This is a genomic window from Streptomyces sp. NPDC012637 (genome assembly GCF_042954805.1).
GTDB lineage: Bacteria > Actinomycetota > Actinomycetes > Streptomycetales > Streptomycetaceae > Streptomyces.
Map to the genome: position 1 here is coordinate 334,749 of NZ_JBIBDS010000002.1, position 56,428 is coordinate 391,176.

The window sequence follows — 56,428 nt, forward strand, 5'->3', positions numbered from 1 at the left end:
GCCGCCGGAGACCAGGTCGAAGCCGCGGGCGAGCAGGGCCTCGGCGAGGGCCTTGGCGTTGGCGACGACGGCGTGGGCGTAGTCGCGGAAGGAGGGCTGGGCCGCCTCGCGCAGGGCGACGGCGATGGCGGCGGTGGTCTGGTTGTGCGGGCCGCCCTGGAGACCGGGGAAGACGGCCTTGTCGAGGGCCTTGGCGTGCTGTTCGCGGGACATCAGCATGGCGCCGCGCGGGCCGCGGAGGGTCTTGTGGGTGGTCGTGGAGATCACGTCCACGTGCGGGACGGGCGACGGGTGGGCGCCGCCGGCGATCAGGCCGGCGATGTGGGCGACATCGGCGACGAGCACGGCGCCGGCCTCGCGGGCGATCTCGCCGAAGGCGGCGAAGTCGATGGTGCGGGGCAGCGCGGTGCCGCCGCAGAAGATGACCTTCGGGCGTTCGGCGAGGGCGAGTTCGCGGACCTGGTCGAAGTCGATGAGCCCGGTGTCCTGGCGTACGCCGTACTGGACGCCGCGGAACCAGGTGCCGGTGGCGGAGACGCCCCAGCCGTGGGTGAGGTGGCCGCCCATGGGCAGGGCCATGCCCATCACGGTGTCGCCGGGCTCGGCGAAGGCGAGGTAGACGGCGAGGTTGGCCGGGGAGCCGGAGTAGGGCTGGACGTTGGCGTGGTCGACGCCGAAGAGGGCCTTGGCGCGCTCGATGGCCAGGCTCTCGACCTGGTCGATGTTCTGCTGGCCCTCGTAGTAGCGACGGCCCGGGTAGCCCTCGCTGTACTTGTTCTGCAGGACGGTGCCGGAGGCCTCGAGGACGGCGGCGGAGACGTAGTTCTCGCTCGGGATGAGCCGCAGCGTCTCGGCCTGGAGCCGCTCCTCGGCGCCGACGAGGGCGGCGAGCTCGGGGTCGGCGGCGGAGAGGGCCGGGTGGTGGCCGGGGAGTTCGGCGTGCTGGGCGGGAAGGTTCATGGCGTTCGTTCCTCCGGGCAGGAGGTCCCGGTGCGGGTGCCGCACGGCGCCACACGGGACCTGACGGTTCCGTGATGCCCAGGCGAGCGGCACCTCGTGTGGTCTGCCGCGCACGGCTCCCCCGGGGTCGTTTCCCCGTACGCCAGTCGCCGTGCGTGTTTCCAGACTAGCGGGCGCGCCGTCACGGCAGGTTTCCCGGTCCGGCATGTGAGCGACGATAAGAAAAGGGAGCCACACCCGCCCCAGCCGCAGGACGAACGGAGATCCCGTGTCGAAGACGCAAGACGAGATCGCTGCCGCGGACGCGCACAGCGCCCACAACTACCACCCGCTGCCCCTGGTCGTCGCCTCCGCCGAGGGGGCGTGGATGACCGATGTCGAGGGGCGCCGCTTCCTCGACATGCTCGCCGGCTACTCGGCTCTCAACTTCGGTCATGGCAACCGGCGTCTGCTCGACGCCGCGCGGGCGCAGCTGGAGCGGGTGACGCTCACCTCGCGGGCCTTCCACCACGACCGGTTCGGGGAGTTCTGCACGCGCCTCGCCGAGCTGTGCGGCAAGGAGATGGTGCTGCCGATGAACACGGGCGCGGAGGCCGTGGAGACGGCGGTGAAGACCGCGCGGAAGTGGGGCTACGAGGTGAAGGGCGTGCCGGACGGGCACGCGAAGATCGTGGTCGCGGCGAACAACTTCCACGGCCGGACGACGACGATCGTCAGCTTCTCCACGGACCACGAGGCGCGCGACCACTACGGCCCGTACACGCCGGGCTTCGAGATCGTGCCGTACGGCGACCTGACGGCACTGGAGACGGCGGTCACGGAGAACACGGTGGCCGTGCTCCTGGAGCCGATCCAGGGCGAGGCGGGTGTCCTCGTCCCGCCGCCCGGCTATCTGCGCGGGGTGCGGGAGCTGACGGCACGGCGGAACGTGCTGTTCATGGCGGACGAGATCCAGTCGGGCCTCGGCCGAACGGGCAGGACCTTCGCGTGCGAGCACGAGGACGTGGTGCCCGACGTCTACATCCTCGGCAAGGCGCTGGGCGGCGGCGTGGTGCCGGTGTCGGCGGTGGTCGCCGACCGGGACGTCCTCGGGGTGTTCCGGCCGGGCGAGCACGGCTCGACGTTCGGCGGCAATCCGCTGGCCTGTGCGGTGGCCCTGGAGGTGATCGCGATGCTGCGGACGGGCGAGTACCAGCAGCGGGCGGCGGAGCTGGGCGAGCACCTGCACGCGGAACTGAAGCTGCTGGTGGGCGGCGGCGCGGTGGAGGAGGTGCGCGGGCGGGGCCTGTGGGCGGGCGTCGACATCGCGCCCTCGAAGGGCACGGGCCGGCAGATCTCGGAGCGGCTGATGGAGCGGGGCGTGCTGGTGAAGGACACCCACGGGTCCACGATCCGGATCGCTCCGCCGCTGGTGATCTCCAAGGAGGATCTGGACTGGGGACTCGAGCAGTTGCGGGCGGTGCTGACGGAGGAGTGATCCCGTAGGGGCCAGGAGCTAGGGGCTAGGAGCTCCGACGGGGAGGACGCGGCCTCCGGAGGGGGAGCGCCCGGGCCGCGTCCTCCGCGGTGCCTCGCTCATGGAGGACGCCGCCACGCCCGGACGCCACCACGTCCACCACGCCCGGGCGTCGTCACGTCCACCACGCCCGGGCGCCGCCACGCCCAAACACCGTCACGTCCGGACACCGTCACGTCCGGACGCCGCCACGCCCCGACGCCGTCACGTCCCGACGCCACCACAGCCGGACGCCGCCCCCACTTCCGGACGCCTCCGCCCTCCGGCCCCGGCCCCTCCCCCGTCGGTCGTCGGTCGTCGGTCGGCGGTCGACGGTCGACGGCCGACGGGGCCGGCGCTGGATCCCCGGGGTCCGGTTCGTGGTCAACTCCACCCGTTGACACGGCAGTTGGTCTAGGCCAATGTTGCGGCCATGTCGAGACCCCGTCTGCGCCGTGCCCTGCGCGGTGCGCTCGCCGCACTCGTCCCCTTCGCCCTGCTCGGCGCGTTCTCCGGCTCCGCGCATGCCGCCCCGCGGGCCGCGTGGCCCGAGCCCGTGCCGGTCGTCTCCCGTGTCGAGACTGCCGACCCGGTCGTCTTCATCACCCTTGACGACGGCTGGAACCACGACCCGGGCGCCGCGAAGCTGCTGCTCGACCGCAGGGTGCCCGCCTCGCTGTTCCTGCTGCCGGGCGCGTACTCGTACGACTCCGGCTACTTCCACGGCCTGCTCGACCAGGGCCGCTCCCGGGTCGAGAACCACACCGTCGGCCACCCGGACCTCACCGCGCTCGACGCCGCCGGGCAGAAGGCCGAGGTCTGCGGGGCGCGCGAGGCGCACCTCGCCGAGTTCGGGGACGGGCCGCGGCTGCTGCGCCCGCCGTACGGCGCGTACGACGCGACGACCCGGACGACCGCGCGCGCCTGCGGGGCGAAGGCCCTGGTGACGTGGACGTACGACCTGACCACCTGGGGTGCCGATCCCGTCCCGATGCCCCGGCTGAAGGCGGGCGACATCGTGCTCCTGCACTTCAACGGGACCGTCGAGCAGGACCTCCGCCGCGTCCTGGACGCGGCCGAGGCGGCCGGTCTGGAGCCCGCGCCCTTGAGGGACTACGTCACAGAATGACGTGCGGGACGAAGCGGGCGTACTCGTCCGTGACCGGTCCCGCCGACTCCCGGATCCCGAGCCCCGCCGACTCGTCGCCGACGGTCCACGCGCCGAGCACCACGCGGTTGCCGTCGAAGTCGGGCAGCGGGGCCAGTTCCTGGTAGACGCAGGGCTCGTCGCGCAGCACCGGCTCCGCGCCAGGCTCGTGCAGGGTCACTCCCGCGCCCTCGCGGCCGAGCAGCGGCTTGGAGACGTAGCCGGGTCCGCCGGCGGCGGCGAGTTCCCGCGGGCCGTCGAGGTAGGCGGGCAGCAGGTTCGGGTGGCCCGGGTGGAGCTCCCAGAGGATCGCGAGGAGGGCCTTGTTGGAGAGCAGCATCTTCCACGCCGGCTCGATCCAGCAGGTGGTGCCGGTGCCGCCGCCGTTGTCGAGGGTGTCGAGGACGTACGGGCCGAAGCGGTCCGTGGTGAGCCACTCCCACGGGTAGAGCTTGAAGCAGGCGCGGATGAAGCGGAGCCGGTCGTCGACGAAGCGTCCGGAGATCCGGTCCCAGCCGATCCGCTCGACCGAGAGCGCCTCCGTGGCGAGCCCGGCCTGCTGGGCCGTCTCGCGCAGGTACGCGACCGTCATCAGGTCCTCGCCGAGCTCGTCGCCGTCGGAGTGGACGAAGTGGACCGGGCTGCCGGGCGGCAGCAGGTGGGCCTGCCGCTTCCAGGCGTCGACGAGCCGCTCGTGGAGCGAGTTCCACTGGTCGGCGCCCGGGAAGCGCTCCTCCATCCAGAACCACTGCGGGCTCGCGGCCTCCACCAGGGAGGTGGGGGTGTCGGCGTTGTACTCCAGCATCTTGGCCGGGCCCGTACCGTCGTAGCGCAGGTCGAAGCGGGCGTAGACGGTGGGGAGTTCGGCCCGGCGGCGCCAGGACTCGGCGACCCGGGCGACGAGGCGGGGATCGGTGATGCCGAGCTCAGCGAAACGGTCCTTCTCGACGATGTGCGCCGCCGCCTCCAGGCACATGGCGTGCAGCTCCTCGACGACCTCCTCCAGCGCCTCGACCTCGGGCAGGTTGAAGGAGTAGTAGGCGCTCTCGTCCCAGTAGGGGCGAAGCGAGCCGTCGGGGTAGCGGGTCAGGGGGTAGATCAGGCCCTGCTCCTCGACGGTCTGCTGCCAGCCGGGGCGGGGCTCGATGGTGTGGCGCTCCACGGCCGGATCAGCCGCCGGAGGAGGAGTGGTGGCCGCCGAAGCCGCCGCTGTCGACCGCGGACTTGTCGAAGCTGCCGCCGCTGACCGTGCCGTTGCTGGACGAGCCGCCGTAGTAGTAGCGGCCGTTCGAGCTGCTGCTGCTCCCGCTGCTGCCGTCGCCGTCACACTTGTAGTCCGGCAGCTCCTTGTACGTCACCGGGTCGACGCAGCGCCGGTCGGGCTCCGAGGAGCAGGCGGTGAGTGTCACGGCGAGCATGCCCACCCCACCGAGTACCACCGTGGTCGACCTCAGTCTGCGCATGACCCTGTCCTCCCCTGTCTCCCCTGTTGTCCGGGCGGTGCGGACGCCGCGCCCGGTTGCGATCGCACAGTGTAGGCCCGGCGTGAACAGCCGACCGATCCCCGTCGCACTAGAGTCCCTTTCGTGCTCCTTGGGATGATGTGCGCACTCGGATCGGCCGTCTGCTTCGGGGCCGCCTCGGTCTTCCAGGCGCTCGGCGCCAGGGCCGCCGAGCCCGGCACGGGCAGCGGGGTCGACGTGGCGCTGCTGTGGCGTGCGCTGCGGCAGTGGCGGTACGTGGCCGGGCTCGGCTTGGACGGACTCGGTTTCGTGCTCCAGATCGTCGCGCTGCGGACCCTGCCGATCTACGCGGTCGGGGCCTCCCTCGCGGCCAGCCTCGCCGTCACGGCGGTGATCGCCTCCCACATGCTGAAGGTGCGGCTCAGCCGCATCGAGTGGACGGCGGTCGCGGTGGTGTGCCTCGGACTCGCGATGCTGGCGCTCGCCGCCGGCCGGGAGGGCCACGAGAGCCCCGGCGCCGTGCTGGAGTGGGGGCTGCTCGCCGCGGCCTTCGGGGTACTGCTCGTCGGGGCGGCGGCCGGCCGGCTCCCGGAACGGCCGCGGGCCCTGACCCTCGGCCTCGCGGGCGGTGTCGGCTTCGGCGTGGTCGAGGTCGCCGTCCGGCTGATCGACTCGGTCGACCTGGCCGACCCCGCCTTCTACGCCCTCCTCGTCGGCGGCGGCAGCGCCTTCCTGCTCTACACCTCCGCCCTCCAGCGCGGCTCGGTCACCACCGCGACCGCCGGCCTGGTCCTCGGCGAGACCATCGGCCCCGCGGTGGTGGGCGTCGTCTGGCTCGGCGACCGCACCCGCGAGGGCCTCGGCTGGCTCGCCCTGCTCGGCTTCGCCGTCGCGGTCGCGGGCTCGCTGACCCTGGCCCGTTTCGGCGAGGCCCCGGCACGGGAGGAGGCGGACGCGGCGCTCAAGGCCTGAGGGTCCGCGGCCGGTTCGCCTACGGGCCGCCGCGCGGCGCGGCGGCCCCGGTCGGCAAACGGCCCGCGCGGGCCACGGGCCGGCCCCTGCGGCGGCACCGGAGCACGTTGTGGTCCCCGTCGGCGCCGGTCGGCCCGGGCTGCGAGGCCGGGCCCCACGGCAGCACCCGGCACGCCGGGCTCCCCGTCGGCCGCCGGCCCACGCGCACGGCCCCACGACAGCACCCGGCACGTGGCTGCCCCCGTCGACCGACCACCGGCTCGCGCGGCCCCGCGACCCGGGCCCCACGGCAGCACCCGGCACGCCGGGCTCCCCGTCGGCCGCCGGCCCACGCGCACGGCCCCACGACAGCACCCGGCACGTGGCTGCCCCCGTCGACCGACCACCGGCTCGCGCGGCCCCGCGACCCGGGCCCTACGGCAGCACCCGGCACAACGCGGCCAGTGCGCCCGACCACGCGCTGTCCGTGGGCGTGCCGTAGCCGACGACGAGGGCGTCGCGGGTGCGGGGGACGGCGGAGTGCCGGAAGCGGTTGACGCCCATCAGGGCGAGTCCCTGGAAGGCCGCGGCGCGGACCACCGACTCCTCGGTTCCCTCCGGGAGTTCGAGGACTGCGTGGAGCCCGGCCGCGATGCCGCTCACCCGGGTCTCGGGCGAGGATGCGGCCACCGCCGCCACCAACTGGTCGCGCCGCCGCCGGTAGCGCAGCCGCATCGCCCGGACGTGCCGGTCGTACGCGCCGGAGGCGAGGAACTCGGCGAAGGTCAGCTGGTCCGTGACGCCCGACATCCAGTCGACCCCGCCCTTCGCCGCCGCCACCTCGTCGACCAGGTGTTCCGGCAGCACCATCCACGCGAGCCGCAGGCCCGGGGCGAGGGACTTGCTCGCGGTGCCGAGGTAGACGACCCGCTCCGGGTCGAGTCCCTGGAGGGCTCCGACGGGCTGGCGGTCGTAGCGGAACTCCCCGTCGTAGTCGTCCTCCAGGATCAGCCCGCCGGAGGCCCGCGCCCAGTCGACGGCCGCCGCCCGCCGGTCCGGCCGGAGTGCACCGCCCGTCGGGAACTGGTGGGCGGGCGTCATCAGGACCCCGCCCACCTCGCCCAGTTCGCCCGCCCCCAACTCCTCGGTCCGGGTGCCCCGTTCGTCGAAGGGCAGGGCCGGCATCCGGATGCCCTCGCGGCCGAGCATGTCCCAGTGGACGTCGAGGCCGTACGACTCCACGGCCACCGCGCTCACCCCGCGGCCCCGCATCACCTGGCCCATCAGCATCAGGCCGTGCACGAACCCCGAGCAGACCACGATCCGTTCGGGCCGTGCGTGGACGCCACGCGCCCGCGCCAGGTACTCGGCGAGCACCGTGCGCAGTTCGGTCCGGCCGCGCGGATCGCCGTAGCCGAAGGCCTCGTGCGGCGCGGCCGTGAGCGCCTTGCGGGCCGCCCTGAGCCACTCGGCGCACGGGAAGGAGCCGAGGTCGGGAGTGCCGGGCCGCAGGCTGTACGCGGGCTTCCCGGCCGCGGGCGTGACGGCGGCGGCACCGCCCGACGGGGCCGCACGGCGCGCCGCGGGCCGGGGCGTCGAGCGCGGGGCCACCCGGGTCCCGGAGCCCTGACGTGCGGTCAGCCAGCCCTCGGCGACCAGCTCCGCGTACGCGTCGGCGACGGTGTTGCGGGCCACGCCCAGGTCGACGGCGAGCGACCGCGAGGACGGCAGCCGGGTCCCGGCCGCCAGCCGCCCGCTGCGCACGGCCTCCCGCAGCGCGTCCATCAGTCCGTCGCGCAGGCCCTGCCCGCGCAGCTCCAGGTGTAGGTCGGCGCCGAAAGTGGCCCAGTCATCCGCCATGGGAATGGACCATACCCGGGCGCCATCCCGACCGTACGGTCGTCGACATGACCACCACCACGACCAGTACGGCCGGGACGACCCAGGCCCCGGCGCAGGCCGCCCTCGCCTCCGAGCACCCGCCCCGGCTCCCCTTCGCCGAGCGGCACCCCGCGTTCTACAAGGCCATGATCGGCCTGGAGATCGCGGCGTCGAAGCACGTGGACCCGACGCTGTACGAGCTGGTCAAGATCCGCGCCTCGCAGATCAACAACTGCGCCTTCTGCCTGGACATGCACACCAAGGACGCGCTCGCGGCCGGGGAGAGCGTCCAGCGGATCGTGCAGCTGTCCGCCTGGCGGGAGTCGCGGCACTTCTACACCGAGCGCGAGCTGGCCGCCCTCGCCCTGACGGAGGCGGTCACCGTGCTCACCGACGGCTTCGTGCCCGACGAGGTGTACGCGGAGGCCGCCCGCCACTTCGACGAGACCGAGCTGTCGCACGTCATCGGGGCGATCGTGACGATCAACGCGTGGAACCGGATCGCCGTGACCTGCCGCTTCACGCCGGGCCACTACACGCCGGGCGCGTACAAGCGATGAGCGCGGACCTCGCCGCGTCCGCCGGCGCCCCCTCGCGGGTCGGCGTCCTGCGCGCCCTGCACCTCGACCGGCCCGCCGGGCGACCGCTGGTCCTGCCGGGGCCCTGGGACGCGGCCTCCGCACGGGTCTTCGAGGAGGCCGGGTTCCCGGCCCTGGCCACGCCCAGCGCGGGGATCGACGCGGCGCTCGGGAACGCGGACGGCACCACTGCGCCGGAGGAGATGCTGGCGGCCGTGGCGCGGATCGCCCGGGCCGTGTCCGTGCCGGTCAGCGCCGACCTGGAGGACGGCTACGGGCTGCCGGCCGACGAACTCGTGGCGCGGGTCCTGGAGACCGGCGCGGTCGGGCTGAACCTGGAGGACTCCGACCGCGCCGGCCACCGGCTGCGCGACCCGCACGAGCACGCCGAACGGCTCGCGGCGGTACGGGCGGCCGCCGGGCCCGCCCTCTTCGTGAACGCCCGCGTGGACACGTACCTCCACGGCGGGACGGCCGAGGAGGCCGCCGAGCGCGCCCTGCTCTACCGCGCGGCCGGCGCGGACTGCGTCTTCCCGGTCCTCGCGCCTCCCGAGGACCTGCCCAGGCTGCGGTCGGCGGGCGTCGAGGGCCCGCTCAACTTCCTGGTCCGCCCCGGCGATCCGTCGTTCGCCGAACTCGGCCGTCTGGGCGCCACCCGGATCACCTTCGGCCCCGGCCTGCTCCGCCGCGCGCTCGCGCACCTCGCCGGCATGGCGGCGGAGACGGCCGCGGAGACGGCCTGAGAACGACATGACGGTGCCCCCGGCCGGAAGTGGCCGGGGGCACCGTCATGTCACGGGCGTCTCTCTCGGACGAGGCTCCGATGAGGCTCGGACGAGGCTCGGATCAGGCTCAGATGAGGCCGAGCTCGCGGACCGCGTCGCGCTCCTCCGACAGCTCCTTGACGGAGGCGTCGATGCGGGCGCGGGAGAAGTCGTTGATCTCCAGGCCCTGGACGATCTCGTACTTGCCGTCCTTGCAGGTGACGGGGAAGGAGGAGATCAGGCCCTCCGGAACGCCGTAGGAGCCGTCCGACGGGACACCCATGGAGGTCCAGTCGCCCTCGGCGGTGCCGTTGACCCACGTGTACACGTGGTCGATGGCGGCGTTCGCGGCGGAGGCGGCGGAGGACGCGCCACGGGCGTCGATGATCGCGGCGCCGCGCTTGGCGACGGTCGGGATGAAGTGGTCGGCCAGCCACGCCTGGTCGTCGACGACCTCGGCGGCGTTCTTGCCGGCGATCTCCGCGTGGAAGATGTCCGGGTACTGGGTCGCGGAGTGGTTGCCCCAGATGGTGAGGCGCTTGATGTCCGTGACCGAGGAGCCGGTCTTCTGGGCCAGCTGCGTCAGCGCGCGGTTGTGGTCCAGGCGGGTCATCGCGGTGAAGCGCTCGGCCGGGACGCCCTTGGCGGCCGACTGGGCGATCAGGGCGTTGGTGTTGGCCGGGTTGCCGACGACGAGGATCTTGACGTCGTCCGCGGCGTGCGCGGCGATGGCCTCGCCCTGCGGCTTGAAGATGCCGCCGTTGGCGGCGAGCAGGTCGCCGCGCTCCATGCCCGGGCCACGCGGGCGGGCGCCCACGAGCAGACCGATGTTGGCACCCTCGAAGCCCTTGTTCGGGTCGTCGAAGATGTCGATGCCCTTGAGCAGCGGGAAGGCGCAGTCGTCGAGCTCCATGGCGGTGCCCTCGGCGGCCTTGACGCCCTGCGGGATCTCGAGGAGGCGCAGCTTGACCGGCACGTCCGCGCCGAGCAGGTGGCCGGAGGCGATGCGGAACAGCAGCGCGTAGCCGATCTGGCCGGCCGCGCCGGTCACGGTGACATTCACGGGAGTGCGGGTCATGGCGATCTCCGTAAGACAGCTGGCGGTGGGGATTCCCTTGCCCCTGAGGTGGCCCCTGAGGCTGGACGGCTCTTCTTGATCGATCGATGTCTCGACGTGAAGAGATATCCGGCGTCAGGCTATCGGACCCGGACCACTGCGCACCTCCACCCCCTTGTGGTGCGGCTCACTGACCACCCGGGTACCGGACACGTAGCGGAATGGTCACCTCCGTCACCTCCGTGCCACAAGGGCCCGGCAGGCCTTGAACCGCCTTGGCACGTACATGACCCTTGATCGCGACGGCGCCCGTCCTCCCACGGGGGAGAGGACGGGCGCCGTCACCGTTTCGGGTGACCCGTGGATCCCGGGTGACCCCGCTCCGGTCGCGTCAGGTGACCGTCAGGTGGAGGACGTCCTCCAGGAACGGGATCCGCAGCCAGGGCTCCGGCTGCACCATGAGCGCCAGCAGCACGATGAGCCCGCCCATCACGCCGTACGTGATCATGTCGGTGAAGCGCGAGCGCACCGCGAGCATCCCGACCGAGGGCAGCGTCCGGCGCAGCACCGCCCCGGTCAGCAGCGCGGCCCCGACGAGCAGCGTGCCGACCCGGAAGGCCTGCGGGAACAGGTCCGTACCGACGATCAGCAGACCGAGCGCGGCCAGCCCGAGCACGGTCAGCAGCGGCCACTGGCGGGCGGGGGCCGACGCGTCGCCGGGCGCCGCCCGGCCGCCGCCCTCGGGGCGGGCGGTCGTGGTGGTGAGCTTGGCCCGGGGGTGCCGGCGCGGAGCCGCACCGCCACCACCGCTCTCGCCGGGCTCCTCCGGGGTCTCCGGGATGCCGGAGGCGTCGGAGGAGGACACGGTCAGCGGACCCCGGCCGCGCGCTCGGCGGCCTCGACGACGTTGACCAGGAGCTGGGCGCGGGTCATCGGGCCGACACCGCCGGGGTTCGGGGAGATCCAGCCGGCCACCTCGGCGACACCGGGGTGGACGTCGCCGACGATCTTGCCCTCGTCGTTGCGGGAGACGCCGACGTCGAGCACGGCCGCGCCCGGCTTCACGTCCTCCGGCTTGATCAGGTGCGGCACACCGGCCGCCGCGACGATGATGTCCGCGCGCCGCAGGTGCGCCGCGAGGTCCTTGGTGCCGGTGTGGCACTGCGTCACGGTGGCGTTCTCGGAGCGGCGGGTGAGCAGCAGCGGCATCGGCCGGCCGATGGTGACGCCACGCCCGACGACCACGACCTCGGCGCCCTTGATCTCCACGCCGTGCTTGCGCAGCAGCTGGATGATGCCGTACGGCGTGCAGGGCAGCGGCGCGGGCTCGTTGAGGACCAGCCGGCCGAGGTTCATCGGGTGCAGGCCGTCGGCGTCCTTCGCCGGGTCCATCAGCTCCAGGATGCGGTTCTCGTCGATGCCCTTGGGCAGCGGCAGCTGGACGATGTAGCCGGTGCACGCCGGGTCCTCGTTGAGCTCCCGCACGACCGCCTCGATCTCCGCCTGCGTGGCGGTGGCGGGCAGTTCGCGCTGGATGGAGGCGATGCCGACCTGGGCGCAGTCGCGGTGCTTGCCGGCGACGTACTTCTGGCTGCCCGGGTCGTCGCCGACCAGGATCGTGCCGAGACCGGGCGTGACGCCCCGCTCCTTGAGGGCCGCCACACGGGCGGTCAGATCGGACTTGATCGCGGCTGCGGTGGCCTTGCCATCGAGAATCTGGGCGCTCATGCGGCCATCCTCCCGGATGACCCCCGCCGGTTTCCAATTCGGAACCGGAGATTGCACTTGCACAACTGCGCTGCCTATCGACTGGACAAGAAGTGGACGTTCTGACCACGATGATCTGCGCAGTGCCGCGAGCAGTGCCGGGGGGCAAAACCGCTCATACGTCGTGAAACACGTGGTGACATCTCCTCCGCGCAGGGCCGCGTCGTCCCCGCACAGGAAACAACGGAGGAGTCACCCGATGAGCTTCGGCGACCCGAACAACCCTTACGGCCAGCAGCAGGGGCAGCAGCCCGGCTACGGCTACCCCCAGCAGTCCCCCCAGGGCGTCCCGCCGCAGCAGGGCTACGGCTACCCGGCCGCCCCGGCGGCGCCGTACGGCGGCTACCCGGCCGGCCCGACCGAGATGCCGGGCGGCCTCAAGGCGGCCCGCGTCATGCTCTTCGTCATCGGCGGCCTCCAGGTCATCGGTGCGATCTTCGCCGCCCTCGCCGCCGTCGGCGTCTCCGCCGCGAAGAACGACCCGGCCCTCAAGGACGACGTGCAGTTCCAGCAGGTCGCCGACTGGTCGGCCGGCGCCGTCTGGGCCGTCGCCCTGCTGATCCTGGCCTGGGGCGTGCTGTCCATCGTGCTCGGCGCGAAGTTCGGCTCGGGTGGCAACGGCATCCGCGTCACCGCGATCGTCTTCGGCGTCATCACCGCCGTCCTCGGCATCTACCCGTTCGTCGTGATCGGCCTCGCGCACACCGTGATGGCCATCCTGGTCGTCGTCTTCGCGGCGAAGTCGGACGGCGCGGCCTGGTTCAACCGCCAGCGTCAGCAGTTCTGACCCGCGCGGCAGCGGTACGGAAGGGGCCGGGTTCCGACGGGAACCCGGCCCCTTCCGCGCGTACGGTTCCCCGCCGTCACTGCCGCTTCAGCACCACGAACTGCCCCGCCTGCTCGGTCACCGCGTACCGCGCCTCCGGGTGCAGCTGGGCGGCCAGCCCGACCGGGTCGGCGACCGGCTGGGACCAGCCCGAGTTGAGGTCGAAGGCCAGGTAGTCGGGGCTCACGCCCTGCGCGCCGCCGACCCAGTAGACGGTGTGGTCGCCGGTCAGGTGGGCCATCAGCGTCACGTTGGTCTCCACGCTGCTGCCCTCCGGCACCGCAGCCACCGCGCGCCGCGCGTCCAGCGTGCGGGCGTCCGTGCGGTAGGTCTCGGGCCGGGTCAGCTCGCGCAGCGGCATGTCCAGGGCGTGCACGAGCGCGACCGCCGTCACGACGGGGACGGCGACCTTCCCGTACGCCACGAGCCAGGGCCGCGGCGAGGTGCGCACCGTGCGGACCGCGTCGACCAGGGCGAGGAAGACCACCGGCATGAGGATCGCGCTGTAGTGCCACAACATGCCCCAGTGGTTGGGGTCGTGGGAGAGGAAGCGCCAGGCGAGGGTCGGCAGCACGAGCAGCATCAGCGGCGAGCGCAGGCAGAGGAAGCCGGCGACGCCGACGAGGAAGAGGAGCATCTCCCACTTCTCGCCGTGCTGGAAGGCGCCGAGCACGGAGTCGAGGAAGGACACCTCGGCGCCGTCCCCGCCCTTCTCGATCTTGGCCCAGTAGTCGTACTGGCCGACCCGGCTCGCCGCCGGGATGAGCACGAGCACCGTCAGCGCGAAGAAGGCCGTCCCGAAGCCGGCGAGGGCCGCGCCGAGCCGCTTCTGGCCCTTCACGAAGAGGACCGCGCCGACCATGGCGACGGTCAGGCCCATGTCCTCCTTGACGAGGACCAGCGGCACGGCCCAGCCGACCGCCGCGTTCCAGCGGCCGAGCAGCAGGGCCCGGCAGGTCAGGGCGAGCAGCGGGACCGCGAAGGCGATCTCGTGGAAGTCGGACTTCACCGCCTCCTGGAGGCCCCAGGACAGCCCGTACGCCACCGTCAGGGAGATTCCGGCGGCCCGGCTGCCGAGCACCTGCTGGGCGGTGCGGCCGACCACGACGGCGGAGGCGGCGAACAGCGCCGCCTGGGCGAGGAGCAGGGCGAGCGGGGAGGACCACACCCAGTAGAGCGGCGCGACGAGCGCCGTCACCGGGCTGAAGTGGTCCCCGAGTATGAGGAAGCCGGGCCCCTTGATGTCGACGATCGGGGCGCGCAGCTCCGCGTAGGCGCGGACGGACTGCTCGAAGATCCCGAGGTCCCAGGAGGGCGTGCGGAAGCGCTCGTACTGGACCCAGGAGTACGCGAAGTACAGGGCGCCGAGGACGGCCGCGATGACCGCGTACGGCAGCGCGGGCGCCGGCGCGAGGCCGTCGTCCGGCGTGCCGCCGTCGGCCTCGGGGGCGGACGGCTCCGCCGCGGAACTGCTCTGCACATCCAACACCGCGCCCCCATGGACCAGCCGCCGACAAAAGAGCAACCCATTAGAACAGAGTCCACTCGACCGGCGGAATCGTCGGCGTTCCGTGCTCGTTTATCAGCGCTTCCTACGCTTTCCGCCGAGCAGACCTCGGGGAAAGGAAGCGCCATGTACAGCATCATCGTGGTGCCCGCACGGGCCGTGAGCACGCACGACCAGATCAGACTGGCCCCCGGTGACCGGCTTCACTTCGGCCGGACCGCGCCGCGCGATGCCACCGGCCCCCTCGGCCCGGCCGGCGCCGGCGGACCCCGCCACCTGGACATCCCGCACCCCGGGGTGTCGCGCTCGGCGGGCGAGATCATGGCGAGTGGCAGCCACTGGGCGCTCAGCAACTTCAGTCCGGCCTGCACCTACGTCGTGGAGAACCCGGAGGGTGCCGGGGAGCACATCAAGATCGCGCCGGGGCGGGTGGGGGCGCCCGTCCCGTTCGAGTTCTCCCGGGTCGTGCTTCCGGCCGCCGGCGAACTGATCGACTTCGCGGTGTGGGCGCCGCGCCACGACTACGTGCAGTGCGTGCCCGACGCCGGCGGCGGCGAGCCGACCGCGCTCGCCTTCCCGCTCGACCGCGCCAAGCGCTACTTCCTGGTCCTCGCCGCGCTGTGCGAGCCGCGGCTGCGCGGCGCCCCGCACGCGCCGCTGCCCACCGTCGACGCCGTGGTCGACCGGCTGCGGCCGGTGTGGCCCGCCGCGAACCGGGCCGCGGTGCAGTGGAACATCGACTACCTGGCCGTGAAGCTGCGCCTCAAGCCCGGTCCGGACAGCGCCGACACCGGCCCGCGGCTCAACGGCAAGAAGGAGACCCTGGTCTCCCTGGCGCTCCGCTTCGACCTGGTCCGCGAGGACGACCTGGAGACCCTGGCGGTGGCCCGGTGACCACGGACTTCCCGCTGCGGGTGGAGCCGGGCTACCGGGTCGGCCGGTGGACCGTCGAGCACCCGCTCGGCGCGGGCGCCTTCGCGAGCGTGTACGCGGCTCGGCGGGCCGAGGGCGCGGAGCCGCTGGGCCCGGAGGCGGCGGAGGACCGGGCCGGGGCGGGCGAGGACCGGGCCGGGGCCGACGAGGTCGCGCTGAAGTTCCTGCCGACCGGCACCTGCACCCCGCGCGGACTGCGCCACCTCAAGGACCTGGCCGAGCGCGAGGTGGAGCTGCTGAGCCGGTTACGGGCGCCGCGGCTGATCCGGCTGTACGAGACCCTGACCGTCGACGACCCGGCAAACCCGGAGCTGGACGGCGCCACCGTGCTCGTACTGGAGCGCGCCGACCGCTCGCTGCAGTCCCTGCTCGCCGAGGCGGAGGCCGGAGCCGCGGAGACCGGGGCCGGTCGGACCGGGGCCGGGGCGGCCGGGGCCGGTCGGACCGGGGCCGGGGCGGCCGGGGCCGGTCGGACCGGGGCCGGGGCGGCGAAGGCCGGTCCTGGCCCCGGCACGGGTCGCGCTCCCCGTGCCGGCACCCGGGCCGGTACCGCGCCGCTCGCCGAGGGCCCGGCGCTGCTGGCGCAGATCTGCGAGGGCCTCCACCAGCTCCACGACGCCGGCTGGGTGCACGGCGACCTCAAGCCGGGGAACGTGCTCCTGATGCCGGACGGCAGCGTGCGGCTCGGCGACTTCAGCACGGCCGGCGAGCTGGAGGGCACCCACGCGTACGGCCCCGGCTTCGCGACGCCCGACTACACGCCGCCCGAACTGCTCTGGCCGGAGGTGGGCGCGCGTGGCAGCCGGGTGCGCCCCAGCAGCGACATCTGGGCCTTCGGCGTCCTCGCCCACCTGGTCCTCACCGCGACCCACCCGCTCCCCGGCGGCACCCCCGCAGCCCGCCGCGACGCCGCCGTCCGCTACGCCCGCGGTACGGAGGACCTGCGCCTCTCCCCCGCGCTCCCGGCCCCGTGGCGGGCGATCGTCACGGACTGCCTGAGCCGCACGCACGAGACCCGCGTCCCGCACGACGCCACGGTGCTCCTGGAACGGGTACGGACGGCCGCGGCGGGACAGGTGCCACGGCGGCCGGGGCGGGCGCGGGCGCTGGCCCGCGGGGCGGTCCTGGTCGCCGCCGGCACGGCGCTCGGGCTCACCGCCGGACTGATCGCCTGGGGCGGCGGGACCCCGGAACCGGGCTACGAGCGCTGTACGCCGGGAGCCGTTTGCTTCTTCAGCGGCCGGGACGGCAAGGGCGAGGTGTGCGTGTGGCAGGGCGGTTCGCGGAACTGGGCGAGGAGCGACGCTGCCCGCTGCCCGTGGGCGACGACCGGACCGGTCGCCTCGGCGTTCAACAACGGCTTCGGCTCCGAGGAGGGAACCGGCCTCCCGGCCGTCGACTACTACGCGGCGGCGGAATTCCGGCAACCTCTCGGCTGCCTGCGCCAGGGCACGCGCATCACCTTCAGGGAGCCCGTCCGGCCCCTCTCGCACGAGTGGCGGACGTCCTGCTCGGCACCCTCGGAACTCTGAGTACGCACGTGGCGGCGGGCCCGGAGACCGTGGAGACCACCCCGCCCGGAACGTCACACGAGAACCCGACACGAGAAAGGGGCCGTCCCCATGGCGTCCGCCCGCTTACGCACCGCCCTCGCGGTGTTCCTGACCCTGGCGGCCGTCGCGCTCGGCACCGGCGCCACCACCGGCGCCGCCCGGGCCGACGCGCCACCGCCCGGCAAACCCGCCTTCCAACTCCCCTTCGCCTGCGGGACTGCATGGCGGCTCGACACCTGGGGCCACGACCCCGCCGTGGACATCGTCGCCGAGGGCAATCCCGGTTCGGACGGCCGTCCCGTGTACGCCTCCGCGCCCGGCACGGTCTCCGCCGCGTACGTCCACCCGGGCTCCGGCAACACGATCCAGATCAACCACGGCAACGGCTGGTTCACCGCGTACTACCACCTCCAGGAGGCCCCGGACCGGTTCGTCGGCGTCGGCCGGCAGGTCACCGGCGCGACCCGCATCGGCAGCATCGGCACGTCCGGTGCCGCCAACGGCTGGGCGCACCTGCACTACGAGCAGCGCTATCGCGCGTCCGGCGACTTCACGTACGAGTCGGACCGCGTGCCCGTCCACTTCGACGGCGTCGGGTACAGCGGCGCCGGATCCACGTGGCCCTCCGTCACCAGCCGCAACTGCGCGACCTCGCAGCCGTGGGACTGCCCCGCCGGCTTCGTCTGCTTCTACTCCGGCACCGGCGGCACCGGCACGGTCTGCAAGACAGACGTGAACACCCCGGCCAGCCCGTGCGGCCTGCGCCGCTCCTTCTTCAACAACGGCACGGAGCAGCCCGGTTACGACCACGCCTACGTCACCTTCGCCGAGGGCGGCTCGCAGTGCCTCCACTTCGGATGGGCGGAGGGCCACGGCGACTTCCCGTCCGGCGGACGCACGGTCACGTCCGTGCGGTGGGGAGGCGAGTGCCCGTAGCCGTGCTGTCCGGAACGGCGGTACCGGCGCCGGACGCCGGTACCGCCGTTCGCGCGCTACCTCGCCGGGCCCGGGCTCAGCACTCGCCGCCCCACTTCGCGTGGTTCAGCGTCACCCTGCCGTAGAGCACGTGCGCGGTGCCGCTCGTGCTGCCGCCCTCCGGGTAGTGCAGGCAACCGTTCACGGACTGTCCGTCCGTCCAGGTGGCCTTCCACCAGATGTGGTCCGCACCCGCGTCGGCCACGCCGTTGTTGCGGATGGACATGCCGTTGGCCGAGTACAGGTTGTAGAGGTTGCCCTTCGACTTCCACTTGGGCAGCCCGGAGAACGACGTGTTGTCCCAGACGCAGACGTACTCGCGGGGACAGTCGGAGAACGCCGCGGACGCGGACGGCGCCACCATCAGGCCCGCCACCGACAGACCGAGCGCACTCGCGCCGACCACCGCGCGACGAAGGATGTTCCGCTTCACCAGATGCCTCCCTGTGACCACTGACAGCCTCGCGGCTGGTTACGGGGGCGAGCGTAATGACGCGTATGCGTCATGTGATCCTCGTATGTCCGAGGGTCGCCGGGGCCGCGCGCGTCCCGCGGGAGGGGCGGGCGTCGCCGACAAGGCGGCGGCCCGCCGGTGAACAACCAGCGGGCCGCCCGTAGTTCCTCGCGCTCAGTGGAAGAAGTGACGCGTCCCGGTGAAGTACATCGTCACGCCCGCCTTCTTCGCCGCCTCGACGACCAGCTCGTCGCGGACCGAACCGCCCGGCTGCACGACCGCCTTCACGCCCGCGGCCGTGAGGATCTCCAGGCCGTCGGGGAAGGGGAAGAAGGCGTCCGACGCGGCGTACGAGCCGCGGGCGCGCTCCTCGCCGGCGCGCTCGACGGCCAGCTTGGCGGAGTCGACGCGGTTGACCTGGCCCATGCCGACGCCGACCGAGGCGCCGTCCTTGGCGAGCAGGATCGCGTTGGACTTGACCGCGCGGCAGGCCTTCCAGGCGAAGGACAGCTCGGCCAGCTCCTCCGCGGAGAGCGCCTCGCCGGTCGCGAGGGTCCAGTTCGCCGGGTCGTCGCCGTCGGCCTGGAGGCGGTCGGTGACCTGGAGCAGGGCGCCGCCGTCGATCGGCTTGACCTCGACCGGGTTGGCCGGGGCGCCCTCGGCGCGCAGCACGCGGATGTTCTTCTTCTTGGCGAGGATCTCGACCGCGCCGTCCTCGTAGCCGGGCGCCACGATGACCTCGGTGAAGATCTCGGCGACCTGCTCGGCCATCGCGACGGACACCGGGCGGTTGACGGCGATGACGCCGCCGAACGCGGACAGCGGGTCGCAGGCGTGGGCCTTGCGGTGCGCCTCGGCGACGTCGGCGCCGACCGCGATGCCGCACGGGTTGGCGTGCTTGATGATCGCGACGCAGGGCTCGGAGTGGTCGTACGCGGCCCGGCGCGCGGCGTCGGTGTCCGTGTAGTTGTTGTACGACATCTCCTTGCCGTGCAGCTGCTCGGCCTCGGCGAGGCCGCCCGTGCCGTCGACGTAGAGCGCGGCGCCCTGGTGCGGGTTCTCGCCGTAACGCAGCACGTTCTTGCGCTCGTACGTGGCGCCCAGGAACGCGGGGAAGCCCGAGTCGTCGAAGGCGGCGTAGTCGTCGGCGAACCAGGAGGCGACGGCGACGTCGTACGCGGCGGTGTGCCGGAACGCCGTGGCGGCGAACAGCTTGCGGAGCGCCAGCGTGGTGCCGCCGGTCTCGCGGATCGCCAGGAGGACCGCGGCGTACGCGCCCGGGTCGGTGACGACCAGGACCGACGGGTGGTTCTTGGCCGCGGCGCGGACCATCGACGGGCCGCCGATGTCGATCTGCTCGACGCACTCGTCCGGCGTGGCGCCGGAGGCGACGGTCTCGCGGAACGGGTACAGGTTCACCACGACGAGGTCGAAGGGCTCGACGCCCAGCTCGGCGAGCTGCTCGCGGTGCGACTCGAGGCGCAGGTCGGCGAGGATGCCGGCGTGCACGCGCGGGTGCAGGGTCTTGACGCGGCCGTCCAGGCACTCGGGGAAGCCGGTCAGCTCCTCGACCTTGGTGACCGGGACGCCGGCCGCGGCGATCTTCGACGCGGTGGAGCCGGTGGAGACCAGCTCGACCCCGGCCTCGTGCAGACCGCGGGCCAGCTCCTCCAGGCCCGTCTTGTCGTAGACGCTGATCAGCGCGCGGCGGATGGGCTTAACGGTGTCCGTGTTCACCGACATGAACCTTTCGTCCCTCAATGCTGTAGCCGTTGCGGGCGAGGCGCCCCACGACCTCGACGAGCAGCGAGCGCTCGACTTCCTTGATGCGCTCGTGGAGCGCGGCCTCATCGTCCTCGTCCCGCACCTCGACCACGCCCTGGGCGATGATCGGGCCGGTGTCGACACCGTCGTCGACGAAGTGGACGGTGCACCCGGTCACCTTCGCCCCGTAGGCGAGGGCGTCGCGCACGCCGTGCGCGCCGGGAAAACTGGGGAGGAGCGCCGGGTGGGTGTTGACGACCCGGCCGCCGAAGCGGGCGAGGAACTCCTTGCCGACGATCTTCATGAAGCCGGCCGAGACGACGAGATCGGGCTCGTACGCGGCGGTGGCCTCGGTCAGTGCGCGGTCCCACGCCTCGCGGCTCCCGTGGTCCTTGACGCGGCACACGAAGGTGGGGAGCCCGGCGCGCTCGGCCCGCTCCAGACCGGCGATGCCCTCGCGGTCGGCGCCGACGGCGACGACCTCGGCGCCGTAGCCCTCGGGGTCGGCGGCGATCGCGTCGAGCAGGGCCTGGAGGTTCGTGCCGGAGCCGGAGACCAGGACGACGAGGCGGGCGGCAGCCACTGGGTCACTCTTTCCGTGGTGTTTGTGCGGTCGTACGAACGAATCGCGTCCCCGGATACGGGGAACCCTACGAAGGGCCCGACCGTCAGCAACGATACCGGCACTCCGGAAGGCCCCCACGGGACGGGGGCGGGACCGGGGGGTAGCGTCAGGGTCCGACGACACGCCACACCAGCGCCGCGCCACAGTCCCACCCGCGCACACAGACAGAGGGAAGACGTCCAGCACATGCCGGATCGCCAGTCCACGAACGACAGCAACCCGTTCGCTCCGCCGCCGGAGGGTCAGCCGGACCAGCCGTGGCAGCCGCGGCTGCCGGAGGGCTCCCAGGGTTCCGACGACGGTTCGGGCTCGGGCCCGGGCTGGAGCAGCAGTCAGCCGGGCAGATCCTCCGACGGCTTCGGCGGCCGCCCCGAGCGGTCCCCCGGCGGCCAGGGCGGTGGTCCCGGCGGACCGGGCGGACCGGGCGGCGGCCCTGACGGCCAGGGACCGGGGCTCCGCTGGGACCCGACCGACCCGGCCCAGCGGCGCGCGCGGTACGCGGTGCTCTCGGGCATGTGGGCGTTCTTCTTCGCCTTCTTCGTGCAGGAGGTCGCGCTGCTGCTCGGCGCGCTCGGCGCGTACTGGGCGATCAGCGCCCTGCGCACCCGGACGAAGACCCCGGAGGCGGCGGAGGGTGCCGACGGTCCGCCGTCGCCCGCGCAGGTCGTGGCCGCGGCGACCGCGAACCGCGCCAAGCAGACTGCGGCGATCAGCGGTCTGGTCGCGTCCGCGCTGGCCCTGATGATCGTCGCGAGCGGTTTCCTGGTGCACCTGGTCTACCGCGACTTCTACGAGTGCCGGGCCGACGCCCTGACCAAGGAGAGCCAGCTGGCCTGCAACGACCTGCTGCCGAAGCCGCTGCAGGACACGCTCGGCGTGCGGGAGTAGTCACTCCGGGCCGGAACCGGGAGCCGGGGCGGGAGCCTCGGCGGGCGCCGGGGCCTGCGGCTCCGGAGACGACCCAGGGGACGGCCCCGGCGACGGCTCCGCGGCGGGCTGCCAGGCCGGGGGCTCCCACGCGGCCGGCAGGAAGCCGTACCCCTCGTCGCCCGCGTCGTCGTCCAGCGCGTCGAGCGCCTCCAGGGCGTCGAGGGCTGCAAGGGCTCCGGCCGCGCTCCCCCGCGTGCCGTCCGGGGCGGCCGGGGCGCGGGGCTCCGGCGCCGGCTCCTGGCCCGCCTCGGCGGACCCGGACACGGACGGCGATACGGGCGCGGGCACGGCCCCGAGAACGGCCCCGGGCGCCGGGGCCGACGCCAGGGCCGCCGCCGCGGCCGCCCGTTCCCTCGCCTTGCGCGCGGCGCGACGGCCCCAGGCCCGCACCGCGAGCGCGGCCGGCACTCCCACGGCCGCGCACCACAGCACCGCCGCCGCGCCCGTCTGCCACCACACCGGCCCGAAGGCCGCGAGCCGCCCCGAGCCCAGCGGGCCGCCGGCGAGGGCCGACAGGACGGCGACGACCGCCCCGCAGACGCAGGAGGCGCCCAGCGCGGTCAGCGCCGTCTCCTGCCCCGACCGGTCCCGGGCTCCCCGGCCCACCCGGCGGCCGAGCACCAGCGCCGCGACGGCCGGGACCGCGGTCGCCGTCCAGTGCAGCCACCGGCCGGGGCCCTCGCCGGGCAGCGCCGCGAGCAACGGGAAGTCCGGCACGGCCGGAGTGCCGGTGAAGCCGAGCGGGGTCACCAGGGCGCCCGTACCGAGCGAGAAGCCGGGGCCGAGCCCGTAGGCGAGTCCCCAGACAGCCGCGTTCGGCAGCAGCGCGAGGACGAGCAGCGCGACCGACGCCCGCCCCGACCACTCGCCCGCGAGCCCGTCGAAGGACGCGTGGGCGTCGCCCACGTGCCGGAACAGCGAGGCCGCGGCGAGCAGCGCGCCGCCCGCGAGGAGCACGACCAGGGCGATTCCGGCGGCGCGCAGGGCGACCGCGTACCGCTCCTGTCCCGGCAGCGGTCTGCCGCGGGCCGTCCAGACGCCCGTCCCCACCGCGGCGAGGACGGTGAGGGGCGTCCAGGCGCCCGTGGCGACCAGCTCGGCGGGCAGCGTGCCGGCCTCCGTGTAGACCACGACCGCGGCCGCGACCAGCAGGTATCCGCCGGTGACGGCGCCCACCGCGCCGAGCGGTGAGGGCGCGGCCCCGCCCTCCTGGTCGAGGGTGTCCCGGGCAGCGCGGTGCGCGAGCCACAGCGGCAGGGCGGTGAGCAGCAGCGGCGTGACACCGAGCGGGGCCGGAATGCCGGACACGGTGCCGGTGCGGAGCAGGTCCCCGCCGTGGGCGAGCAGCCACAGACCGGCGGCGGTGTGCAGGGCGCCACCGGGGCCGCTGTCAGGGAACGGGGAGGCGATCCAGGCCGCGGTCACGAGCACGGCCAGCGCGCCGAGACCGAGGCCCGCCGCGACGGCGCCGCGCACGAAAGCGGTGGCCAGGGGCGCGGCGGAGCGGTGGCCCTGGACCGTGGCGTCGGGCGCCGCGGGCGGGCGCTGCTCGGTCACGTGCGTCACGGAGGCCATGCTGCCAGCGACACGCGGTTTGCCCGGGTAACAGGCGAATGGCCGTGGTGTCGCTCAAGATACGTTTATGTACTTTTCCGCCCGGAGCAGTGCTGTGGGAGGTCGACGCCGATGAGTCCGACGAGCCGCGCCGTCTCCCTTCCTTCGCCCAAGGAGCGGCGCCGACTGCGTGAGGCCCTCGCCCTGAGCGAGGACCAGGTCGCGGAGGCCATGGGCGTCACCCGGGCCACCGTCCGCGCCTGGGAGACCGGCCGCAGTTCCCCCAGAGGGCGCAAGCGCGAGGCGTACGCGAAGCTGCTCGGCGTCCACGAGGAGCCGACCACGCCCCGCACGGAGAAGCCCGCCCGCCCGTCCTCGGCCGCCACGCGCCCCCGCCCCGCCGCCAAGGGCGCCGCACGTCCGCCGAAGACACCCACGCCGCCGCCGGCGACGAGGACGACGCCGGAGCCGGTGGAGCCCCATCGCCCCTGGGAAGCCGCCCAGCCGCCGGAGGAGCGCCTGAAACCGGCTCGGTCACGCGCCGAGTCCGGCCCGCAGGCACTGGCCCGTTCCCATGCCCCGGACGCGGTCACTGCCGCCGAGGCGGGCACTGCGGCCGCCGCGAACACGCGCGCGGGCGATACCGATGCCCAGGCCTCGGACCCGGCCCCCGTCGCCGCTGCGGGTTCCGCGCCGCACGCCACAGACACGGCCGGGGCTCGCGAGCCTGGGGCAGGCACGTCCGGGGCGGAAGCGTCGGGGGCGGAATCGTCCGGGGCGGGCACCTCCGGGGCAGAGGTGTCCGGGGCGGGCTCGGGTGAGGGCGCCGCACCGCCCGCCACGGACCCAGCGGTCGCTGCCCCCGGCACGCGTTCCGGCGCACCGGGCCACCAGGACGTCACGGCGGCGAGGGCCGCGGAGACGGCGGAGGCCGCTGAAGCCACGGAGGCCGCGGAGACGGCGGAGGCCGCTGAAGCCGAGGCCGCCGGGCTCACGCCCGAGGAGGCGTTCGACGCGCTCTACGCGTACGCCGCGCCCTCGCTCGTCCACCAGACCTATCTGCTCACGGGGCGCCGCCGGCTCTCCCGCGAGTCCGTCGAGTACGCCTTCCACTACGCCTGGCAGCACTGGCCGGAGGTCGCCGTCGACCGCGACCCGGTGGGCTGGGTGCGCGCGGCGGCGTACGAGTACGCGCTCTCGCCCTGGCACCGGTTCCGGCGCCGCCACCGGCATCCCGACTCCGCGCCGACCGAGGCCTCCCGGCGCGCGCTGCTCGGGGCGCTCCTGGAGCTGCCGCCGCCGTACCGCCGTACCGTCCTGCTCTACGACGGCCTCGGCCTCGACCTGCCGGAGACGGCCGCGGAGACCGAGGCGAGCACCCCGGCCGCCGGGAACCGGCTGCTGCACGCCCGTACGGTCATCGGGCAGCGGGTGCCCGAGCTCTCCGATCCGGAGGCGCTGCAGCGCCGGCTGGCCGCGCTGGTCGCCGAGGCGCCGACGGCCACGCTGCCCGCGGCGCGTGCCGTGCGGACCGGCAGCGAGCGGCGGTCCCGGCGGCTGACCCGGACGGTCATCGGGGTGACGGCGGCGCTCATCTGCATCACGGCCGTCACCGCGGCGACCGCACCGACCCAGTACGTCCCGGCGATCGCGCCGGGCGAGGTCGTCGAGGGCGTCCCGGTCCGCGGCGGCCCGCAGAAGCTGGGCCCGGAGGACAAGGAGCTGCGCGACAGGCTGCGCTCGGCCCCCAACCCGGGCCCCGAGCGGCTGGTCCCGGCCGCCGAGTAGCGCCCGCCGGGCCCCGCCCCGCCGGACGGACCCCGGCGCGTACGCGAGTGGGCCCCGCGCCACCCGGTCTCCCGGGTGGGGCGGGGCCCACTCCTGTGCGGTGCCGCTTGCGCGGTCGCGCCGTGCGTCAGCCCGCGAGGATCGCGCGCGCCAGCTTGGCGGTCTCGGTCGGGGTCTTGCCGACCTTCACACCGGCGGCCTCGAGGGCCTCCTTCTTCGCCTGGGCGGTGCCGGAGGAGCCGGAGACGATGGCGCCGGCGTGGCCCATGGTCTTGCCCTCGGGCGCGGTGAAGCCCGCGACGTAGCCGACGACCGGCTTGGTGACGTTGGCCTTGATGAAGTCGGCCGCACGCTCCTCGGCGTCGCCGCCGATCTCGCCGATCATGACGATCAGGTCGGTGTCCGGGTCGGCCTCGAAGGCCGCCAGGGCGTCGATGTGCGTGGTGCCGATGACCGGGTCGCCACCGATGCCGACGGCGGAGGAGAAGCCGATGTCACGGAGCTCGTACATCATCTGGTACGTCAGCGTGCCGGACTTCGAGACCAGGCCGATGCGGCCCGGCTTCGTGATGTCGCCCGGGATGATGCCGGCGTTGGACTGGCCCGGGGTGATGAGGCCGGGGCAGTTCGGGCCGATGAGGCGGGTCTTGTTGCCCTTCTCCACGGCGTACGCGTAGAACGCGGCGGAGTCGTGGACCGCGATGCCCTCGGTGATGACGACGGCGAGCGGGATCTCGGCGTCGATCGCCTCGACCACGGCGGCCTTGGCGAAGGCCGGCGGGACGAAGAGGACCGAGACGTTGGCGCCGGTCTCCTTCATCGCCTCGGCGACGGTGCCGAAGACCGGGATCTCGGTGCCGTCGAAGTCGACGGTCGTGCCGGCCTTGCGCGGGTTCACGCCGCCGACGATGTTGGTGCCGTCACCCAGCATGAGCTTGGTGTGCTTCATGCCCGTGGCACCGGTCATGCCCTGGACGATGACCTTGCTGTCCTTGTTGAGGAAGATAGCCATGGCTGTTCTGTCCCTCTTCCCTTACTTCGCAGCCGCGAGCTCGGCGGCCTTGTCGGCCGCGCCGTCCATGGTGTCCACACGCTGCACCAGCGGGTGGTTGGCGTCCGACAGGATCTTGCGACCCAGCTCCGCGTTGTTGCCGTCGAGGCGCACGACCAGCGGCTTGGTGACCTCGTCGCCACGGGAGGCGAGGAGCTCCAGGGCCTGGACGATGCCGTTGGCGACCTCGTCACAGGCGGTGATGCCACCGAAGACGTTGACGAACACGGACTTGACGTCCGGGTCGCCGAGGATGATCTCCAGGCCGTTCGCCATGACCTCGGCGGAGGCGCCGCCGCCGATGTCGAGGAAGTTGGCCGGCTTCACGCCGCCGTGGTTCTCACCGGCGTACGCGACGACGTCCAGGGTCGACATGACCAGGCCGGCGCCGTTGCCGATGATGCCGACCTCGCCGTCGAGCTTGACGTAGTTGAGGCCCTTGGCCTTGGCGGCAGCCTCGAGCGGGTTGGCTGCGGCCTTGTCCTCGAGCGCCTCGTGCTCGGGCTGACGGAAGTCGGCGTTGGCGTCCAGGGACACCTTGCCGTCCAGGGCCAGGATGTCGCCGGAGGCGACCTTGGCCAGCGGGTTGACCTCGACGAGGAGGGCGTCCTCGGCGATGAAGGTCTTCCAGAGGGTCACGAGGACCTCGGCGACCTTCTCGGCGACCTCGGCCGGGAACTGGGCCTGGGCGACGATCTCACGGGCCTTCTCGATGTCGACGCCCTTGTTGGCGTCGACCGGGACCTTCGCGAGCTTCTCGGGGGTCGTGGCGGCGACCTCCTCGATGTCCATGCCACCGGCGACGGAGGCCATGGCGAGGAAGGTGCGGTTGGTGCGGTCGAGGAGGTACGAGACGTAGTACTCCTCGAGGATCTCCGGAGCGGTCTCCGCGATCATCACCTTGTGGACCGTGTGGCCCTTGATGTCCATGCCCAGGATGTCCGTCGCGCGGGCGACGGCCTCTTCCGGGGTGGCGGCCAGCTTGACGCCGCCGGCCTTGCCGCGGCCGCCGACCTTGACCTGCGCCTTGACGACCGACTTGCCGCCAAGCCGCTCCGTCGCAGCGCGCGCCGCCTCAGGCGTGTCGATGACTTCACCGGCCAGCACCGGTACACCGTGCTTGGCGAAGAGGTCCCTCGCCTGGTACTCGAACAGGTCCACGCGCGTCCCTTTTCTAGATGATCGCGGTTCGTTGTCTGCGTGGGCGTGCCGCGAAGGGCAACGTGACTGCGCTGTCACTAGGGAGGCGTACACGGTGACCGTGGACGCGGCATGTCCGTCTCGCAGGTTATCCCCGTGGGACGTAGGTCCCTAAATCGCAGATCACAACCTGGCGGTGATACGGGTCACAGAACGTAGGCGCGGTGCGGCGGTCCGGAGCGGTGACCGGGGACGGCGACCAGGTCCTCGGGGCAGGCCGGGCGCGGGGATTGGGCGCCTCACGGCGCGCCGGGCGGCGGGGTGAGGGCCGTACGGCCGGTGGTGTGATATGGGCCTCAGTGACAGCTGGCGCGCCCGTCCGGGTGGTCGCGCGGCGACGGAATCCGCACCGCTTCACCACCGGATCCGCACCGCCGGTGCCACGGCTCGGGGGCGGGCGGCTCGCCTTCGGGCCGGCGGCTCAGGGGCGGGCGGCTCGCCCCTCGGGCCGGCGGCTCAGGCCTCCGCCCGGCCGCTCGTCCCTCCGGCCTCGGCGGCTCGGGACTCGGGCCCGACGGGGCAGGTGCCGGGCCGGGCGGCTCAGGCCTCGGGCATCGGCAGCGGGCGCTTCTCCAGGGCGGCCGCCATGACCTCGGGAAAGAGGTCGGGCGTGCAGGCGAAGGCGGGGGCTCCGAGCGCGGCGAGGGCGGCGGCGTGCTCCCGGTCGTAGGCGGGAGCGCCCTCGTCGGAGAGGGCGAGCAGGGCGACGAACTGCACGCCCGATGCCTTCATCGCCGCGACCCGCTTCAGCATCTCGTCACGGATGCCGCCCTCGTAGAGGTCGCTGATGAGGACGACGACGGTGTCGGCGGGGCGGGTGATCCTCGACTGGCAGTAGGCGAGCGCCCGGTTGATGTCGGTGCCGCCGCCGAGCTGGGTGCCGAAGAGCACGTCGACGGGGTCGTCGAGCTGGTCCGTGAGGTCGACGACGGCCGTGTCGAAGACGACCAGGCGGGTGGCGACGGACCGCATGGAGGCGAGGACGGCGCCGAAGACCGAGGCGTAGACCACGGAGGCGGCCATGGAGCCGGACTGGTCGACGCAGAGCACGACCTCCTTCTTGACCGCACGGCTCGCCCGGCCGTATCCGATCAGCCGTTCGGGCACGACCGTGCCGTACTCGGGGAGGTAGTGCGCGAGGTTGGCGCGGACCGTGCGGTCCCAGTCGATGTCCCGGTGGCGCGGGCGGCTGATCCGGGCCGAGCGGTCGAGTGCGCCGGTGAGCGTCGCGCGGGTGCGGCCGGCGAGCCGCTTCTCCAGCTGGTCGACGACCTTGCGGACGACGGCCCTCGCGGTCTCCTTGGTGGTCTCCGGCATCGCCTTGTTCAGGGAGAGCAGGGTGCCGACGAGGTGGACGTCCGCCTCGACCGCCTCCAGCATCTCGGGCTCCAGGAGCAGCGTGGCGAGCCCGAGCCGGTCGATGGCGTCGCGCTGCATGACCTGGACGACGGAGCTGGGGAAGTACGTGCGGATGTCGCCGAGCCAGCGGGCGACGGAGGGCGCGGAGGCTCCGAGTCCGGCCGAGCGGTCCCCGCCGGCCCGCCGGTCGCCGCCGCCCGTGCCGCCGTAGAGGGCGGCCAGGGCCCCGTCCATGGCGGCGTCGGTGCCGCTGAGGGCGCGGCCGGTGCCGTCGGCCGCGCCGCCGCCGAGGACCAGCCGCCAGCGGCGCAGCCGCTCGTCGTCCGTGCCGGTGCTGCGGGTGGTCATGCGTGGGCCTCCGTGCCGAGGATGAGGTGGAGCAGGGGCAGGACGTCGTCGGCGCGGCGCTCGTCGAGGACGGCGGCGAAGCCGGGCGTGACGGCCGCGGCGCCGGCGGAGCCGCCGGTCGCGGGGCCGCGGGCGACGAGCTCGCCGAGGGTGCGCCGGACGCCCGGCTCGTACCCCGCGAACGTGCGCCGCAGCAGCGGCAGGACGTCGGTGAACGCTTCCGCGGACACGCCGCCCAGCCAGTCGTCGACCAGGCCGAGCAGCCGCTCGTCGTGGACGAGGAGCAGTCCGCCGCCGGACGCGCCGCCGACGAAGCCCTCGATCCAGCCGGCGGCGTCGGCGGGCGGCGTGCCGGGCGAGAGCGCGAGCCCCATCAGCCGCGCCGCCTCGTCCACGCCGACCCGGCCTTCGTCGAGCAGCAGCCGGGCGGCCCGGCCGCGCAGCACACCGGGCACCCGGTCGCGCACGGCGAGCCGCCGCAGCACGGCGGCCCACCGCTCACCGAGCCCGGCGGTGGGGCCGGAGGCGGAGGCGGAGGCGGGGGCAGAGGCGGAGGCGGGGTCTGGAGCGGGCGGGGGCATGTGGGCGGGCGCACCGGCTGTGGAGGCCTCCGACGCATTCGGTGCCTCCGTCGTCGCCGCCCTTTCGGTGGCCGCGGTGGTCTCTGTGGTCTCCGTGGTCTCCGTGGCCTCTGCGGTCTCTGTGGCCTCAGCGACCTCTACGACCGACGAAGCCTCCGTCGGGTCGGGTGGCCCCGGTCGGGCGGCGGACCCGGTCGTCAGGAGGGCGATCGCCGTGTGGACGGCGTCGAGACGGTCGCGCATCTCGGTGGCGGCGTCGCCGTCGAGCGCGGCGCAGGCGGGCGGCAGACCGACGCAGATCCGTTCGGCGAGACCTGCGGCGACCTCGCGCAGCGCGGTGGTGTCGGTGGCGCGGACGTCTCCGTAGCGCAGGGAGCGGGCGAGGGCCGGCAGGGCCTGGGCGAGGTGGGCGACGTCGGTGTCGAGGGCGGCGCGGTCGGCGAGCGCGTGCAGGACGGCGGGCAGGGCGTCGGTGAGCCCGGCGAGCAGGCACTGTTCGGCGAGGGCGGTGACGGCGGCGAGGTCGTCGACGGCGGCCGCCTGGGACCGGGCCCTGGCGGTGGCGGCGGCCTCGACGGTGGTGCCCCAGACGCCCGCCTCGGCGACCTGGACGTGGAGTTCGGGTTCCCAGCGCAGCCGCCAGCTCTCCCGGAACGTGCCGGTGGAGCCGCGGCCCGCGACGGGGCTGCCCCAGCCGACACCGAGCAGCCGGAGCCGGTGCAGCAGCCGGCTGCGGGCGGCGTCGTTGTCCTTGCGCAGATCGAGGTCGAGCTCGCGCTCGGACGCCTCCGGTTTGAGGCGCAGTCCGCGCTGCAGCCGCTCGAGGTCGCGCTGGAGCGGCACGGCCGGAGCGCCGGCCGGGACCGTGCCGAGGACGTCACCGACCACGAGCCGGTCGCGCACCAGGTCGAGCGGGACCTCGGAGCCCTCGCACATGACGGCGCGGACGGCGTCGGTGGTCTCGCCGAGCCCGGGCAGCGGGCGGCCGCGCAGGACGGCCAGGGTGTCGGCGAGCCGTACGGCCTCGATGACGTGGGCGGGCGAGACGGTCAGGTCCTCGTCCCGCAGCAGGCCCGCGACCTTGGTCATCCAGCGCTCGACGGGACGGTCGGGCGCGGTGAACAGGTGCGCGTACCAGCCGGGGGCGTCGATGCCCGCGCCGTAGCCGGAGCGGCGGGCGAGCCGGCGGTGGGTCCAGGGGACCCAGGTCAGCTCGGCCTTCACCTTGGGCAGGCCCTTGAGCAGGGCGCGGTCGGCGGTGACGGTGGTCCTGCGGCGCAGCGCGGGCACGTGCCAGGCGCCGCAGACCACGGCGACGTCGTCGCCGAACTCCTTCTGGGCGGCGCGGAGCCGGATCCGCATGTGCGCCTCGCGCACCAGGTCACGCGGGTGGCCGCCGTGCCCGTACGCCTCGCGCAGGGCGCCCATCGCGTCGGCGAGGGCGTCGAACGGGGCGAACGGGTCGGCGGCGCCGCGGAGTTCGACCACGTCCTCCCACCAGCGCTCGGCGTCGTCGTAACCGGCGGTGCGGGCGAGCTCGGCGATCGGGTCGACGCGCAGCTCCTGGTCGCCGGCCGGTTCCGTTCCGGTGAACTCCTCGCTGTCGTCCCAGGTGGGGTCGAGGGCGGCCAGGGTGTGGGCGGCGGGCAGGTCGACGAAGCGGACCTCGGCGCCGTGGGCGAGGGCCCAGCGGATCGCGGCCCACTCGGGCGAGAACTCGGCCATCGGCCAGAACGCGGCCCGCCCCGGGTCGTCCACGGCGTGCGCGAGCAGCGCGACCGGGGGCCGCATCTCCTCGTCGGCGGCGAGCGCCACCAACGCGTCCGCCTCGGGCGGCCCCTCGACGAGCACGGCTTTGGGCCGCCCGGCGTCGAGCGCCGCGAGCACGGCCCGCGCGGACCCGGGCCCGTGGTGCCGCACACCGAGCACGAGCGGACCAGGCAGGGACCGCGCCGGGCGCGCACCGGCTCCGCCGGCGCTCGCGTCCGTCTCCAGGGCTTCGGCGTCGTGGGTCGCGGCGGCGGGGCGCGTCATGCGCTCACCTCGCGGCAGGCGCGGTAGAAGTCCTTCCATCCGTCTCTCTCACGGACCACCGTCTCCAGGTACTCCTGCCAGATCACGCGGTCGGCGGCCGGGTCGCGGACCACCGCGCCGAGCAGCCCGGCGGCCACGTCGGCGGAGCGGAGCACTCCGTCGCCGAAGTGGGCGGCGAGGGCGAGGCCGCCGGTGACGACGGAGATCGCCTCGGCCGTCGACAGCGTCCCCGAAGGCGACTTGAGCTTGGTGCGGCCGTCGGTGGTGACGCCGTCGCGCAGCTCGCGGAAGACGGTGACGACCCGGCGGATCTCGTCCACGCCGTCCGGCACGGCCGGCAGGTCCAGCGAGCGCCCGATCTGGTCGACGCGCCGGGCGACGATGTCCACCTCGGCGTCCGGCGTCGCGGGCAGCGGCAGCACGACGGTGTTGAAGCGGCGGCGCAGCGCGCTGGACAGCTCGTTGACGCCGCGGTCGCGGTCGTTGGCCGTGGCGATGAGGTTGAAGCCGCCGACCGCCTGCACCTCCTCGCCCAGCTCGGGGATCGGCAGGGTCTTCTCGGACAGGATCGTGATGAGGGTGTCCTGCACGTCGGCGGGGACGCGGGTCAGCTCCTCGACGCGGGCGGTCATGCCCTGCGCCATGGCCCGCATGACGGGACTGGGGACGAGGGCGTCGCGGCTGGGGCCGTGGGCGAGCAGCTGCGCGTAGTTCCAGCCGTAGCGGATGGCCTCCTCCGGCGTTCCGGCGGTGCCCTGCACGAGGAGCGTGGAGTCGCCGCTGACGGCGGCGGCGAGGTGCTCGGAGACCCACGTCTTGGCGGTCCCGGGCACGCCGAGCAGGAGCAGGGCGCGGTCCGTGGCGAGCGTGGTGACGGCGACCTCGACGATCCGGCGCGGGCCGACGTACTTGGGTGTGATCACCGTGCCGTCGGGCAGCGTGCCGCCGAGGAGATAGGTGGCGACGGCCCAGGGCGAGAGCCGCCAGCGGGCCGGACGCGGCCGGTCGTCGGCGGCGGCGAGCGCGGCGAGTTCGTGGGCGAAGGCGTCCTCGGCATGGGGCCGCAGGGCCCCGTCCGCGGTGGTGGTCGTGGTGGTTTCGGGCAGGGTCATGAGTCCCCCTCCAGATCGTTCGACCTGCTGTGCGACCCACGGTGCACCATGCCACTGACATTCGGTCGCCGTCGGTGGAAAACGCAGGTCAGGGCCACGGAGAGGACATTGTCAGTGGCGGCCCGTACGGTCGTTCGCATGACTGAGCAGGGGGTGCGCTGGACGTCGGAACAGGTGCTGGCACTGGCTCCTGACGACGCGTCGCGCAGAGCGGGAAGCAAGCTGGGTTCGCCCGGCCCGTGGTCCGGCGCGGGCTGCGACGGACGGGCCGTCTGGGGCCTGTGCGAGGGCAGCGGGAAGACGCCGTACCGCACGGTCGTGGACACCACGGGTCCCGCGTACGCGTGCAGTTGCCCGAGCCGGAAGTTCCCGTGCAAGCACGCGCTGGGACTGCTGCTGCTGTGGGCGGGGGACGCGGCCGGGACGGCGGTGCCGACGGCCGGCGCGGTGCCCGACTGGGCGGCGGAATGGCTCGCGGGCAGACGTGCGCGGGCGGAGGCCGCCCGGGCGGAGGCGGGCTCCGGGCCGGCCGACCCGGAGGCCGCGCGCCGCCGGGCGGAGCGGAGGGCGGCGCGGATCACGGCGGGCGCACAGGAGTTGGAGCGGCGCCTCGCCGATCTGCTGCGCGGCGGTCTCGCCTCGGTCGAGGGCGCGGGGTACGGGCTGTGGGAGGAGACCGCGGCCCGCATGGTCGACGCACAGGCCCCGGGGCTCGCCGGCCGTGTGCGCGAGCTGGGCGCGATCGCGGGGTCGGGGCCCGGCTGGCCGGTGCGGCTCCTGGAGGAGTGCGCGCTGACCCATCTCCTGGACCGCGCCTGGCTGTCGGCGGACCGGCTGCCCGGCCCGCTGGCCGCGACCGTCCGCGGCCGGGTCGGCCTGCCGTCCCCGCCCGAGGGCCCCGTGCTGCGTGACCAGTGGCTGGTGCTCGCCCAGTACGACACGGCGGACTCGCGCCTGACGACGCGCCGCATCTGGCTGCACGGCCGGTCGAGCGGGCGCACGGCCCTGCTCCTCTCCTTCGGCGCTGCGGGACGCTCGCCCCAACTGGCCTTTCCGGTCGGCGTCGTGGTCGACGCCGAGCTGCGCCCTTACGGATCGGGGGGCGGGCTGCGCGCCGAACTGGTCGACCGGTTCGGCGCCGCCGCGCCCGTCGGCCCACCGCCTCCGGGCACCCGGGTCGCCGACGCCGTCGCCGCCTACGGACGCGCGCTGCGCGAGGACCCGTGGCTGGACACCTGGCCGGTGACCTTGTCGGACGTGGTCCCGGCACGAGCGGAGTACGGCTGGCAACTGGCCGACGCACGGCCGCGCGTGGGCGCCGGGGACGCCGTGGGCCGCGACGGCGGCACGGCACCCGACGAGCGGGACGCCCTACCGCTGACCCACACCGCCCAGGCGCATCCCGGGCTGTGGCGGCTGGTCGCGCTGTCGGGAGGCGGGCCGCTGAGCGTGTTCGGGGAGGTGGGGCACCAGGGGTTCACTCCGCTGGCCGCCTGGTCGCCGGACGACCCGGGCGAGACGGTGCCGCTCGTCTGACACCGCCCCGTGACCCTGACCCTGCCTCCTGCCCGTGTCCCTGCCCCCGTCGAAGCCCCGGCCCACAGACCCGCAGACAGCCCCGCAGACCCACCAACCCACCAACCCACCGACCCACCGACCCACCGACCGCGTTGGCCCGAACACCTCTGGAGGAGCCCATGGACGCCTGGGAAGAGCTCGTCACGTCGGCGCTGCTGGGCACCGACCGGAAGCCGTTCGCGCGCGGCAGCGGGGACACGGCGCCGGTCGCGCTGCTGGACGCCGCCGCCGTGCACACCGTACGGCGCAGAGCGGGGCTGCGGCCCGGGCCGGCCGCCGCGCCGCTGGAGGCCGCGCCGGAGGACGTTCGCGGGCCGCTGCCCGCGGCGGCCCGGCGGCGGCTGGGGCAGCTGCTCGCGGGCCGGGCCGCGCCCGCGCCGTCCGGGGGGCGGCGCGGGGCGGCACCGGACCTTGCCGAGCTGCTGCCCCAGTGGCTGGCCGCCGCGAACGAGCGGGGCTACCGCGCGCCCGCCGCCGCGCTGCCCGCGCTGCTCGACGCCGCCCGCGCCCGGACGGATCTGCGGCCCCAGGCGCTGGCCTTCGCCGGGCCGCGCGGACTGTGGCTGGCCCGGCTGAACCCGGAGTGGAGGTTCGCGCTGCGCGGGGCGGCCGGCACCGGCAACGGGGCCGGAGGCGCGCTGCCCGACCCGGCGGACGGGGACGCGGTCCTGGCGCTGTGGGAGGAGGGCCTGTTCGCGGAGCGGGTCGCACTGCTCGCCGCCGTACGGGCCGACGACCCGGCACGTGGCCGGGAGCTGCTCGCCTCGACGTGGGGCGCGGAGCGGGCCGAGGACCGGCTGATGTTCCTGGACTCGCTGCGGGCGGGGCTCGGCCCGGCGGACGAGGAGTTCCTGGAGGCGGCCCTGTCCGACCGCAGCCGGAACGTCCGCGCGACGGCCGCCGAACTGCTCTCCGCGCTGCCGGCGTCCGCGCTCGCCGCACGGATGGCGGAGCGGGCCGCGTCGTGCGTGTCCCTGGACCGTACGAAGGGGGCGGAGACGATCGTCGTGGAGGCGCCGCACGAGTGCGACGCGGGCATGCGCCACGACGGGGTGATACCCACGCCGCCCACCGGTCGCGGCGAGCGCTCGTGGTGGCTGGGCCAGCTGGTGGAGGCGGCGCCGCTGGACTGCTGGCCGGCGCGGTTCGGCGGGCTCGGTCCCGAGGAGATCGTCGCGCTGCCGGTCACGGACGACTGGCGGGCGGAGCTCCACGCGGCCTGGTGCCGTGCGGCCGTCCGCCAGCGGAACGCGGACTGGTCACGCGCCCTGCTCGGTTCCCCGGCGGCCCCGCAGGCCACCGGCCCCGGCACCTCGTCGTTCGCGGAGCGGGCCCAGCTGCTCTCGACCCTCGCGGAGGAGGAACGGGCCGTCTGGGTCGCGTCGTTCATAGCGGCGCACGGCCTGTCGGAGGCCTTCCAGCTGCTCGGGGTGTGCGCGGTGCCGTGGGCGGAGCCGCTGGGCCGGGCCGTCGTCGACGCCCTCGACATCGCGCGGGACGCGGGCAGCTACCCGTGGAGCTTCAGCGGGGTGATGGGCCTCGCCGAGCGCTGCCTGTCCCCGGCCGCGGCCCCTCAGCTCGCGGCCCTCACCGCCCTGTCCGCCGAGCCGGAGGACGCCTCTCCCGGTGCCGCCGGCTACTGGTCGGAGGCCTTCCAGCGCCTGGTGTCCACCCTGGAGCTACGGGCCGCGATGCACGCGGAACTGCTGCCCCCGGACGCGACGGACACCTGACGGGCCGCGGCGCGGCGTACAGGCCAGAAGCCCGGCGGTACGCGCGGGGCGGGGCCGGGTCGTCGCCGCGCCGGAGCGGGGCCGGGTCGTCGCCGCGCCGGGGCCGGGTCGTCGCCGTGCCGGCCCGCACAGGACGCCAACCCGGCAGCACGCGCCGGAGCGGGGCGGGGCCGTCGCGCCCGCCCCGTACCCGCGAACGTCAGGCCGCCACACGCACGTTGGCGTTGACCCAGTCCACGATGGAGGCCGTCGTGGCGCCCGGGGTGAAGATCGCCGCCACGCCCTTCTCCTTCAGCGGGGCGATGTCCGCGTCCGGGATGATGCCGCCGCCGAAGACCTTGATGTCCTCCGCGTCGCGCTCCTTGAGGAGCTCGAGCACCTTCACGAACAGCGTGTTGTGCGCACCCGAGAGGATCGAGAGGCCGATGGCGTCGGCGTCCTCCTGGATGGCGGTGTCCACGATCTGCTCGGGCGTCTGGTGGAGGCCGGTGTAGATGACCTCCATACCGGCGTCGCGCAGCGCGCGAGCGATCACCTTGGCCCCGCGATCGTGGCCGTCGAGACCCGGCTTGGCGACCACCACGCGGATCGGACCGGTCACACCCATCACTGCCTCCACATGCGACCCCCGGGCTTCGTTGCCGGGGAGGTGAACGAACGTTATCGCCAGCATCCCGCACGCGCCCGTTTCGCGGTGGACAGCGAGGGGGAAATCACACGTGGGACATTGTTCGCTCCCCGGAGGAGCCGCCACGGGGTGCGCCGTACACCCGTGCCGCCGGCCGTGCGACACGGAGTGCGGCGCACCGCCGTACCGGACGGAGGTCGGCGATGGAGTTCTTCCCCACCGCTTTCGCCGACCGGATGAAGGCCACCGCCCTGGAGCTCGCCGTCCTCGCGGGACATCTGGTTCTCTACCCGTCGGGACTCGTGGGCGAACGTCGCGCCGCGCCTTCCGTTCCGGCCGGTGACGGGACCGGCTCCGGTCCCGGCGCGGCCGCCCGCCCCGTGGTGCTGCTGCACGGCTTCGTCGACAACCGTTCGGTCTTCGTCATGCTGCGCCGCGCCCTTTCCCGGCACGGGCGTGACAGTGTCGAGTCGCTCAACTACTCCCCGCTCACGTGCGACCTGCGCGCCGCTGCGGAACTGCTCGGGCGTCGGGTGGCGGAGCTCCTCGACCGCACCGGCCACACGGAGGTGGACCTCGTGGGCCACAGCCTCGGCGGCCTGATCGCCCGCTATTACGTACAGCGCCTCGGCGGTGACGCCAAGGTGCGCACGCTGGTCATGCTGGGCACCCCGCACTCCGGGACCACCTTCGTGCCGCTGGCGGTGGCGGACGCCCACCCGCTGGTGCGCCAGATGCGGCCCGGTTCGGAGGTGCTGCGCGAGCTCGCGGGCCCGGCGTCCGGCTGCCGCACCCGCTTCGTGAGCTTCTGGAGCGACCTGGACCAGGTGATGGTCCCGGTGGAGACGGCCCGGCTCGACCACCCGGATCTGATCGTCCACAACGTGCGCGTCAGCGGCATCGGGCACCTCGCCCTGCCGGTGCATCCCACGGTCGCGAACGGCATCCTCCGGGCCCTGGACGACGGCGTCCCGGCGACGGACGAGCGCGACGGTTCGAGCGGCGCCGCCTCGGTGGCCTGACCGACCTCCCGGCCCACCTCCCGAGCGACCCCTGACCGGCCCCTGACCGGCCCGCTACCGACCCCCTGACGGGCCGCCAGAGGGTTTCCGTTCTTCGAACGTTCTTCGAACACAGGGCCAAGGCTCTCCCCACAACCCGCCGAAAGGCGGCCGATTGCCCGTTTCCTGGCGGCTCGAAACCCTCCGAAGATTGTCCGCCGCGCGTACCGCCGGGTACAGTCACGCCACTGCTTGACCCCCTGCTGCCGAGGCGAGAGAGAAGTTGGTGAACGACCAGCACCCCCACGCCGGGTACGTCACGGACGCCACCCAGACCACGGGCAGCTTCGCCGTCGACCCACTGTTCGGCACCTACGACGCCGGCTACGACGCAGGTCAGAGCGGTCAGCACGGTTACACCGACTACAGCGCCGGATACGACGGCCACACCGGGTACGGCGAGCAGAGCGGCTACGCCGCCGGGTACGGTGACCAGGGCCAGTGGGACACGGGTTCCTACGGCTCGTACACGACCACCGGTCAGTGGGACGCCACCGCCTGGACCGAGGCCCAGCAGACCGGCCAGTACGAGACCGCGGCGCAGTTCGCCTCGTACGACTCCACGGGCACCGGCCAGTGGACGACTCCGGCGGGCTACGAGACCGGCGCTTATGACGCCACCGCCTGGAACCAGGTCGCGCCCGAGCCGGTCGTCCCGCACCAGTACACCCCGGAGCACACCGCCGAGTTCCCGGCCGCCGAGTTCTCCGGCGGCGACTTCTCCGCACCGGAGTTCGCCACCGCCGAGTACCCCGCCTCGGAGTACGACGCCGACGGCGGCTACGCCTACGAGGCGTCGTACGACACCGCCTACGACACCGCCTACGACACGGCCTACGACGAGCCGCAGGCGCAGCAGGGCTCCGGGCCGGAGCCCGACACCTTCCACGACGCCGAGACCATGATCGCCCTGGAGCTCGACGTCACCGGCCTGGAGCCGGACCGGGCGGCCACGGCCCCGGGCGCCGAGCTCCCCGCCCGTCCCGTACGCCGCTCCGGCGGCGGCAGCCGCGGCCGGCGCCGTACGCCCGCCAAGCGCTCCGCGCTCCTCACGGTCGCCGTCCCCTCCGCCTGCGTGATGGGCGTCGCCGGTATCGCCGCAGCCTCCGTGAGCGGCCTCACCGACGGCGGCGACCAGAAGGACGACACGACCTCCCTCGCCGCCGCCGACCCGGCCTCCGTGAAGCAGGTCGCCGCCAACAGCAAGCTGGACACCCAGCTGGCGGCGCTCAGCGCCGACGCCCGCGACTTCGGCGACCGCGCGAGCCGCACCCAGGAGCGCATCGACCTGAAGCTGCGCCAGGAGGCGGAGAAGAAGAAGCGCGAGGAGGAGGCCGCCCGCAAGGAGGCCCTCCGCCCCAAGTTCATGCTCCCGGTGAAGCTGCACCAGCTCAGCGCCCGCTTCGGCCAGTCCGGCGTCAACTGGATGTCCGTGCACACCGGCATCGACTTCCCGGTCCAGTACGGCACGCCCGTGATGGCCGCGACCGACGGCACCGTCCGCACCCAGTGGAACAGCGCCTACGGCAACATGGCGATCGTGACCGCCCCGGACGGCACCGAGACCTGGTACTGCCACCTCAGCAGCACCAAGATCCGCTCCGGCAAGGTCAAGGCCGGCGAGGTCATCGCGTACTCGGGCAACTCCGGCAACTCCACCGGCCCGCACCTCCACTTCGAGGTCCGGCCGGACGGCGGCGCGGCGATCGACCCGCTGGCCTGGCTGCGCAGCCACGATCTCGACCCGACCAGCTGAGACGCACCGCACGTACGAGAGGGGCCCCGACACCGGTCGGGGCCCCTCTCGTGTGCGGCCGCTCGCGTGCGGCCGCCGCTACAGCTTCTCGACCGGCGCGTACCGCAGCAGCAGTCGCTTCGGCTTCTCGTCGCCGAAGTCGATCGTCGCCTGCGCGTCGGCGCCCGCGCCCTGCACCGCCATGACGGTGCCGAGGCCGAACTGGTCGTGGGTGACCCGGTCGCCGACGTGCAGCGCGATCACCGGCTTGTCGGTGGTGCGCCGGGTGGCGAAGCCCGAGGGACCGGAGCGGGAGCGCGAGGAGGACAGCGAGGACGTGATGCCCGAGGTCGGCCCGGCGGGCTTGGCCATCGGTCCGGTCCGCTTCCAGTCCAGGTAGGTGGCGGGGATCTCCTCGAGGAAGCGCGAGGCCGGGTTGTACGAGGGCTGGCCCCAGGCGCTGCGCATCGCGGAGCGCGTCAGGTAGAGACGCTCGCGGGCGCGGGTGATGCCCACGTACGCCAGGCGCCGCTCCTCCTCCAGCTCCTTGGTCTGGCCGAGGGCGCGCATGTGCGGGAAGACGCCGTCCTCCATGCCGGTGAGGAAGACCACCGGGAACTCCAGGCCCTTGGCGGTGTGGAGGGTCATCAGGGTGATGACGCCGGCCCCTTCCTCGTCCTCGTCGGGGATCTGGTCGGAGTCGGCGACGAGCGCGACCTGCTCGAGGAACTCGGCGAGCGAACCGCCTTCCTCCCCGCGCTCCTGCTCGAACTCCAGGGCCACGGCGGCGAGTTCCTGGAGGTTCTCGATGCGGGTCTCGTCCTGCGGGTCGGTCGAGGCCTGCAGCTCGGCGAGGTATCCCGTCCGTTCGAGCACGGCCTCCAGGACCACGGCGGGTCCGGCGCCCGAGTCGACGATGGTGCGCAGCTCCTCCATGAGGGCGTTGAAGCGCTTGACGGCGTTCGCGGAGCGCGCCGCCATGCCGTACGCCTCGTCGACCCGCTTCAGGGCCTGCGGGAAGGTGATCTTCTCGCGCAGGGCGAGGGCGTCGACCATCGCCTCGGCGCGCTCGCCGATGCCCCGCTTGGGCACGTTGAGGATGCGGCGCAGCGGCACGTTGTCCTCGGGGTTGGCGAGGACGCGCAGGTAGGCGAGGACGTCACGGACCTCCTTGCGCTCGTAGAAGCGCACGCCGCCGACGACCTTGTAGGGCAGTCCGACGCGGATGAAGATCTCTTCGAAGACGCGGGACTGGGCGTTGGTGCGGTAGAAGACGGCGACGTCGCCGGCCTTGGCCTCGCCCGCGTCGGTGAGCCGGTCGATCTCGTCGGCGACGAACTGGGCCTCGTCGTGCTCGGTGTCGGCGACGTAGCCGGTGATCTGCGCGCCGGCGCCCGCGTTGGTCCACAGGTTCTTGGGGCGGCGGGACTCGTTGCGCTCGATGACGGCGTTCGCGGCGGACAGGATCGTCTGGGTGGAGCGGTAGTTCTGCTCCAGGAGGATCGTGGTCGCGTCCGGGTAGTCCTCCTCGAACTGGAGGATGTTGCGGATGGTCGCGCCGCGGAACGCGTAGATCGACTGGTCGGCGTCACCGACGACGCACAGCTCGGCCGGGGCCAGGTCCTCGTATCCGGTGCCGACGAGCTCGCGGACGAGGGTGTACTGGGCGTGGTTGGTGTCCTGGTACTCGTCGACGAGGACGTGGCGGAAGCGGCGGCGGTAGTGCTCGGCGACGTCCGGGAAGGCCTGGAGCAGGTGGACCGTCGTCATGATGATGTCGTCGAAGTCCAGCGCGTTGGCCTCGCGCAGCCGGGCCTGGTACATCCGGTAGGCCTCGGCGAGGGTCTTCTCGAAGCCGTCCGCGGCCTGGTCGGCGAAGGTCTCCTCGTCGATCAGCTCGTTCTTCAGGTTGGAGATCTTGGCGCTGAAGGACTTCGGCGGGAACTTCTTCGGGTCGAGGTCCAGGTCGCGGCAGACCAGCGCCATGAGCCGCTTCGAGTCGGCGGCGTCGTAGATCGAGAAGGAGGAGGTGAAGCCGAGCTTCTTGCTCTCCCGGCGCAGGATGCGCACGCAGGCGCTGTGGAAGGTCGAGACCCACATGGCGTTGGCGCGCGGGCCGACGAGCTGCTCGACGCGCTCCTTCATCTCGCCCGCGGCCTTGTTGGTGAAGGTGATCGCCAGTATCTGGCCGGGGTGGACGTGCCGGGTCGCCAGGAGGTGGGCGATGCGGTGGGTGAGCACCCGGGTCTTGCCGGAGCCGGCGCCCGCGACGATGAGCAACGGGGATCCGGTGTGGACGACGGCGGCGCCCTGCTGCTCGTTCAGCCCGTCCAGGAGCGCGGCGGGGTCCACGACGGGCCGGTGGGCGCCGTCGCGGTAGTACGCGTCCCGGTCGGCCGGGGGCGCGTCGAAGTGCTCCCCGAAGAGGTCGTGCGGAACCTCCTCCGCGGCCGGGGCGCCGTGCTCGTCGTCCTCGGGCAGGGGCGGAGGCTCCTCCGAGGAGTGGTTCTGGAGGCTCGCCAGGAAGCTGTCGTCAAAGAGGCTGTTGCTCATCGCCTCACGAGTCTAGGACGCCGGACTGACAGTCCGCTCCTGTCCCCGGAAGTGACCGTGAACTCACGGAGGGCGACAGTCCGCTTCAGGTCACGGAAATGTATCGGACATAAGGCACACCGGCCTTCCCAGGCGTCCCACGGCTCGCTAGCGTGCACGCCCAAGCAGCCCGTCCCCTACCGCTCTCCACCGTCGGCGAACCACGCCGAGCGGGCGGCCCACGCCGAACCCGGCTCTTCCCCACGCCACTTGAGCCTCGTACACCGGCGTCCACGGAAGGAGATGCCGGCCTTGGCGTCCCATCGCAAGCCGCGCACCACCCGCCCCCACTCCCCCGCCGTCGGCGTCACGACGGCCGCGCTCGCCTCCGTCACGCTGCTCTCCGGGCAGAGCGCCCAGGCGGCTCCCACGGCACCGGCTCCCAAGCCCACGGTCGAGGAGATCCAGAAGAAGGTCGACCGGCTGTACCGGGAGGCCGGCGTGGCCACCCAGGAGTACGACCGCGCCAAGGAGGCCACCGACCGCAAGCGGCGCGAGGTCGACCGGATCCTCGACGACGTGGCCCGCCGCACCGAGGAGATCAACACCGCACGGCGGGCCCTCGGCTCGTACGCGGCGGCCCAGTACCGGGCGGGCGCGGTCGGCCCGACGGCGACCCTGATCTTCGCGGACAGCCCGCAGGACTACTTCGACCAGACCCACCTCATGGACCGGCTCTCCGAGCGGCAGCGCACGGCGGTCGCGGAGTACGAGTCCCGGCGGGCTGCCGCGGCGAAGCAGCGGACCGAGGCCACCCGTCGGCTCGCCGAGCTGACCGCGTCGCAGAAGGAGCTGAGCGCGAGCAAGCAGACCGTGCAGCGCAAGCTCGCGGAGGCGCGCACGCTGCTCGCGCGGCTGACGGCCGAGGAGAAGGCCCGGCTCGCGGAGCTGGAGCGCAAGCGGGAGGCCGAGGCCCGGCGCAAGGCGGAGGAGCGCGCGAAGGCGGAGGCCGAGGCCGAGCGCAGGCGCCAGGAGGAGGCGGCCCGCCCCACGCCGAGTCCGACGCCCGCCCCGACGCCCACGCCCACCACGCCACCGCCGTCCGGCGGCACCTCGTACGCGGCGAAGGCCGCCGAGGCGCTGGCCTTCGCGCGGGCCCAGATCGGCAAGCCGTACGTATGGGGCGCGACCGGTCCCAGCTCGTACGACTGCTCCGGCCTCACCCAGGCCTCCTGGCGCGCGGCGGGCGTCGACCTGCCCCGCACCACCTGGGACCAGGTGGAGGCCGGCAGCCGGGTCGCCACGGCCGACCTGCTCCCCGGCGACCTCGTCTTCTTCTACGACGACATCAGCCACGTCGGCATCTACATCGGCGACGGCAAGATGATCCACGCACCGAAGCCGGGCGCCTACGTGCGCGAGGAGTCGATCTACTACATGCCGATCTACGGCAGCGTCCGCCCGGCCTGAGGACGCCGGGCGGACGCGTGGCGGACGCCGACGACGGACGCCGGGCTACGGACGGCGGTCAGACCCAGAGGGTGGCGATGAAGATGTTCGCCACGGTCAGGCCGCCGACCGCGCCGAAGAGGGCCTTGTCGACCTGCTCCTCGTCGCGCTTGACGTAGACGAGGCCCAGGATGACCACGAGGACGGCGAGCTTGACGCCGATCTTGATGTTGTTCACGGTCCGGTCGTCGGCCTGGTTGAGCCCGACGAGGGCGACGCCGGTGATCAGCATGGTCAGGGCACCGTGCAGCATCGCGGGGGTGAAGCGGGCCGTACCCGCGCCCATCGCCTTCATCTGTGTCAGGAATCCGCCGAGCAGGGCGCCGATTCCGATGATGTGCAGGGCGACGAAGACATGAATGAGTACGTCCATGGGGCGGAGCCTAACCGGGCCCCTAGCACCGGCCCCGGGGCGGGTCCACCTTCTCCGGGGCTTCGGTCAGGCGGCTGCCGGAAGCACCGCCCGAGCGCCGTCGACGCGGAAGCGAACGGTCACGGAAATGTCATCCGGCGCCAATAGCGGTCAACGACGGCCGCCGGGCGGCGGCCAGGTTTAGCGTCCTCCCCCAGGTGGCCGGCTCCCCACCACCGCCGTACCCCGGCGGTTGCCGACCGCCCCCGCCGAGAAAACCGGCGGCGGCCCGTCTCCCCTGTGCGGGCCGCCGCCGGCCCCGGCGGGCAGCGTCCCCCACAGGGAGAGGATGTGACCCGCCCTCGTGGCAGCACACCGCAAGCCCAGGCAGTCCCCGCTCGGCGGCCAGGCCGTCCGCACCGCGGCCACCCTCGCCCTCGCCTCCGCGGCCACCGCGACCGTCTTCGAGGGATCCGGGCACGCCGCGCCGAAGCCCGCTCCCGCTCAGGTCAAGGCCGAGGCCGACCGGCTCTACGAGGAGGCCGAGGTCGCGACCGAGAAGTACAACGGGGCGAAGGAGCAGGCGGACACGGCGCGCGCCGCGTTCGACCGGCTGCGCGACGAGGCCGCACGCAGGACCGAGCGGCTCAACCGCTCCCGCGACGCCCTCGGCGCGTTCGCCGCCGCGCAGTACCGCTCCGGCGGGCTCGACCCGGCGATCCAGCTCGCGCTGACCTCCGACCCGGACCAGTACCTGGAGCGGGCCGCGCTCGCCGAGAAGGCCGGCGACCGGCAGGCCGCCGCCATCACCTCCGTACGGCGTGAGCTCGCCGCCGTACGGCAGCTGCGCGCCCGGTCGGAGGGCCGGCTGCGCGAACTGAAGGCGCACGAGGCGGAGCTGCGGCGGCAGAAGGCCGCCGTCCAGGGCAAGCTGGACGCCGCCCGCACGCTGCTCGCCCGGCTCACCGCCGAGGAACGGGCCCGCTACGACGCGGCCGTGGCCGCCGGAAGCCACGACGCCGCGGGCGGCGCGACGGCCCCCGACCGGGCCGACCGGGCCGCCACCTCGGTCCGCGGCCCGATCGGCCCGGCGACGGGGCGCGCCGCCGAGGCCATCGCCTTCGCCCGGGCGCAGCTCGGCAAGCCGTACGTGTGGGGCGCGACGGGGCCGTCCGCCTACGACTGCTCGGGACTCACCCAGGCCTCCTGGCGCGCGGCCGGGGTCTCGCTGCCGCGCACCACCTACACCCAGATCAACGCCGGCCGCCGGGTCTCCCGCTCCGAGCTGGCCCCGGGCGACCTGGTCTTCTTCTACTCCGGCATCAGCCACGTCGGCCTCTACATCGGCGGCGGGCAGATGATCCACGCCCCCCGGCCGGGCGCGCCGGTGCGGATCGCGCCGATCGACGAGATGCCGTTCGCGGGCGCCACCCGGGTCGGCTGATCCCGTCGGCGGGCGCGGCGGGCCCACCGGGGCCCGCCGGACGTCGCAGGCGCTACACGAGGCGCCGGGCGGTCGCCCAGCGGGTCAGCTCGTGCCGGTTGGACAGCTGGAGCTTGCGCAGCACCGCCGAGACGTGGGACTCGACCGTCTTCACCGAGATGAACAGCTGCTTGGCGATCTCCTTGTACGCGTAGCCCCGGGCGATCAGCCGCAGCACCTCGCGCTCCCGCTGGGTCAGCCGGTCCAGGTCCTCGTCCACGGGCGGCGCGTCCGTCGAGGCGAAGGCGTCGAGGACGAACCCGGCCAGACGCGGGGAGAAGACGGCGTCGCCCTCCTGGACCCGGAAGATCGAGTCGACCAGGTCGGTGCCGGTGATCGTCTTGGTGACATAGCCGCGGGCGCCGCCCCGGATCACGCCGATGACGTCCTCGGCGGCGTCGGAGACCGACAGGGCGAGGAAGCGCACCGGGTCCTCGGCCGCCGCCATGAGGCTCGCACAGCGGCGCAGCACCTCGACACCGCCGCCGCCCGGCAGGTGGACGTCCAGGAGGACGACCTCGGGGCGGGTCGCCGTGATCACGGTGACCGCCTGGTCCACGTCGGCGGCCTCGCCGACCACCTCGACGCCCGTCACGTCCGTCCGGCCGATCTCGGCCTGCACGCCGGTACGGAACATCCGGTGGTCGTCGACGAGCACGACTCGCACCCGGCGCTCCGTGTCCCGCGCCGCCCCGCTTCCGGTCACGGTCTCGTCGCTCATCCGTCCGCCCTCTCCATCTCCAGCTCCACTTCGGTGCCCCCGCCCGGAACGGATCTCAGCCGCGCCGATCCGCCGTTGCGCTGCATCCGGCCGATGATCGATTCTCGTACGCCCATCCGGTCGTCCGGCACCGCGTCCAGGTCGAAACCGGGGCCGCGGTCCCGCACGGAGACGAAGACCTTCCGGCCCTCCACCTCCGCGTAGACCTGGACCGGGCCGCCTTCGCCACCGTACTTGGCGGCGTTGACCATCGCCTCGCGTGCCGCCTGCATCTGCGCGGCCAGTTTCTCGTCGAGCGGGCAGTCGCCGACGACCACGACCTCCAGCGGGACGCCGTGCTTGTCCTCCACCTCGGCCGCGGCCCGCTTGACCGCCTCGGCGAGCGTGGCCGGCTCCTCGTCCTCGTCCTTGCCCGTGCCCTCCGGCTTGTACAGCCAGTTGCGCAGCTCCCGCTCCTGGGCGCGGGCGAGCCGGCGGACCTCGCCGGGGTCCTCGGCGTTGCGCTGGATCAGAGTGAGGGTGTGCAGCACGGAGTCGTGGACGTGGGCGGCGACCTCGGCGCGCTCCTGGGCGCGGATGCGCAGCGTCCGCTCCTCGCTGAGGTCCTGCGACATCCGCACCAGCCAGGGTCCGGCGAGCAGGGCGATCCCGGTGAGCACCGCGACGGCGGCGGTCAGGGCCGTGCCGAGCTGGGCGACCGAGCCGCGGACCACCATGAAGACGGCGAGGCCGGTGCCGACCAGGGCGACGCCGACGAGGCCGCGCACCAGCTGGAGGACCCGGCGCCGCCGGTCGGGGTCGGTCCAGCTGGCCCGCCGCGCGTTGTCGGCCTGCCGCCAGACGAGGACGACGCCGACGCCGATCAGCAGCGAGGGCCAGACGTAACGCCCGGCCTGCTTGTCGACGTTGACGTTGCCGACGAACACGGAGATCCCGATCGCGAGCGCGATCAGGGCGAAGATCTGGCCCCGGTCGGGCTTGCGGAGCCGCTTGCGGCCGTCCGGGGTGGTCTCGAAGACGGGGCGGGGCGCGGAGCGGCCGCCGACGCCGAGCGGGACGACGATCCAGAACACCGCGTACAGCAGCGCCCCCAGCCCGTCCGCGAGCAGGAGCGCGACGAAGAACGCGCGCACCCAGATCACCGGCAGGCCGAGGTGTCCGGCGAGGCCGCGCGCGACACCGCCGAGCCACCGGCCGTCGGCGCTCCGGTAGAGCTTGCGCACGGGCGGTTCGTCGAGGTCGGTGACCCGAGGGACTGCGGACATGGAGAGATCGTCACACGTTCGGCCGCCCGCGGGCATCAGGGTCGGCCCGGATATCGACCCTGGAAGCGTCTCGGGGTCGCCCGGGCCCGGAAGATCAGGGTCAAGGCAGGGTCGGTCCCGGTGCCGCGGGGCGTCACGGGCCGTCACCATGGACCCATGACGAGTTCGACGCCTTCGCACCACGAGGCCCCGCCGCCGGCGGAGGCCCGGTCCGCCCCGCCCCTGCGCCGTTCGCGCGGGCAGAAGGTCGTGGCGGGCGTGTGCGGCGGCCTCGGCCGGCACTTCGACCTGGACCCGGTGATCTTCCGGGTCGCGCTGGGCGTGCTGGCGGTGACCGGCGGCGTCGGGCTGATCTTCTACGGCTTCGCGTGGCTCGTGATGCCGCTCGCGGGCGAGGAGGAGAACGAGGGACGCAGGCTGCTCACCGGCCGGGTCTCGGGCTCCTCGCTGTCGGCGGTGCTGATGGCGCTCGTGGGCAGCGGGATCTTCCTGTCGATGCTGCGGAACGGGGGGACGATGGCGTTCGCCCTCGTCCTCGCGCTCGGGGTGAGCGGCGCGGCGGTCTGGTCGCAGCGGCGACCCGGGGTCGCCGCCACGGCGGAGGAGGGCGGCCGGATAGACCCGGCCGCCGCGCTCGCGGTCGCGGAGGCGCCGCCGGAGACCAAGGCGCCGCCCCTGGTGGAGTTCCCGTCGTGGTGGCGGGACCCGATCGTCAAGGACGGCTCGACCGGCAAGGTGGCCATCGGCTATCTCTGGGGCCCCCACGGAATCGTCGACCGGGACGGCAAGGTCGACGGTGAGGTGCCCAAGCCCGGCGGCCAGTGGGGCCCGCGGCCCGCCCCCGGGCGCCCGGTGCCGTCCCGCCCGGTCGGCGGCGGGCCGGTGTCCATCGGCGGACTGGTCTTCCTGCTCGCCCTGATGGCGGGCGGTCTGGGCACGGGCCTGTCGTGGGACGGGCATCCGCTGGGCACGAGCCTGCAGATCGGTCTCGCGGCCGCGCTCGGTGTGATCGGCCTGGGCCTGCTCGTCAGCAGCTTCCTCGGCCGCACCGGATTCGGCACGCTCTGCCTCATGGTCCTCACGGCGGGCCTGCTCGCGATCGCCTCGGTGCTGCCGAAGGAGATCTCCACGGTCTGGGCGCGGGAGACCTGGCGCCCGGCGGCGGTCGCGGCGGTGCAGCCGCGGTACGAGCTGGGGACGGGCGTCGGCACGCTCGACCTCTCCCACCTCGCGGTCCCGGCGGGGACGACGGTGTCGACGCGGGTGGAGGTCGGCGCGGGCAAGCTGAAGGTGATCGTGCCGCGGAACGCGACGGTGACGCTGCGCGCCCAGGTGGGCCTCGGCGACCTCATGCTGCCCGCCGCCCAGCCGACCCGGGCCCCGGACGCGCCGGCCGCCCCGACCGCCCCGTCGGCCCCTGCGCGCCCCTCGGACGGGCCGGCGGCGGCCGCCGCGCCGAAGGCGCCGACCCTGGCACCGCCCGTCACACCGGCACCGCCGTCGGAGCCAGGGGGCGACATCGACATCGCGCCGGATCTCGACGAGACCCGGACGCTCGTTCCGCCACCCGGTGTCACGCCGGGCGGCACCGTCGACCTCCACCTGGAGGTCGGAGTCGGACAGGTGGAGGTCGTCCGTGCTGCTGCATGAGTTCCGCCCCGGCCGGATGGTCCTGGGCCTGGCGGCCCTGGCCCTCGCGGCCCTGTTCCTGGGAGACGCGGCGGGCACCTGGTCCGTCGCCTGGTACGTGGTGGTACCGGTCCTCTGCGGAGGCCTCGGACTCGCGGCCCTCACCTCCTGGACCGCCTACCTCATACGCCGCCGGTCGGCGAGGAGCGCGTCCAGCGAGAGCACCGGAGCGCCGGCGAGCAGCAGCGGCAGCCAGGCCATGAGATAGGCGAGGTCGTTGCCGAGGTAGTACGGGCTCACCTGCCAGCTGACGGTCAGCCACAGGCTCAGCGAGATCAGCGCGCCGCCGAGCGCGGCCACCCGGGCGAAGAGTCCGAAGAGGGTGCCGAGGCCGACGGTGAGCTCGCCGAGCGCGATGGCGTAGCCGAAGCCGACCGGGCTCTTGAGGGCCAGGTCGACGAGGGCCGGGAGCGCCGAGGTGTCGCGGACCCCTCGCATGACCTCGCCGATGGACTCGGGCCCGGTCTCGGCGAGGAAGGAGGAGTCGGTCAGCTTGTCGAGCCCGGCGTAGATGAAGGTGACGCCGAGGAAGATCCGCAGCGGGACGAGCGCGTAGCGGGTGGCGAGGGCCTTCCAGCCGTCGATGCCGCCGGGGCCGCCCGGCCGGTCCCCGGAGCCGGAGCCCTGGCCCCACGTCGTTCCGTCCGTACGTCCCGTCATGTCCGGCCGCCTCTCGTGCCCCGTACCCGTCTCCAGGGGACGATTCTCCTCGGATTACCTGTGCGAGGACATTCCCGGGGCCGGGAGTTCCCTGTGAAGGGCGCGCCGTTCGCCGCCACGCGTCCGGGTCGCGGCCGGCCGCGGGCGAGCGAGGACGAGCGCGAGCGCCGACGGGCGGATCGCGGGCGCCGGCGGGCGGATCGTGTCCGGCCGCGGCCGCGGTCAGTCGAGGACGTCGATGGTGACCCGGTTGGTCTCGACCCCGGCGGCCGTCACGACCGACACCTCCACCCGGCCCGGTTCCACGTCCGCGGGGAGCGGCACGGTGAGGGCGGTGTCGGTCGGGTTCGCGAAGCCGCCGGGGACGGGGACGAGCGGCACGTGGGCGTGGACGGGGCCGATCCGGACGACCAGGCGGGTCAGCGGTTCGGGCGCGGCCGCTCCCGCCGGGACGAAGCCGCTGCCGCGGATCTCGATGTCGTCGCCGGTGCGGATCGGCGCGTCGAGGTCACCCGCCTCGCGGGCCCTGACGACCGAGAAGATCTTGGGCCGCCCGCCCTGGACGCTCTTGCCGGCGAGCTGGCAGGTCACCGAGACGGCGACGAGCAGCACGAGCGCCCAGGGCAGCTCGGGAAGCCGCTCCGGGGCGCGGCACAGCCGGACGGCCGCGACGGCGAGGACGGCGACGGAGACGAGCACGTACTGGACGTCGGCCAGGTCGGCCCGCCCGTCGTCGTCGCACAGCAGGTCGGCCGGGCGCGGCCGGTCGGCGCGGACCTTCTGCAGCCGCCGGGCGGCGACCCGCAGCGCCACGATCAGCCGGGCGGTCACGGCGCACCAGCCGACCAGGACGAGCACGGCGAGCAGCCCGGCACCGCGCCGCAGGCCCAGGTCCACGAGGGGCGCGCCGCCGGCCAGGAGCAGGGAGAGGTGCAGCACGGCGAAGACGGAGAGGAGGAGCCAGCAGGCGGCGACGGTACGGGAGGTGGAGAGCCGGTTGTCCTCGCCGAGGAGCGGGGCGAGGACCCCGCCCCGGCCGCGGTGCAGCCGCGCCGCGGCGGTCAGGGCGGCGGCGAGCAGCACGGCGGCGCCGAGCGCGGCGGTGCGGGTGCCGGTCCAGCCGCTGCCGAGGGCCGTGAGCGCCTGCCCGAGGAGCAGGGCGAGGACGCCGCCCCACACGGCGGCGAGGGTGCCGCGGTACACCCGGCCGGAGCGGGCCGCGCCGGCCTCCAGACCCCGGGCGGCGACGGTGCGGGCCGACTGGGCGAGTTCGTCGGAGACCCACTGGCGGGACGCGACCGGCGAGTGGGCGAGGGCGGCGGGCACGCCGTGGCCCGCGGCCAGTTCGTCACGCCGGGCGAGGAAGGCGGCGACGGCCCGCCGGTGGCCGGAGCGTCCGCAGTGCGGGCAGCCGCCGCCCTCCGCGTCCGCCCCGCACTGTCTCGCCTCTTGCACCGCCACTGCGCCGCCCCCTTCCCGCTAGGTCAACTGGCTGTCGATTCCTGGGAATTGTGCCGCACACGATGCCCGCGAGCAGGGTCCTGCACCCCTCACGCGGGAGTGATTGAAGAGTCATCACATTGACGTAAAGGAGTTTTCTACGACAGGAGTTCGGGCTCCGTGCGGCTGATCCGACGCCACAATGGCTGGTAGTTGATCCAGGCCACCAGGTCGCTGCCGAGCTGTTCGCGGGTGGCGACGGCGTCGCGGTGGTCGATGAGCACCGGCTTGCCCGCGGCCCGGGCGGCCAGCTGCACCTGGGCGCACCGCTCCATGGCGATGAACCACCAGGCAGCCGCGTCGACCGAGGAACCGACCGTGAGCAGCCCGTGGTTGCGCAGCACGATGCCCTTGAAGGAGTCGAGCGCGACCGCGATCCGCCGGCCCTCCTCCGGGTCGACCGTGACACCCGTGTAGGCGTCGTAGAGGGCGTGGTCCTGGTAGAAGGCGCAGGCCTCCTGGGTGATCGGGTCGATCAGCTCGCCGAGCGCGGCGAGCGCCCGCCCGTGCGGGGAGTGGGTGTGGGCGACGGCCACGACGTCGGGCCGGGCCCGGTGGACCTGGGCGTGCACGGTGAACGCGGCCTGGTTGACGTGGTGGGCGCCGTACACGACCTGGCCGTCCCCGTTGACCAGGATCAGGTCGCTCGCGGTGAGCTCGGCGAAGGGGGCGCCGAAGGGGTTCACCCAGAAGCAGTCGAAGTGCTCCGGGTCGCGGGCGGTGATGTGCCCGGACACGCCCTCCTCGTATCCGGACCGTGCGAAGACCCGGAGCGCGGCGGCGAGCCGTTGCTTGCGGTGGGCGCGCTCCTCGGCGGCCGTCGCGTGGACGGGCGGCATCGCGAAGTGGAGCTGGTCGACAGGAACGGGGGCCGGGACGGGCGCCGGTATCTCGGTCATGCGCCGGAAGGTAACGCCCGGCAGGTCAACTCACCAGATCCCGTACGGGAAAGAAGCCGCCGCCCCCGTACGACGTACGGGGGCGGCGGCTTCGGGCTCGCGCCTCAGGCTCGCGCGGGAGGGGTCACTCCCACTCGATGGTGCCCGGCGGCTTGCTCGTCACGTCGAGGACGACGCGGTTGACGTCCGCGACCTCGTTCGTGATGCGGGTCGAGATGCGGGCGAGCACCTCGTACGGCAGCCGCGACCAGTCGGCGGTCATGGCGTCCTCGGAGGACACCGGACGCAGCACGATCGGGTGGCCGTAGGTGCGGCCGTCGCCCTGGACGCCGACGGAGCGGACGTCGGCGAGCAGCACGACCGGGCACTGCCAGATCTCGCGGTCGAGACCGGCGGCCGTCAGCTCCTCGCGGGCGATGGCGTCGGCCTCGCGCAGCAGGTCCAGGCGCTCCTTGGTGACCTCGCCGACGATGCGGATGCCGAGGCCGGGGCCGGGGAACGGCTGGCGCTGGACGATCTCCTCGGGCAGGCCGAGCTCCTGGCCGACCATGCGGACCTCGTCCTTGAAGAGCTGGCGCAGCGGCTCGACGAGCTCGAACTCCAGGTCCTCGGGGAGGCCGCCCACGTTGTGGTGGGACTTGATGTTGGCGGTGCCGGTGCCGCCGCCGGACTCGACGATGTCCGGGTAGAGCGTGCCCTGGACGAGGAAGGCGACCTCCTCGCCGTCGGCGGCGCCCTCGGCGATGATCTCGGCCTGCGCCTGCTCGAACACGCGGATGAACTCGCGGCCGATGATCTTGCGCTTGGTCTCCGGGTCGGAGACGCCGGCCAGCGCGGTGAGGAACCGCTCCTGCGCGTCGACGACCTTCAGCTGGACGCCGGTGGCGGCCACGAAGTCCTTCTCGACCTGCTCGGTCTCGTTCTTGCGCATCAGGCCGTGGTCGACGTAGACGCAGGTGAGCTGCGAGCCGATGGCCTTCTGCACGAGGGCGGCGGCCACGGCGGAGTCGACGCCGCCGGACAGGCCGCAGATGGCGCGCTTGCTGCCGACCTGGGCGCGGATGGCCGCGACCTGCTCCTCGATGACGTTGCCGGTGGTCCAGGTGGGCTCGATGCCGGCACCGCGGTAGAGGAAGTGCTCCAGGATCTGCTGGCCGTGCGTGGAGTGCAGCACCTCGGGGTGGTACTGGACGCCGTAGAGCCTCTTCTCGTCGTTCTCGAAGGCGGCGACCGGCACCACGTCGGTGGACGCGGTGACGGTGAAGCCCTCGGGGGCGGCGGAGCAGGCGTCGCCGTGCGACATCCACACGGACTGCTCGACCGGCGTGCCCTCGAAGAGGGTCGAACCGGCCCTGGAGACGTGCAGCGGCGTGCGGCCGTACTCACGGGCGCCCGTGTTGTCGACGGTGCCACCGAGGGTGGTCGCCATCAGCTGGAATCCGTAGCACATGCCGAAGACCGGGACACCGGCCTCGAAGATCTCGCGGTCGAGCCGCGGGGCTCCCTCGGCGTACACCGAGGACGGGCCGCCGGAGAGGATGATCGCCTTGGGGTTCTTGGCCAGCATCTCGGCCACCGGCATGGTGGACGGGACGATCTCGCTGTAGACCCGCGCCTCACGGACGCGACGGGCGATGAGCTGGGCGTACTGGGCGCCGAAGTCGACAACGAGGACTACGTCCGGGTTGGTGACGTCGGGCGCGGCAGCGGGGGGCGCTGATGACACTACGGCGGCCTTCCGGCGGTAGGAGCGGTTCCCCCGACAGGGGGGCTATTTGTCGATTCTACCGGCGCGCCGGTGGCTCGATTCGTCTCACCATCCGAACCGACGTGGCCTTCGTCTCACCATCCGGGCCCGGTTTGGCCCGGGCCGCCCGGTGGGGTCCATACTGGCTCCATGCGCAAGCTCCCGACCTTCGTCTTTACCTATGGCAACCGGCCCACCGGCTGCCATGGTCGTGCTGCTTGAGCAACTGACAAGCGACTTCCCAGGCGCCCCGGGCCGACAAGGCCCGGGGCGTCTGGCGTTTCCCGGGCCGTACCGCCCCGGGGCATCCCGAGACCACCGAGATCTCCGCGATCTCCGAGACCACGAGGAGCCCCACATGACCGCCATGACCCAGACCGAGAAGACCGGCGCCCGCACCGACGAGGCCGCCGCGGTGATCGGCGACGCCCGGGAGCGGATCGACGCGCTGGACGACCGGATCATCGGTCTGATCCAGGAACGGATGGCCGTCTCGGCCGTCATCCAGGAGGCCCGGATCTCCTCCGGCGGCCGCCGGGTGAACCTGGCGCGCGAGATGGAGGTCCTCGGCCACTACCGCGACGCGCTGGGCAAGCCGGGCACGGCGCTCGCGATGACGATGCTGGAGCTCTGCCGGGGCCGCATCTGACCCGCCGGGGCGGGGTGACGGACCTGAGTTCGGTCGCACCCTCACCCGTACGGCGCGTGACCGCGCGCGGCGCCGGTTCGTTGGTCGTGATGTCCGTGCCAGCCAGGGGCGGGCCCGAATAAAGACCACGCGTGGCTTCGCTGGGGCGTGTGACGTACCTCTGGTGCGTCGTGGGACCTCGCCCCAGCGCGTGTGACCGGACGGCAGGGGACAGCAGCCCGGTCACCCAGAAAGGGCGGTCGGTCCCGGGGACGCCCGGGGCCGACCGCAACCGGCCGAACGATCCGAGACCCCACCGTCCCGCTCCCCCACACTCCCCGTGCTCCCCGCACTCCCGTGCTCCCCGCACTCCCCTCAGGGCCCCGCGCGCGACCGGAATCGCGCTGCGGGGCCCTTGCGTTGCCCGCCTCCAGGGAACGTGACGCGCGTCACATAAAGATCTCGTGAGCGGGCTACAACCAATCCCCCAGGTCACCGGTCATCTATGCAGCACCACCAAGAAGCTGGAGGGGCGCTGCACTCGGAGGGGGGTGCAGCGCCCTTTCCACTTTTCTGGAATGTCCCCGGAGAGCCCGTGGATCTCCCGGGGATTCGCTCAGGCCTTCTTCGGCGGGACCGCCGGGATGCCGAGGAACGGCAGCTTCAGCGCGCCGAAGGCCTCCGCCGGGACCGCGGGCGACTTCGGCTCGACCGGCGCCAGCCGGACGTACGCCTCGCCCTGGCGCGGACGCTGGTCCTCCTCGCCCTTGTTGGGCCAGAACGACATGGCCCGCTCGGCCTGCGCCGTGATCGTCAGGGACGGGTTCACGCCCAGGTTGGCGGAGACGGCCGCGCCGTCGACCACCGAGATGCCGGGGTGGCCGTAGAGGCGGTGGTACGGGTCGATGACGCCGGAGTCCGCGTCCGCGCCGATCGGACAGCCGCCGAGGAAGTGGGCGGTGAGCGGGGTGCCCATGAGCTCGCCGATGTTGGAGCCGGCGAAGCCGTTGATCTCCTCGGCCATCAGGGAGGCGGCGCGGGTCGCGGCCTCGATCTGGGTCGGGTTGGGCGCACCGTGGCCCTGGCGGGCGGTGAGCAGGCCCTTCCCGAGGCCGCCGGGCTTGCGGTAGGTGGTCAGCGAGTTGTCCAGGGACTGCATGACCAGGCCGATGATGGTCCGCTCCGACCAGCGGCGGTTGGACAGCGAGCGCGCGGCGAGCGCGGGGTGCTTGACCAGCTCCAGGAACCACCTGCGGACCCGGTGCGCGCCGTAGGGCACCTGGAGGACGGTCATGCCGCCCATGGAGTTGGAGCCCTTGCCGTAGCGGACCGGCTCGATGTGGGTGTTCTCGTCCGGGTGGATCGACGAGGTGATCGCGACGCCCTTGGTGAAGTCGACCCGCTCCTTGCCGTGCCGCTTGCGGTAGCGGCGGTCGGTGGTCTGCGAGCCCACGAGAGCCTCGGAGTTGGTGCGGGTGAGTTCGCCGAGGCGGCGGGAGATCCCGGGCAGCAGGCCGGTGTCCTTCATCCGGTGCAGCAGCGTCTGCGTGCCGTACGTGCCGGCCGCGATCACCACCCGGCGGGCGGTGAAGGTGCGGCCCGCGCCCTTCTTCCGGTTGTCGGTGGGCAGCGTCCTGACGGCGTAGCCGCCGCGCGAGTCCTCGGTGACGGCGACGACCGTGGTCATGGGGTGGACGACGGCGCCGGCCTTCTCGGCGAGGTAGAGGTAGTTCTCGTTGAGGGTGTTCTTGGCGCCGTGCCGGCAGCCGGTCATGCACTCGCCGCACTCGGTGCAGGCCTTGCGGGAGGGGCCCGCGCCGCCGAAGTACGGGTCGCCGACCTCGCCGCCCGGCTTCGCCCGCACCTTCTCCGAACCGTCGGCGTCGGAGCCGTCGCCGAAGAAGACGCCGACGGGCGCCATGTGGAAGGTGTCGCCGATGCCCATGGCCTGGGCGGTCGCCTTCAGGTGCACGTCGGACGGCGTCATCGTGGGATTGAGCCGGACGCCCAGCATCCGCTTGGCCTGGTCGTAGTACGGGGCGAGCTCCGTG

The 56,428-nt window shown here is 73.7% G+C and carries 46 protein-coding genes and 1 riboswitch (2 of these 47 only partly in view); of the genes, 19 read left to right on the plus strand and 27 right to left on the minus strand.

Going from position 1 to position 56,428, the window contains the following annotated elements; genetic code table 11:
- On the minus strand, window positions 1–960 hold the 5' portion of the coding sequence (glyA, locus tag ACFY8W_RS09620) for a serine hydroxymethyltransferase (protein WP_391102478.1). 330 nt of this gene lie to the left of the window's left edge; the window shows 960 of its 1,290 coding nt (coding positions 1–960); the start codon lies at window positions 958–960; the stop codon falls past the left edge of the window.
- 69 nt (window positions 961–1,029) lie between these two features.
- Window positions 1,030–1,120: riboswitch (ZMP/ZTP riboswitch) on the minus strand.
- A 108-nt stretch (window positions 1,121–1,228) separates the two neighbouring features.
- On the opposite strand from glyA, the gene rocD reads away from it, so the two are divergent.
- Window positions 1,229–2,437: an ornithine--oxo-acid transaminase gene (rocD, locus tag ACFY8W_RS09625; RefSeq protein ID WP_391102480.1), complete on the plus strand. Its 1,209-nt coding sequence runs from the start codon at window positions 1,229–1,231 to the stop codon at window positions 2,435–2,437.
- A gap of 451 nt (window positions 2,438–2,888) precedes the next feature.
- Window positions 2,889–3,584 (plus strand): polysaccharide deacetylase family protein, encoded by a 696-nt coding sequence (locus tag ACFY8W_RS09630; RefSeq protein ID WP_391102483.1) that lies wholly within the window; start codon window positions 2,889–2,891, stop codon window positions 3,582–3,584.
- On the opposite strand, the gene ACFY8W_RS09635 is transcribed toward ACFY8W_RS09630, so the two are convergent.
- Entirely contained in the window at window positions 3,574–4,764 is a 1,191-nt protein-coding gene (locus ACFY8W_RS09635) for a glutathionylspermidine synthase family protein (protein WP_391102485.1), read from the minus strand. The genes ACFY8W_RS09630 and ACFY8W_RS09635 overlap by 11 nt on opposite strands.
- A gap of 7 nt (window positions 4,765–4,771) precedes the next feature.
- Window positions 4,772–5,065: a hypothetical protein gene (locus ACFY8W_RS09640; RefSeq protein ID WP_391102487.1), complete on the minus strand. Its 294-nt coding sequence runs from the start codon at window positions 5,063–5,065 to the stop codon at window positions 4,772–4,774.
- Between the two features lie 135 nt (window positions 5,066–5,200).
- On the opposite strand from ACFY8W_RS09640, the gene ACFY8W_RS09645 reads away from it, so the two are divergent.
- Complete coding sequence (locus ACFY8W_RS09645; protein WP_391103846.1) at window positions 5,201–6,037, plus strand: hypothetical protein; 837 nt, start codon at window positions 5,201–5,203, stop codon at window positions 6,035–6,037.
- A 414-nt stretch (window positions 6,038–6,451) separates the two neighbouring features.
- On the opposite strand, the gene ACFY8W_RS09650 is transcribed toward ACFY8W_RS09645, so the two are convergent.
- Window positions 6,452–7,876, minus strand: coding sequence for an aminotransferase class I/II-fold pyridoxal phosphate-dependent enzyme (locus ACFY8W_RS09650; protein WP_391102490.1), 1,425 nt, complete (start codon window positions 7,874–7,876; stop codon window positions 6,452–6,454).
- A 47-nt stretch (window positions 7,877–7,923) separates the two neighbouring features.
- On the opposite strand from ACFY8W_RS09650, the gene ACFY8W_RS09655 reads away from it, so the two are divergent.
- Window positions 7,924–8,457, plus strand: coding sequence for a carboxymuconolactone decarboxylase family protein (locus tag ACFY8W_RS09655; RefSeq protein ID WP_391102493.1), 534 nt, complete (start codon window positions 7,924–7,926; stop codon window positions 8,455–8,457).
- Complete coding sequence (locus ACFY8W_RS09660) at window positions 8,454–9,218, plus strand: isocitrate lyase/phosphoenolpyruvate mutase family protein (RefSeq protein ID WP_391102496.1); 765 nt, start codon at window positions 8,454–8,456, stop codon at window positions 9,216–9,218. Before ACFY8W_RS09655 ends, ACFY8W_RS09660 begins: the two co-directional genes overlap by 4 nt.
- A 109-nt stretch (window positions 9,219–9,327) precedes the next feature.
- On the opposite strand, the gene ACFY8W_RS09665 is transcribed toward ACFY8W_RS09660, so the two are convergent.
- The 3 genes from ACFY8W_RS09665 to ACFY8W_RS09675 form a co-directional block, all read right to left on the minus strand.
- Window positions 9,328–10,317 carry a malate dehydrogenase gene (locus ACFY8W_RS09665; protein ID WP_391102499.1) on the minus strand — a complete coding sequence of 330 codons (990 nt, stop codon included), beginning with the start codon at window positions 10,315–10,317 and terminating at the stop codon, window positions 9,328–9,330.
- Window positions 10,318–10,687: 370 nt separating this feature from the next.
- A complete protein-coding gene (locus ACFY8W_RS09670; RefSeq protein ID WP_391102501.1) occupies window positions 10,688–11,161 on the minus strand; it encodes a DUF3017 domain-containing protein in 474 nt (157 codons plus the stop codon).
- 2 nt (window positions 11,162–11,163) lie between these two features.
- Window positions 11,164–12,024 (minus strand): bifunctional methylenetetrahydrofolate dehydrogenase/methenyltetrahydrofolate cyclohydrolase, encoded by an 861-nt coding sequence (locus ACFY8W_RS09675; protein WP_391102504.1) that lies wholly within the window; start codon window positions 12,022–12,024, stop codon window positions 11,164–11,166.
- Window positions 12,025–12,262: 238 nt separating this feature from the next.
- Between ACFY8W_RS09675 and ACFY8W_RS09680 the strand changes: the two genes are divergently transcribed.
- Window positions 12,263–12,850, plus strand: coding sequence for a hypothetical protein (locus tag ACFY8W_RS09680; protein WP_391102506.1), 588 nt, complete (start codon window positions 12,263–12,265; stop codon window positions 12,848–12,850).
- Window positions 12,851–12,926: 76 nt separating this feature from the next.
- Here the strand turns inward: ACFY8W_RS09680 and ACFY8W_RS09685 are convergent, their stop codons facing one another.
- The gene (locus tag ACFY8W_RS09685) at window positions 12,927–14,378 is read right to left on the minus strand and encodes a DUF2079 domain-containing protein (protein WP_391102508.1); all 1,452 of its coding nucleotides are present in this window, start codon (window positions 14,376–14,378) and stop codon (window positions 12,927–12,929) included.
- 144 nt (window positions 14,379–14,522) lie between these two features.
- Here ACFY8W_RS09685 and ACFY8W_RS09690 point away from each other — a divergent pair, with 144 nt between their 5' ends.
- The 3 genes from ACFY8W_RS09690 (at window position 14,523) to ACFY8W_RS09700 (ending at window position 17,818) form a co-directional block, all read left to right on the plus strand.
- Complete coding sequence (locus tag ACFY8W_RS09690; RefSeq protein ID WP_391102511.1) at window positions 14,523–15,290, plus strand: FHA domain-containing protein; 768 nt, start codon at window positions 14,523–14,525, stop codon at window positions 15,288–15,290.
- Between the two features lie 89 nt (window positions 15,291–15,379).
- The gene (locus ACFY8W_RS09695) at window positions 15,380–16,861 is read left to right on the plus strand and encodes a protein kinase (protein WP_391103848.1); all 1,482 of its coding nucleotides are present in this window, start codon (window positions 15,380–15,382) and stop codon (window positions 16,859–16,861) included.
- A 90-nt stretch (window positions 16,862–16,951) separates the two neighbouring features.
- Window positions 16,952–17,818 carry a peptidoglycan DD-metalloendopeptidase family protein gene (locus tag ACFY8W_RS09700; RefSeq protein ID WP_391102512.1) on the plus strand — a complete coding sequence of 289 codons (867 nt, stop codon included), beginning with the start codon at window positions 16,952–16,954 and terminating at the stop codon, window positions 17,816–17,818.
- 76 nt (window positions 17,819–17,894) lie between these two features.
- Here ACFY8W_RS09700 and ACFY8W_RS09705 read toward each other — a convergent pair whose 3' ends face one another.
- The 3 genes from ACFY8W_RS09705 to purN all read right to left on the minus strand — a co-directional run bounded on the left by ACFY8W_RS09705 (window position 17,895) and on the right by purN (window position 20,658).
- Window positions 17,895–18,290 (minus strand): peptidase inhibitor family I36 protein, encoded by a 396-nt coding sequence (locus ACFY8W_RS09705; RefSeq protein WP_391102515.1) that lies wholly within the window; start codon window positions 18,288–18,290, stop codon window positions 17,895–17,897.
- Between the two features lie 195 nt (window positions 18,291–18,485).
- The gene (gene purH, locus ACFY8W_RS09710) at window positions 18,486–20,054 is read right to left on the minus strand and encodes a bifunctional phosphoribosylaminoimidazolecarboxamide formyltransferase/IMP cyclohydrolase (protein WP_391102517.1); all 1,569 of its coding nucleotides are present in this window, start codon (window positions 20,052–20,054) and stop codon (window positions 18,486–18,488) included.
- Window positions 20,029–20,658 (minus strand): phosphoribosylglycinamide formyltransferase, encoded by a 630-nt coding sequence (gene purN, locus ACFY8W_RS09715; RefSeq protein WP_391102519.1) that lies wholly within the window; start codon window positions 20,656–20,658, stop codon window positions 20,029–20,031. Before purN ends, purH begins: the two co-directional genes overlap by 26 nt.
- Window positions 20,659–20,886: 228 nt before the next feature.
- Here purN and ACFY8W_RS09720 point away from each other — a divergent pair, with 228 nt between their 5' ends.
- Window positions 20,887–21,588, plus strand: a complete 702-nt coding sequence (locus tag ACFY8W_RS09720; RefSeq protein WP_391102522.1) for a hypothetical protein — start codon at window positions 20,887–20,889, stop codon at window positions 21,586–21,588.
- On the opposite strand, the gene ACFY8W_RS09725 is transcribed toward ACFY8W_RS09720, so the two are convergent.
- The gene (locus ACFY8W_RS09725; protein ID WP_391102524.1) at window positions 21,589–23,205 is read right to left on the minus strand and encodes a DUF6350 family protein; all 1,617 of its coding nucleotides are present in this window, start codon (window positions 23,203–23,205) and stop codon (window positions 21,589–21,591) included. It lies immediately after the preceding gene.
- A 111-nt stretch (window positions 23,206–23,316) separates the two neighbouring features.
- Between ACFY8W_RS09725 and ACFY8W_RS09730 the strand changes: the two genes are divergently transcribed.
- Window positions 23,317–24,972 carry a sigma factor-like helix-turn-helix DNA-binding protein gene (locus ACFY8W_RS09730; protein WP_391102526.1) on the plus strand — a complete coding sequence of 552 codons (1,656 nt, stop codon included), beginning with the start codon at window positions 23,317–23,319 and terminating at the stop codon, window positions 24,970–24,972.
- A gap of 127 nt (window positions 24,973–25,099) precedes the next feature.
- Here the strand turns inward: ACFY8W_RS09730 and sucD are convergent, their stop codons facing one another.
- The 5 genes from sucD to ACFY8W_RS09755 all read right to left on the minus strand — a co-directional run bounded on the left by sucD (window position 25,100) and on the right by ACFY8W_RS09755 (window position 32,657).
- Entirely contained in the window at window positions 25,100–25,984 is an 885-nt protein-coding gene (sucD, locus tag ACFY8W_RS09735; RefSeq protein ID WP_365337725.1) for a succinate--CoA ligase subunit alpha, read from the minus strand.
- Between the two features lie 21 nt (window positions 25,985–26,005).
- Window positions 26,006–27,184, minus strand: a complete 1,179-nt coding sequence (sucC, locus tag ACFY8W_RS09740) for an ADP-forming succinate--CoA ligase subunit beta (RefSeq protein ID WP_391102528.1) — start codon at window positions 27,182–27,184, stop codon at window positions 26,006–26,008.
- 579 nt (window positions 27,185–27,763) lie between these two features.
- A complete protein-coding gene (locus ACFY8W_RS09745) occupies window positions 27,764–28,930 on the minus strand; it encodes a VWA domain-containing protein (RefSeq protein WP_391102530.1) in 1,167 nt (388 codons plus the stop codon).
- The gene (locus tag ACFY8W_RS09750) at window positions 28,927–31,545 is read right to left on the minus strand and encodes a DUF5682 family protein (RefSeq protein WP_391102532.1); all 2,619 of its coding nucleotides are present in this window, start codon (window positions 31,543–31,545) and stop codon (window positions 28,927–28,929) included. Before ACFY8W_RS09750 ends, ACFY8W_RS09745 begins: the two co-directional genes overlap by 4 nt.
- Window positions 31,542–32,657, minus strand: coding sequence for an AAA family ATPase (locus tag ACFY8W_RS09755; RefSeq protein ID WP_391102534.1), 1,116 nt, complete (start codon window positions 32,655–32,657; stop codon window positions 31,542–31,544). The genes ACFY8W_RS09750 and ACFY8W_RS09755 overlap by 4 nt, the downstream gene beginning before the upstream one ends.
- 138 nt (window positions 32,658–32,795) lie before the next feature.
- Between ACFY8W_RS09755 and ACFY8W_RS09760 the strand changes: the two genes are divergently transcribed.
- The gene (locus ACFY8W_RS09760; RefSeq protein WP_391102536.1) at window positions 32,796–34,193 is read left to right on the plus strand and encodes an SWIM zinc finger family protein; all 1,398 of its coding nucleotides are present in this window, start codon (window positions 32,796–32,798) and stop codon (window positions 34,191–34,193) included.
- A gap of 161 nt (window positions 34,194–34,354) precedes the next feature.
- Window positions 34,355–35,968, plus strand: a complete 1,614-nt coding sequence (locus ACFY8W_RS09765) for a DUF5691 domain-containing protein (protein WP_391102539.1) — start codon at window positions 34,355–34,357, stop codon at window positions 35,966–35,968.
- 199 nt (window positions 35,969–36,167) lie between these two features.
- Here ACFY8W_RS09765 and ACFY8W_RS09770 read toward each other — a convergent pair whose 3' ends face one another.
- Window positions 36,168–36,575, minus strand: a complete 408-nt coding sequence (locus ACFY8W_RS09770) for a cobalamin B12-binding domain-containing protein (RefSeq protein WP_128976030.1) — start codon at window positions 36,573–36,575, stop codon at window positions 36,168–36,170.
- Between the two features lie 224 nt (window positions 36,576–36,799).
- On the opposite strand from ACFY8W_RS09770, the gene ACFY8W_RS09775 reads away from it, so the two are divergent.
- Both ACFY8W_RS09775 and ACFY8W_RS09780 read left to right on the plus strand, forming a co-directional pair.
- Window positions 36,800–37,618 (plus strand): alpha/beta fold hydrolase, encoded by an 819-nt coding sequence (locus ACFY8W_RS09775; RefSeq protein WP_391102541.1) that lies wholly within the window; start codon window positions 36,800–36,802, stop codon window positions 37,616–37,618.
- 265 nt (window positions 37,619–37,883) lie between these two features.
- Entirely contained in the window at window positions 37,884–39,413 is a 1,530-nt protein-coding gene (locus ACFY8W_RS09780; RefSeq protein ID WP_391102543.1) for a peptidoglycan DD-metalloendopeptidase family protein, read from the plus strand.
- A gap of 78 nt (window positions 39,414–39,491) precedes the next feature.
- Here the strand turns inward: ACFY8W_RS09780 and pcrA are convergent, their stop codons facing one another.
- Entirely contained in the window at window positions 39,492–41,945 is a 2,454-nt protein-coding gene (gene pcrA, locus ACFY8W_RS09785; protein WP_391102544.1) for a DNA helicase PcrA, read from the minus strand.
- Window positions 41,946–42,227: 282 nt separating this feature from the next.
- On the opposite strand from pcrA, the gene ACFY8W_RS09790 reads away from it, so the two are divergent.
- Window positions 42,228–43,394 carry an NlpC/P60 family protein gene (locus ACFY8W_RS09790; RefSeq protein WP_391102546.1) on the plus strand — a complete coding sequence of 389 codons (1,167 nt, stop codon included), beginning with the start codon at window positions 42,228–42,230 and terminating at the stop codon, window positions 43,392–43,394.
- 58 nt (window positions 43,395–43,452) lie between these two features.
- Here the strand turns inward: ACFY8W_RS09790 and ACFY8W_RS09795 are convergent, their stop codons facing one another.
- Window positions 43,453–43,806 (minus strand): hypothetical protein, encoded by a 354-nt coding sequence (locus ACFY8W_RS09795; RefSeq protein WP_391102548.1) that lies wholly within the window; start codon window positions 43,804–43,806, stop codon window positions 43,453–43,455.
- Window positions 43,807–44,149: 343 nt separating this feature from the next.
- Here ACFY8W_RS09795 and ACFY8W_RS09800 point away from each other — a divergent pair, with 343 nt between their 5' ends.
- Window positions 44,150–45,229 (plus strand): NlpC/P60 family protein, encoded by a 1,080-nt coding sequence (locus ACFY8W_RS09800; protein WP_391102550.1) that lies wholly within the window; start codon window positions 44,150–44,152, stop codon window positions 45,227–45,229.
- Between the two features lie 52 nt (window positions 45,230–45,281).
- Here ACFY8W_RS09800 and ACFY8W_RS09805 read toward each other — a convergent pair whose 3' ends face one another.
- Together ACFY8W_RS09805 and ACFY8W_RS09810 are read right to left on the minus strand one after the other, a co-directional pair.
- A complete protein-coding gene (locus tag ACFY8W_RS09805; protein ID WP_391102552.1) occupies window positions 45,282–45,989 on the minus strand; it encodes a LuxR C-terminal-related transcriptional regulator in 708 nt (235 codons plus the stop codon).
- Window positions 45,986–47,254, minus strand: a complete 1,269-nt coding sequence (locus tag ACFY8W_RS09810; protein ID WP_391102554.1) for a PspC domain-containing protein — start codon at window positions 47,252–47,254, stop codon at window positions 45,986–45,988. The genes ACFY8W_RS09805 and ACFY8W_RS09810 overlap by 4 nt, the downstream gene beginning before the upstream one ends.
- 156 nt (window positions 47,255–47,410) lie before the next feature.
- Between ACFY8W_RS09810 and ACFY8W_RS09815 the strand changes: the two genes are divergently transcribed.
- The gene (locus ACFY8W_RS09815) at window positions 47,411–48,904 is read left to right on the plus strand and encodes a PspC domain-containing protein (RefSeq protein ID WP_391102556.1); all 1,494 of its coding nucleotides are present in this window, start codon (window positions 47,411–47,413) and stop codon (window positions 48,902–48,904) included.
- Between the two features lie 156 nt (window positions 48,905–49,060).
- Here the strand turns inward: ACFY8W_RS09815 and ACFY8W_RS09820 are convergent, their stop codons facing one another.
- From ACFY8W_RS09820 to guaA, 4 genes are all read right to left on the minus strand, one after another.
- Entirely contained in the window at window positions 49,061–49,603 is a 543-nt protein-coding gene (locus tag ACFY8W_RS09820) for a DoxX family membrane protein (RefSeq protein ID WP_391102558.1), read from the minus strand.
- A 222-nt stretch (window positions 49,604–49,825) separates the two neighbouring features.
- Complete coding sequence (locus ACFY8W_RS09825) at window positions 49,826–51,064, minus strand: hypothetical protein (RefSeq protein ID WP_391102560.1); 1,239 nt, start codon at window positions 51,062–51,064, stop codon at window positions 49,826–49,828.
- 137 nt (window positions 51,065–51,201) lie between these two features.
- Entirely contained in the window at window positions 51,202–52,002 is an 801-nt protein-coding gene (locus tag ACFY8W_RS09830; protein WP_391102563.1) for a class II aldolase/adducin family protein, read from the minus strand.
- Window positions 52,003–52,126: 124 nt separating this feature from the next.
- Window positions 52,127–53,728 (minus strand): glutamine-hydrolyzing GMP synthase, encoded by a 1,602-nt coding sequence (guaA, locus tag ACFY8W_RS09835; protein ID WP_391102565.1) that lies wholly within the window; start codon window positions 53,726–53,728, stop codon window positions 52,127–52,129.
- Between the two features lie 379 nt (window positions 53,729–54,107).
- Between guaA and ACFY8W_RS09840 the strand changes: the two genes are divergently transcribed.
- Window positions 54,108–54,398 (plus strand): chorismate mutase, encoded by a 291-nt coding sequence (locus tag ACFY8W_RS09840; protein WP_391102567.1) that lies wholly within the window; start codon window positions 54,108–54,110, stop codon window positions 54,396–54,398.
- Window positions 54,399–54,993: 595 nt separating this feature from the next.
- Here ACFY8W_RS09840 and ACFY8W_RS09845 read toward each other — a convergent pair.
- Window positions 54,994–56,428, minus strand: the 3' portion of a protein-coding gene (locus ACFY8W_RS09845) for a GMC oxidoreductase (protein WP_391102570.1). Its footprint extends 395 nt past the window's final position; only the last 1,435 of its 1,830 coding nucleotides appear in the window; its start codon lies off the right edge, out of view; the stop codon is at window positions 54,994–54,996.

Bases quoted from the DNA above. Each gene is read 5' to 3' on its own strand.
- ACFY8W_RS09820 (WP_391102558.1), bottom strand. From the start codon at position 49,603: ATGACGGGACGTACGGACGGAACGACGTGGGGCCAGGGCTCCGGCTCC.
- ACFY8W_RS09810 (WP_391102554.1), bottom strand. From the start codon at position 47,254: ATGTCCGCAGTCCCTCGGGTCACCGACCTCGACGAACCGCCCGTGCGC.
- ACFY8W_RS09640 (WP_391102487.1), bottom strand. From the start codon at position 5,065: ATGCGCAGACTGAGGTCGACCACGGTGGTACTCGGTGGGGTGGGCATG.
- purH (WP_391102517.1), bottom strand. From the start codon at position 20,054: ATGTCGGTGAACACGGACACCGTTAAGCCCATCCGCCGCGCGCTGATC.
- ACFY8W_RS09680 (WP_391102506.1), top strand. From the start codon at position 12,263: ATGAGCTTCGGCGACCCGAACAACCCTTACGGCCAGCAGCAGGGGCAG.
- ACFY8W_RS09805 (WP_391102552.1), bottom strand. From the start codon at position 45,989: ATGAGCGACGAGACCGTGACCGGAAGCGGGGCGGCGCGGGACACGGAG.
- ACFY8W_RS09775 (WP_391102541.1), top strand. From the start codon at position 36,800: ATGGAGTTCTTCCCCACCGCTTTCGCCGACCGGATGAAGGCCACCGCC.
- ACFY8W_RS09725 (WP_391102524.1), bottom strand. From the start codon at position 23,205: ATGGCCTCCGTGACGCACGTGACCGAGCAGCGCCCGCCCGCGGCGCCC.
- sucD (WP_365337725.1), bottom strand. From the start codon at position 25,984: ATGGCTATCTTCCTCAACAAGGACAGCAAGGTCATCGTCCAGGGCATG.
- ACFY8W_RS09655 (WP_391102493.1), top strand. From the start codon at position 7,924: ATGACCACCACCACGACCAGTACGGCCGGGACGACCCAGGCCCCGGCG.
- ACFY8W_RS09755 (WP_391102534.1), bottom strand. From the start codon at position 32,657: ATGACCCTGCCCGAAACCACCACGACCACCACCGCGGACGGGGCCCTG.
- ACFY8W_RS09750 (WP_391102532.1), bottom strand. From the start codon at position 31,545: ATGACGCGCCCCGCCGCCGCGACCCACGACGCCGAAGCCCTGGAGACG.
- ACFY8W_RS09795 (WP_391102548.1), bottom strand. From the start codon at position 43,806: ATGGACGTACTCATTCATGTCTTCGTCGCCCTGCACATCATCGGAATC.
- ACFY8W_RS09765 (WP_391102539.1), top strand. From the start codon at position 34,355: ATGGACGCCTGGGAAGAGCTCGTCACGTCGGCGCTGCTGGGCACCGAC.
- pcrA (WP_391102544.1), bottom strand. From the start codon at position 41,945: ATGAGCAACAGCCTCTTTGACGACAGCTTCCTGGCGAGCCTCCAGAAC.
- ACFY8W_RS09770 (WP_128976030.1), bottom strand. From the start codon at position 36,575: ATGGGTGTGACCGGTCCGATCCGCGTGGTGGTCGCCAAGCCGGGTCTC.
- ACFY8W_RS09665 (WP_391102499.1), bottom strand. From the start codon at position 10,317: ATGACCCGCACTCCCGTGAATGTCACCGTGACCGGCGCGGCCGGCCAG.
- ACFY8W_RS09730 (WP_391102526.1), top strand. From the start codon at position 23,317: ATGAGTCCGACGAGCCGCGCCGTCTCCCTTCCTTCGCCCAAGGAGCGG.
- ACFY8W_RS09760 (WP_391102536.1), top strand. From the start codon at position 32,796: ATGACTGAGCAGGGGGTGCGCTGGACGTCGGAACAGGTGCTGGCACTG.
- ACFY8W_RS09630 (WP_391102483.1), top strand. From the start codon at position 2,889: ATGTCGAGACCCCGTCTGCGCCGTGCCCTGCGCGGTGCGCTCGCCGCA.
- ACFY8W_RS09650 (WP_391102490.1), bottom strand. From the start codon at position 7,876: ATGGCGGATGACTGGGCCACTTTCGGCGCCGACCTACACCTGGAGCTG.
- ACFY8W_RS09745 (WP_391102530.1), bottom strand. From the start codon at position 28,930: ATGACCACCCGCAGCACCGGCACGGACGACGAGCGGCTGCGCCGCTGG.
- ACFY8W_RS09690 (WP_391102511.1), top strand. From the start codon at position 14,523: ATGTACAGCATCATCGTGGTGCCCGCACGGGCCGTGAGCACGCACGAC.
- ACFY8W_RS09660 (WP_391102496.1), top strand. From the start codon at position 8,454: ATGAGCGCGGACCTCGCCGCGTCCGCCGGCGCCCCCTCGCGGGTCGGC.
- ACFY8W_RS09700 (WP_391102512.1), top strand. From the start codon at position 16,952: ATGGCGTCCGCCCGCTTACGCACCGCCCTCGCGGTGTTCCTGACCCTG.
- ACFY8W_RS09645 (WP_391103846.1), top strand. From the start codon at position 5,201: ATGATGTGCGCACTCGGATCGGCCGTCTGCTTCGGGGCCGCCTCGGTC.
- ACFY8W_RS09790 (WP_391102546.1), top strand. From the start codon at position 42,228: ATGCCGGCCTTGGCGTCCCATCGCAAGCCGCGCACCACCCGCCCCCAC.
- ACFY8W_RS09840 (WP_391102567.1), top strand. From the start codon at position 54,108: ATGACCGCCATGACCCAGACCGAGAAGACCGGCGCCCGCACCGACGAG.
- ACFY8W_RS09720 (WP_391102522.1), top strand. From the start codon at position 20,887: ATGCCGGATCGCCAGTCCACGAACGACAGCAACCCGTTCGCTCCGCCG.
- ACFY8W_RS09815 (WP_391102556.1), top strand. From the start codon at position 47,411: ATGACGAGTTCGACGCCTTCGCACCACGAGGCCCCGCCGCCGGCGGAG.
- ACFY8W_RS09675 (WP_391102504.1), bottom strand. From the start codon at position 12,024: ATGAGCGCCCAGATTCTCGATGGCAAGGCCACCGCAGCCGCGATCAAG.
- ACFY8W_RS09830 (WP_391102563.1), bottom strand. From the start codon at position 52,002: ATGACCGAGATACCGGCGCCCGTCCCGGCCCCCGTTCCTGTCGACCAG.